The organism is Emticicia aquatica (assembly GCF_923079645.1).
GTDB lineage: Bacteria > Bacteroidota > Bacteroidia > Cytophagales > Spirosomataceae > Emticicia > Emticicia aquatica.
Window position 1 is genome coordinate 1,260,001 of sequence record NZ_CAKLPY010000001.1, and the last position, 57,671, is coordinate 1,317,671.

Consider the following 57,671-nt stretch of genomic DNA (forward strand, 5'->3'; position numbering starts at 1 on the left):
AGACTTGAGATAATATAATGGTGTTGCATCCAATCGGTAGCCCCAAGTATTGAAAACTTGCAAGTCTATTACTACAATTAATGTAATAAAGAAAACTGCCACAAAAGTGTATGAAAAAATCCAGTTTTCGAGTCGACTTTTTTTAATAAAATTCGAAACAACTACCAATAAAAAAGGAATTACAGACAAATAGCCCGACATTGAGAAATCCATTCTTATCCCATTCCAAAATATTCCATAGACAGTTTCGAGTGTTAATAATTTTGTATCTTCAATGTGATAACTTAAAAATATCACTCTTGCTGACAAAAAGTACACGACCCAAAAGCAAAAATAAATTAGTAGAAATTGTAAGCGTTCTTTCATTAAATTGGTTTGATTTGCTTAATTTAGCTCAAATATAAGATAAGAAATGAAAATTGAAAATTTTGAAATTAAGTCATTTTTATAAAACATTGATTATCAACGAATTATACAAATACTTAATTATCAATTTATCAGCTCATTTGCCAAAATAAATTCTAACTTTAGTATAACCTCCACCTTAAATAAAAATATATTATTCGTAAATTCTAAAAAAATGGCAAGATTAAGATTTAAAGCAGTTGAGGAAGCTCAAAACCGAACTGCAACAAAAGTAGAAATACCTACAAGTAAAGTCACAGATTTTTATGGCTCAAATATTTTTAATGACGAAGTAATGCGTGCTATGCTTTCGCCTGAAGCCTACATGAAGGTTACCGTTGCAATCAAAAGTGGGGATAAAATTGACCGTGAGATTGCAGACGAAGTAGCCGCTGCCATGAAATCTTGGGCAGTTTCAAAAGGTGCTACTCATTATACGCACTGGTTTCAACCATTAACTGGCGGTTCGGCTGAGAAGCATGATGCATTTTTTGATATAAATCTTGATGGAAAAGCGGTTGAAAAATTTAAAGGGAGTGCATTAACTCAACAAGAACCAGATGCATCATCTTTTCCAAATGGAGGCATCCGTGCTACTTTTGAGGCTCGTGGATATACTGCTTGGGACCCAACTTCACCTGCATTTATTATGTATAATGAAGCTGGAACTGGAACACTTTGCATTCCTTCAATTTTTGTTTCGTACACTGGCGAATTGCTTGATTCTAAATCTCCACTTTTAAAATCATTGCATGCTTTAGATAAAGCCGCTACTGATGTTGCTATTATTTTCGATCGTCATGTTGAGAAAGTATCTGCAACTTTAGGTGCTGAACAAGAGTATTTTTTGGTTGACAAATCTCTTTTTAATGCTCGTCCAGATTTAATGATGTCAGGCAGAACTGTTTTTGGACATCCTCCTGCCAAAGGTCAACAGCTGGATGACCATTATTTTGGGTCAATTCCACCAAGAGTAAATGCATTTATGGTTGATTTTGAATTTGAGGCCTTAAAATTAGGTATTCCTGTTCGTACTCGTCATAATGAAGTAGCCCCTGCTCAATTTGAAGTTGCTCCGACATTTGAAGAGGTAAACTTAGCCTGCGACCACAATATCCTTCTAATGGATTTGATGAGAAAAATTGCTCGCAAACATCACTTTGAAGTCCTTTTTCATGAAAAACCATTTGCAGGAATCAATGGAAGTGGTAAACATAATAACTGGTCACTTGGTACTGATACAGGTGTAAACTTGCTTAGTCCAAGTACAAAACCAAAAGAAAGCCTTCGTTTTGTCACATTTTTGGTTAATGTAGTGAAAGCCGTTCACGATAATGCCGATTTACTTCGTGCAAGTATTGCATCAGCAGGTAACGAACATCGTTTGGGTGCGAATGAAGCCCCACCAGCCATCATTTCGATATTTTTAGGAACTCAAATGACAAAAGTCCTAAATGATATTGAAAATAAAGAAATTGTTTCGATTGAAAAAGGTGAAAATGCCTATATAAAACTTGGATTAAATCGAATTCCTTCAATTTTGCTTGATAATACAGACCGTAATCGAACTTCTCCATTTGCATTCACAGGAAATAAGTTTGAATACCGTGCTGTTGGTGGCTCTGCCAATTCGGCACAACCAATGATGATTTTAAATACAATTGTTGCTAACCAACTTCTAAAATTCAGAGTTGATTATGATACCGAAATGGTTGACCATGAAGGTAAAAAAGAAGAAGTAATCGTAAAAATCCTGAAAGGTTACATCAAAGAAAGTAAAAAGATTTTGTTTGAAGGAAATGGTTATGGAGATGCTTGGAAAGAAGAAGCTGAAGCACGTGGCTTATCTAATATTGCTAGCACCCCAGAAGCACTAAAAGCCTATTTACATAAAGATTTCATTGAGATTTTTGAAAGAATGGGTGTTTTGACAGAACGAGAATTTCATGCCCGTTACGAGATTGAATTAGAAAACTATATTAAAAAAATTCAAATTGAGTCTCGCTTAATCGGTGATTTGGCGATGAATCATGTAGTTTCGACGGCTGTAAAATACCAAGCTCGATTAGTTCAAACGGCAAAAGCATTAAAAGACATGGATTTGGACAATGAAGCACAGCCTGTTATTCATATCATTCGTGAAATTTCTGAAAGAGTGACAGAAATTTCTAAAAAAGTTAGTGAAATGACTGATTCACGAAAAAAAGCTAATAATATTGATAATATTGAAGAACAAGCAAAACTTTACGGTACTGAAGTAAAAAGTTTCTTTGACGAAATTCGTTATCATGTTGACAAACTTGAGATTTTGATTGATGACGAAGATTGGCCATTAGTAAAATACAGAGAATTGTTGTATATTCGTTAAGAATTCCACAATACTTATCTTATGAAAATTGCATCAAAACTAAGAATAAACGACATTATTAAACTATTTAGATTTATAACAGGTTTATTCTTAGTTTTTTTGTCAAATCCAACCTTTTCCCAAGCAAATGTTATTTTCGAAACATTTCCGCAAGATATTCAGTTAATTCAGAGAAACCGATTTAATCAAGCGACAGTTCCAATTATTGGAAAAGTATATACTGAAAACTTTTCTCATATCGCTTTGCAAGTTTTCAAAAATGAAAAAACTATTTTCTATCAAAAAATAAAACTTCAATACCAAAATCAATCACCTCCCAACGCTGCTTTTTCATTCCTTCCTGTTATAGAAGCAGAATTATCAGAATACAGATTTAGCGTTTATATATTTAAAAACGATGATTCAACTTTTGTCAAAGAAGCAAAGGAAGTTGTCTGTGGCGATAATATTTTAGTTTATGGCCAATCTAATGCCTTATCCAATCCTTCTGAAGAATTGGAGCGTTTTAGCGGCGACAATAAATTTGGAAGAAGCACTTATGCAATTTTTGATAAAAATGAGTTTCTATGGGTATCAACACAAAAATGGAATTATTGGAGTGCAGGCTTGATGGGTTTAGGAATTCAAAAACAACTGATTGATAAATATAAAATTCCGATCGGAATAATCAACGGTTCGGAAGGAAACAAAAGTATTGACGAGCTGAGTCTGCGAGATGAAAAATTTCATAATAATGTTTCAACAATTTATGGGCGGCTACTCAAACGAACACAAATGCTTGGTGTAGAAAAAAATGTCAAGATAATGATTTGGCGGCAAGGCGAAAGTGAAGCCACAAATCCAAACTACAAAAATGACTACAACATAAAATTCGATAAGTTTAGAAAGCAACTTTTGGAAGATTATCCATCTTTAGAAAAAATATATACTTTCCAAAATAATATCTATTTTGGAAATAATGTGTTGGCAGGTGATATTAGAGATTTTCAGAGAAAAATAAATACGATTTATGAAGATTGTGAAGTAATGTCAACTTTTGGTACAACTTCATTTGATGGCTTACATTACCTATTGGAAGGTTATGAACAAAATACGACGGATATTTCTAGATTGATTGCTCGCGATTTTCATAAAAGTACTGACACACTGGAAATTGATGCTCCGAATATTCAAGCAATTTATTTTTCAGCAAATAAGGACAGTTTAATTTTGGAATTTGATAAATTTCAGAAAATGCAGTTTCCAAAAGATGAGCCTGCAATTAATAATAATCCTTCTAAAAACATAAAAGACTATATTTATTTAGACGGAAAATCAGGTTATATTGAAAGTGGTATTGGCTCTGACAATTATATCATTTTAAAGTTGAAAACGCCTCTTGATGCTCAGAAAATAACTTATACACCAGAAAATTATTCACTAGAATTTATTTCGATTTTACCAGGAATAACACAAATTAAAAACTCAAGAGAAGTTCGAGCATTAACATTTAAGGATTTTACAGTAAAAACTATAAACGAAATTCAAATTGAAAGTTTGAATGCTGACTGGGAAACTGGCTCTGAAAGTAAAATTTCACTCAGATGGCAAGGTTTTAAATTTAGAAATTATCAATTTGTAATCGAACGTGCCGAATTCTCACCAACTAATTTCAAAGAAATTGCGAGTGTAAATGCAACTAAATTTATAGATTCAACCGTTTTAAAAGGAATAAAATACTATTACAGAATCAGAATAAAACAATTTGACAATTATTCTCCATTTAGCAATGTTGTTGAAATATCACCAATTCTTCCACTTGAAAATGAACCAATCATTTCAAATTACTTATCAGTTTATCCAAATCCAGTTTTGAAAGGAGAAAAAATAAACCTTAATCTTTTATCTGAAAAAGCATTTAAAACTATTCAAATTAGAAATATTCAAGGAAAAACTTTTGAAACAATTCATCATTCAAACCAATTAACACAACTCGATACATACAATCTTGCATCAGGAATTTATTTAATTGAAGTAATTTTAGAGGATAATACAAAATTAATTAAGAAATTTGTCATTCAGTAATTATTTAAAATCAACAAGAAATCTTTTATTAATGTTAAGTAAATTTTCGGCCAAACTCTGTCTTTTTTTAAGTCCACTTTTGATATTAATTATTGGATATTTTGTTTTTGACCCATTCAAAATCGTTAAAACCTACGATTCTTACCCAGATAATTTTGCTAAAAGTCTTAATCGAGATAGAATTTCTACGCAAATTTTCATTAATAACAATCCAAAATATCATTATAAATCATTCATTTTTGGCAGTTCACGTTCGAGTGTTTTTTATGCACGAAATTGGGGAAAACACATCAATGATGCAACACCCTATCATTTTGATGCATCTTGCGAGACAATCTCAGGCATTGCTAGCAAATTGAAATTTATTGAATCGAAAGGCAATCAAATTGAAAATGCCTTATTTGTCTTCGACAGAAGTATTTTCAATTATGAACAGGATACTCTAGGAAGTGTTTTCGTGCAGGATTATAGAGTTAGTGGCTTGTCTTGGTGGAAATATCACTTAATTTTTATTAATACATATTTCTCAAAAGGGTTTTTCATAGGATTTTATGATTACGCCATTTTTAATAATTTCAGAAAATATATGCGTAATTTTCTTGAATTTCGTAAGATTAATTATACGCCCGTAGTGAATGATTTTATTTTTACAAGCTACATTGAACAGATAAAAGCTGATTCAATCAACTATTATAATCAGCCAAATTTCTTTTACGAACGAAGTAAGAACAAAAATCTACCATCGCCAGCTATCAAGAAATATCAATTAAAATACCTACAACAGATAAAAGAAGTTTTAGCTAGGAAAAAGACAAACTTCAAAATAGTTTTAGGACCAACGTATGACCAAAACTATTTTAATAAATCTGATTATGAATTTTTGGTAAGATACTTTGGCAAAGAAAATATATATGACTTTTCAGGAATTAATGAATATACAAACGACAAAACCAATTACTACGAAATTTATCACTATAAACCTGTTGTTGCCAATCAAATTATGGATAAAATATATGCTACAAAGTAAGTTCTAAAGTAAATTTCACACCAAACTTTTTTACATTAGGTACATCTACATACGTAAGTCGATGTATAGCCTCAATTCTTAGTACCTTAAAAATGTTATTGATTCCGTAGCCTAATTCGATGTATGGTTTTGTACCAAGGCTACTGAATTTCTTTTCACCTGTTTCAATACTTGCTGGATTCATAAGTTGGTTATTATTAGACAAAGTTCCTACCAAGAATTTACCAGTAGTAAATGTCCTCCATTTTAGTTTCTTCACAAGTGGAAAGCGATTGAAAAATAGCCCTTCAAAATCATGAGTATATCTTGCCGATGCGTATCTATCACTCACAAATTCAAAGTTATTCATTAAATTGAATGAATTTCCAACGATAAAAATACTTTGATTTCCTAAATGACTTTTCAATAAAGGATAAGGAACAGTTCCAAAAATTGCCCCAGCTTCAGCCTTATAATATGTTTTACCAAAATATCCTAAATTTAGAGTATGGCTATATTTTGCCATAATTTTATGGTAAGTAAAATCGCTATTAAAAACATTTTTTGCACCTAAAATATATCTAAGTGTAATTGTAGGCGATTTAACTGTGCCAAAACTTAGTCTTTCATTATCATTTATTACCGCCAATTCATCTCTAGCTAAAGTTACCTCAGAAATAAATTCCGAAGTATTAAAGTGCGTTATCAACGGTGATGCCTCTTCAAGCTGTGGCTTTGAACGATATGAAAAATCATACAAAGGGTCAAAACTTCTGGTACGAAAACCAAAAGAGGTAAAAACACCTTTGGCAACTTCTCGTTGAAACTGGATTTTATTTTCAGTTTCATAAAAAGGACGCATCAAAGTACCAAACTTTAAATATGCCGAAAAAATTGCTCCTAATCCTAAATCTTCGTTCCTTAGTCCTACTTGTTCAATATCACGGGTATATTTTAGATTTACAGTTGTCCATGGCTTTCTTGATATAATTCTTGTTACTTCACCTCCCATTTTCCAAGCTTCATCTTTTGTACCATAGGCTAAATATCCTTGTAAAACCCATTTTTTGCTAAATTCAAAATTTGTTCTCATGCCTAATCTCATCCGCACTCCCTCCAAATTATTATATGCACCAGAATACACCAAGGGCCCGAGTTCGATTCCAGTATATATTTTTTTATATCCACTTGACAATAAAAGAGCCAAATTTGTATAACGTTTTACGGTAGGCAAATTTCTAATTGTATCAATCATTGAATAGGCCATCTGTTCTTTAACAGAAAATGGTTCTGGTCGAGCTGATTGCCAATATTTCGTGTCATTTTCTCGATAATCGGGTGAAATCTCAATTCCATTGTCAAAAAACTTGACATCTTTTACATTATCGACTACAATATCTTCATTATAATTAGTAAACTTGAGAAGCATTCCAGCAGAACTTTTTGTAACTTCAGAAACATCGACTAAAATTCTATTTTTCACAGGAAACCAAACCGAAGAAAATGGTTCTAACTCTTGTTGAATTTTTATTCTATCAACGAAATTCAAATTTGATTCCTTCGTAATTGTTACATCAATTTGAGCAATCGCGGAGGATTCTTTATCAATCCAAATTGAGCCAGCAAATGCTAAATCTTGTTTTCTTTTTGGAGTGAAATCAATTTTATAACAAAAATTATCACCAAAATATGTACTATCGGCTAAATAATAGTCGTAAATAAGCTTCCAATCATCGGCTATTGGCGAAGCAAAATTTTTGTTTAAAACATCAACTTGGTTAGTATAAAAATTATATTGTTGAAACGAAGAACCAATTAATTGAGAAGTCAAACTTCCATCTGTAACCCCAATTCCTTTGATATTAGTTTTTTCAATAATTTCTTTAGAAAGTCTCGGATTATTTCTAAAATAATAATGTGAGATGGATTCAGAAATAAAGGTTGGCAAAAGTACATTGCCTTCATCATCTGTTAATGTACCTATTTCTTCAATTGCTTTATTTACTTTTTGGGTTATTCTTCGCTCACGAAGTTTTTCACTTATTTTATTAAAATCAACCTCAATTTTATTATAACTTTTATAATCAAACCCTTTTATTTTTTTATAATTATTGTCTGCTTTAGCATCAACGGCTTTTCTAATAATTTTGTATGCAGGATTCTCTCCTGCATAAACTTTAACTTCTTGAAGTAGAATTTCAGAAGGTTTAAGTTGAATATTTAATACTTGAATAAGAGAGTCTTTAGAAATAAAAATTGTTTTGGGAAAGTAGCCTAAACTACTAATAATCAATGAATCTGAAGAAATTTTGGATAATTGAAATTGAAAATTACCTTCAAAGTCAGTGTTTTTACCAAGAGACGTTCCTTTTAAATTAACAGAAGAAAATGGAATTGGGTCTTTGCTTACTGCGTCCGTAATTTTCCCTTTGATTAAATATAAATTCTGAGAAAAAGCTGTGGTGGAAAGGAATATAAATATAAAAAAATAAATTTTTCTCATTGCTCAAACAAGTTTCTTTTTAGGCTGTTGACATTTAATTTAAAACGAAAAACAGGAGCTAAAGGTTGCTTTTTAAGCTATAAAACCATCAAAATTTATAGTAAATCATGGATTATTTATGATATTCATTTAAAAAATCTCCTTTAGGCATAAATTCTAAATCTTCTACCGATTGATTAAAATAATAAACCCAAGCATCATAAGTTTGCCCGTCGTTTTTCAATTCAACTTTCGCTTGTTTTCTAACATACTCAGAATGTGCAGGATCCATTGGATTATATTCTTCGTATCTATCCAAAAAACCAAAAAGTTTTTCAGGCTCTCTTAGTTTGTATAATTCTCCTTTTACGTAATATTTTTCACCTTTTTGACAAGGGATAATACCTGGATAATAATCAACCATGTACATTTTACCTTCCATCCTACCTTTGCCTAAAAACTCGGCATATTTATCAACCCATTGGTGCGATTCTCTGTCACCGTAATCGCTTAAAAGCGTTCCATATACAAAAAGATACTCATTCTCAGTCATTGCCTTACTTTGAAATATTACGAATATTTCCTAAAAATAATGTTTGTAATAGTATTAAAGATTGGTTGTCGCCCAAACTTGAGGCAATTTTAAGACTTTTTTCGGCACTTTCAAAATCTCCACTCCTAAATTCTAATTCACCGATAAATCGAATTACATCTGCGTTTTTTCCTAAATACATTCTTGAAGCTCTTTTTAACTCAAAAAGTGCCATTTTATAGTCTTCAAGCTTATAAAAACAGTTGGCTTTTTGTAAATATGCTTCTGCTATAGAATTATCAATTCTTAAGGTTTTCTCAAAATCATCTAAAGCAGCTGACCAATTTTCAAAAAAATAATGACATTTAGCTCTATAAAAGTAGGCAGTAGCAGATTTGGGATAATCTTTTATGACCTCTTCAAAATATCTAAATGATTTAGCACATTCATCCGATTCAAAAAGTTTGATTCCTTCCTGAAACAAGGCTTCATCCCTTTCTTGCGGCGAAATATCATTACCTAATCTAATTCTTAGATAGATGTAAATCAAAAAAGGTATGCCAATAAGCATCGCCTCCATGTTTTTATAGATTTTTAAGTTCTTCCTTTAATTTCTTTGTCAAACTATTCGCAACAATTCTATAGGATTCATCAATCCATTCACGCAGTAAAATGTCTTTTATTTTCCCATTAATCAAAACCGTATTCCAATGCTGCTTGTTCATGTGATAACCTTCTAAAACCGCATCAAATTCAGCTCTTAATTCTTGATTCTTTTCAGGTTCATTTTTAAGATTTATACTAACAAAATCGAATCCTGTTAACGCAAACATTTTTCCCATTACTTTATAAACGAGCGTATCAGGCCCAAAAGGTAGCTCTTCTGTCACACCTTTTTTGGACAAGCAATATTCACGAAATAATTCTAAATTCATTAGTAATAAAATTATCGTGTTGCACAACGAGTAACCATAATAATGATACAGACCAAAAACATCAAAATTGATATTTTATTGATTCCGTGCATCATTTTTAAGTTAAAACTATGTGGATATTTTCCTTCTTTATCTTTTACGAAGATTCTGAAAAAATATCCAAAAACTGGGCCAATTGAGAAAAATTCTTTTAATTTATTTATCATCTTATTGTTTATTAATACGCTAATTATCAAGCCATTACATAGAATATTCTAATTTCTCTTGCTCAAACCAACGCCCATCTTCTTTGATAAGTTCAATCAATTCATTAACGGCATTATCTGCATGAACAGCCTTTTTTATTACTATTTGTCCACGATACAAAGCAATTTTATCCTTTCCGATTCCAACATATCCATAATCTGCATCTGCCATTTCTCCTGGCCCGTTTACAATACAACCCATGATTCCAATCTTTACACCTTTCAAATGGTCAGTACGTTTTCTTATCATGGCGGTCGTTTCTTGCAAATCAAATAATGTTCTTCCGCAAGATGGACAACTAATATATTCTGTTTTACTCATCCTCGTTCGTGCCGCCTGTAAAATTCCAAAAGCCGTACTATTAACAGTTTTCAATCGCTCTAATTTATCTTGTTTTGTAGTTAAATCTGGTAAAGCCACCATTATTCCATCTCCAAAACCTTCAATTAAAACTCCGCCACAATCTGTTGCCGCAAAAAGTTGAAAGTCACTTTCAGGGATATTACCATATTTTTTACTCAAAATTACTGGATTTTTAATACCATATTTCAATATTTGAAAGTAAAAAGTTCTGAATTCAATCATCGAAGCGTCTGATTTTGAATTTACAACAATTACTATATTCTTATATTGTTTGATAAATTCAATAAAGACTGGCGTTAAATCATCTATTGTAAGTTGTAAAAAATTCAAACTTTCGTGTAATTCCTTTGATGGATCAAAAAAATCCTCCACAGAAAATAAGGGTAATTTATTTTGCTTATCAGTTTGAGTTTGCCAAGTTCTATAATCTAAAATTTCTTTCAATCCATTAGGTAACATGAAAGGAGCTGCTTTTTTCCCAGAATAAATGTAATCTGCACCCAAATCATTCATTCTCCATTTATCTGGTAAGGGTAAATAAAAATGCCCAATAGGCTTTAAATCATCATGATTTTCAACATCAATAGTCGAATAATCTGCAATCACTCTTGGTACATTTAAGCCTCCAAAATTACCAACTTCAAAGGTTTCTCTTCGAGTATAACTATAAGGATTTATTGGTGAAACTGGAAACGCTGTATCGTGCTTTATTAATTCTGAAAAATGATTATTTTGCTTAGAATCAGCACTTTTTGTGATTAAACTTCTTGCAACAGGAGCTTCAAATTCAGGGTCTTCTGTTAAACTTACCCTAACGGTATCACCCAAACCATCTTCCAACAAAGTACCAATTCCCATTGAAGATTTAATTCTACCATCTTCGCCTTCTCCAGCTTCAGTAACCCCCAAATGCAGTGGATACGGTTTCAATTTTTCTTCCTCAAGTCGTTGTACCAAAAGTCGGTAAGCCTGAACCATTACTTGTGGATTTGATGATTTCATCGAAATCACGATATTGAAATAGTTTTCATCTTCACAGATTCGTAAAAACTCCAAAGCTGATTCAACCATTCCCAGAGGCGTATCTCCATAACGACTCAAAATTCGGTCTGAAAGTGAACCATGATTCGTACCGATACGCATGGCTGTGCCATATTCTTTACAAATTTTTATCAAAGGCAGAAATCTTTCACGGATACGTTCTAATTCAATCGCATAACTTTCATTTGTATAATCAATAATATCAAAACGTTTTTTATCAGCGTAATTTCCTGGATTTATCCTTACTTTTTCTACAATTCTCGCTGCTAATTCAGCCGCATTCGGTGTAAAATGAATATCTGCAACCAAAGGTGTTTTATAACCTCTTTTGCGAAGTTCATTTTTAATATTTTCAAGATTTTGAGCTTCTTTAACACTTGGAGCAGTAATACGTACTAATTCACAACCACTTTCAATCATTCTAATCGACTGTTCAACAGAGCCAATGGTATCCATTGTATCAATTGTGGTCATTGATTGAACACGAATTGGTGAATCAGAACCAAGACTTAAATCTCCAATTTTGATTTGGTTGGTAATTCGACGAGAATATTCAGTGAGAGATTGACAGTATTTTTTTTGAAAATCTTGCATAAAGGCAATTAACAGATTTAATATTGAATTGAATATTTTGGTTTGATAAAAATACATCAATCCAAAAATAGAAAAGTGTTTAAATCAACATTCTAATATTTGCAAATTTAGCTATGAATATAACTATTATTACGATAGAAAGGTTGAAAAATTTGTCAACTATTATGATTGTAGTCGCATTTTGGTTATTTTTTGGTATTTTTGCAGATATTTTGATAAAATGATGATTTCGACAGAAAATAAATTACCTGTAATGGAAGCTTTTTATACGCTGCAAGGCGAAGGTTTTCATGCAGGAAGAGCAGCCTATTTTATTCGTTTGGGTGGATGTGATGTTGGCTGTGTTTGGTGTGATGTTAAAGAATCTTGGGATGCATCAATTCATCCTCAAGTTTCAATAGATAAGATTGTTGATGAAGCAAAAAAATTTACTGGACGATTAGCTGTAATCACAGGTGGTGAACCTTTAATGTATGATTTGAGCGACTTAACAATCGCCTTGAAAAATGCTGGATTTCAAACAAATATTGAAACCTCGGGAGCTCATCCAATGTCGGGCCAATGGGATTGGGTTTGCTTTTCGCCGAAAAAATTTAAGGAGGCTCATCCAAGTATATTTGAACAAGCAAATGAATTAAAAGTTATTGTTTACAATAAATCTGACTTTGCTTATGCAGAAAAATATGCTAAACTCGTCAATCCGAATTGTGTCCTTTTACTTCAACCAGAGTGGGGAAAACAAGAAGAAATGCAACCATTAATTATTGATTATATCAAAGCAAATCCACAGTGGAGAGTGAGTTTGCAAACACATAAATTTCTAAATATTCCATAAAAAAGAGCGGTTATTCTATATGAATAACCGCTCTTTTAAGTTTTTCTGTAAAACCGCTATTTACAGCATTTTCCCATGCGTTAATCTCACAATTGGATTTAATAAAATAGGCATTTTTTGAAGCACTGAAACTGTTAAATTTGAAACAAATTCATCTCCAAAAAGCTTTTGTAATTGTCTTCCTCGCCAAAGTCTATTTCTAAAATTTGTATTCAATTCTTTGGTATATTTATTTTCAAGTTCATCTCTGGTAATTTCATTATTCAGAAATCGATTGACTAAATTTGCACAAATGACAGCACCTCTGATTGCAATCGACATGCCATTTCCTGCTAATGGAGTGATTAAACCAGCAGTATCACCAACCATCAAAACATTTTTATCAACTGCGGTTTTTGGCAAAAATATAATTTCATTGATAACCAAAGGTTTTTCAAATATGAACGTCGCATTTTTAAAAATATCTCGTAAAAATGGATTTTTGCTCATAAATTCAGCTTCCATTTCCTGAATACCTCCACTTTGTTTAACAATATTTCTATTTACAAGATAACATAAACAATACTGATTATTTTCAATCGCAGAAATACCACAGTAACCATTATTAAAATTATGAAGTGCTATTAAATCCTTTGGAAAATTATATTTTATATGATATTTAACTCCAACAAAAGCCGTTGATTGTTTAGGGATTTCTCGCTGTAAAGCTTTATCTAGTTTTGCACGTTTACCATAAGCTCCAATAACCACTTTTGCTTCAAAAGTTTGACCATTATTGGTATCAATAAAAAATGTTTCATTAATTTTTTGAACTTCATCAACACTTGTATTCAAAACAAAATTAACACCATTTTTAACGGCGATTTTGTACAATTCATGGTCGATAGAATATCGGCTAACTCCAAAACCGCCCATTTCTAACCTTGTTTCAATACTTTTACCATTAACAGCTGATAATTGAAATCTTTGAATTTTAGTGGCCCCAATATCATCTAAATCTAACCCTAAACTCTCTAAAAAAGATTTAACTTCATTAGAAATATATTCACCACAAACTTTATGAAATGGATAAGCATATTTTTCGATTAAAAGTACATTAAAATTTTGGCGAGCCAGTTGAATCGAAGCGACAAGCCCTCCAAGTCCCCCTCCAATGATTATGGTATCATATTGCATAAGTTGTTATTAAATGGTTCACTATTTTTTGTATTTCAAAGCTAAGGCGTTTTTTCCAATTATTTTACCCAATGCTTCTCCTTGTTCGATTCCATCTCTAAAATGAATTCCACCATAAACTCTTGAAATACTACATTCATGAGCAGCATTCCAAAAAGATGAAAAAGTTTTTGGTGGACCAACAAAATATTTCGAATAATCAACAAAACTGATGTTTTCACCAATTTTAGCTGTTAAAACCTCCGCCATAGTTGAAGTTTGTGCAGAATGACCAGAAGGAAATTCAGGAAAAGGCGGTGTTAATAAAGCAGGTTCCCATTGATTATCTATGTATTTTTTAATGAATGCAATTGGTCTAATTAAATTATATTGGTATTTTAATCGCCAAGTTGCTATAAAAGCGTCATTTATAGCTAATGTTAAAACGCTATAAAGTTCGGTTGCTCGATTCAAGTTTACAGGATTTTGCTTCAAAACTTGTGTTAAAATTGAAACCGAATGGCCAGGAGCTGTATAAGTAAAAGTTGCGGCGTCATCCCAAAAATTGGCAATTTGTAATTTTTCACTATTGGGTGTTACTTGTTTTGAAATATTATACACTTCCAATGCCATTTTATAGAAAGGTGAATTGGGATAAATTGAAAATTCTATTGATGGTTTGATGTCAATTTCGGCTTGATTAGTTTTTAAAAACGTACGATTATTTCCCCATTTTGGATGTAACGGACCAGTATTTTCTAAGTCTGCCACACGATTAATTTCAAAACAAGATAAGCAAATCGGTAATTTATATGACATATTGTATGTTCTCATAAATGACTGATGTCCACCATCTCCTTTGGAATATTCATAAATCCAAAAGGCGATTTTTGCTCCATAAATCTTTGAAAACCTCATCGTTTCTGGTGAAAGTTGATTAGCAAAATGTGTATTTACTGAATCATTTAGTGCATAAACTTTCTCCATCCAAATGTATGGTGCAGAAATAAATAACTTATCAACTAATTTGAAAATCGTTGAATTTATGGCAACGGCTGCATTATAGTTGGTTGTTTCGATTTTCAAACTATCAGGACGTTTGAATTCTTGCAACTGCTCTGAAAGAGAAATATAGTCGTTATTGGCAGGTAATGCAGATTCGTATGCAGCCAAATTGATATATGCCATATTTCGAGCAGCTACGCAAGGTGAATAACCTTGCGTTTGTTCAATTAACTCAAAAATTAGTTCATGCCATTTAACCAACAAATCCGAATTGTTATAATTATAAACCTTCGTTGGCTCAACTTTCGTAGCCGTTGGACTTCCAACTTGGATATTTTTTTCTTCTTCAACTATGTTTTCTTCAACTTCAATTGCCTTTTTTTCAACTTTGATTTCCTTAACAGGCTTTTCTGTTTTAAGATTTTTTTCTTGAATAATCTTATCTTTTTCTAGAGAAGGTTTAGTACTATTTTGGCTGTTGGGAGGCGTTTTTTTTTGATTGACTGGTTTCTGTGAAAAGCTGTAACCGCAACTCATCATTACGGCTAATACACAAATGATTCTTTTCATATTATTTTTTTGGTGGTTCTTTAGACAAAGTAATTTAGCGTAAATACCTTTTTTTTATTCAATAATTTCATACAAATTTAATTTATTTCTTCACTTAAAAAAAATCAATGTAATTTAGTGGCTGAAATAACAATTTAACACAAAAATGCCCTCAAAAAAACTATTTCTCTTAGATGCGATGGCTCTGATTTATCGGGCTCATTTTGCTTTTGTCAAAGCTCCACGTATCACTTCAAAAGGTTTAAACACGAGTTGTGTTTTTGGCTTCGCCAATGCAATTTTGGAAGTAATTCAGAAAGAAAAACCAACGCATATTGGTGTAGCTTTTGATTTACCTGGGGGTACTTTTAGAAATGAAATGTATCCAGCATATAAAGCTAATCGACAAGAACAACCTGAGGATATTACAATTGCAATTCCTTATGTGAAAAAATTAGTCGAAGCAATGGATATTCCGCTTTTGATGGTTCAAGGTTTTGAAGCAGATGATGTGATTGGAACAATTGCAAAAAAAGCAGCTAAAGCCGATTTTGAGGTTTTTATGATGACACCAGATAAAGATTATGGGCAAATTGTAGAAGAACACGTTTATCTTTACAAACCTGCAATTTTTGGAAAGGATGTAGAAATAATGGGCGTAAAAGAAATTTGTGACCGTTGGGGCATTAGCCGTACCGAACAAATTATTGATTTATTAGGCTTAATGGGCGATGCCGTTGATAATATTCCAGGCGTTCCAGGCGTTGGTGAAAAAACGGCAGCCAAACTCATAGCAGCGTATGATTCTGTTGAAGGTCTCTATGAAAATGTTGATAAATTGACTGGAAAATTAGCCGAAACTGTCAAAAATAACAAAGAACAAGCGTTTCTTTCAAAAGAGTTAGCTCGAATAGATTTAAACGTTCCTATTGAATTCGATGAAGATTTTTTGAAAATTTCTTCACCAAAAGTTGAAATTCTTTCTCCTTTATTGGATGAATTAGAATTTAGAACGCTTAGAAAAAGGCTGTTACCTGATGAACCGCAAACCAGCGGTAGCAGTCAAACTTCTGCAAGTAAAAAACAAGATTCAACGCCAATAAATGCCTTAAAAGCAAAATCTGGCCAACAAATATCGATGTTTGAAGCGATGGCTTCTCCTAGTCAAACCACTTCAGAAAAGATTGAAAACCAGTTTTTCCAAGAAGAAATTGAAGAAAACATCTACCATGAAAGTAGCATTAAAGATACCATTTCTAATAAAATTCACGAATATCATCTGATTGATACACCAGAGCTTCGTAAAAGTTTAATACATTATTTATCAAAACAAGATGAATTTTGTTTCGATAGCGAAACAACTTCTGTTGATGCCGTTGACGCAGAAATCGTTGGTTTATCTTTTGCTTATCGTGCAGGCGAGGCTTATTATGTGCCAATGCCTGAAAACCAAATTGAAGCCCAAAGAATTATCAATGAATTCAAAGAAGTTTTTGAAAATGAGTCAATTTCAAAAATTGGGCAAAACATTAAATATGATTTGATGATTTTGAAAAATTATGGCATTGAACTCAAAGGTAAAATGTTTGATACGATGCTTGCTCATTATATCATTGAGCCTGAGCAAAGACACGGAATGGATTATCTGTCGAATATTTACTTAAATTATGACCCAGTTTCTATAGAAACTTTGATTGGAAAAGGAAAGTCGCAAGGAAGTATGCGAGATGTGGCAGCCGAAAAAATCAAAGAATATGCTGCAGAAGATGCCGATGTAACGTTACAATTAAAGTCTATTTTGCAACCAAAAATTGTAGAATATCAACAACAAAAACTCCTGGAAAACGTAGAAATGCCACTTGTAAATGTACTAGCTGGTATGGAATATGAAGGTGTTAGAATTGATATGAATGCTTTGAAAGAAATGTCAAATGTGCTAGATGTTGATGTGAAACAAATTCAATCGGATATTTTTTCGCTAGCTGGTCAAGAATTCAATGTTGCGTCACCGAAACAATTGGGAGATATTTTGTTTGATAAATTAAAACTCGATAGCAAAGCCAAAAAGACTAAAACAGGTCAATATGCTACTGGCGAAGAAATTTTATCAAAACTAGAAAATGAACATGAAATCGTTAGAAAAATTTTAGACTTTAGAGAGCTCGTAAAATTAAAAAATACTTATGTGGATGCTTTGCCAGAACTTATTTCTAAAAAAACTGGTCGAATTCATACTTCATATAACCAAGCAGTTGCGGCGACTGGTCGATTGAGTTCAACCAATCCGAATTTACAAAACATTCCGATACGGACACCAAGAGGACGTGAAATTAGAAAAGCATTTGTTCCAAGAAATGAAGATTTTCTAATTCTTTCGGCTGATTATTCTCAAATTGAATTAAGAATCATGGCCGCTTTTAGTGAGGATGAAAGTATGTTAGAAGCCTTCAATCAAGGCATAGATATTCACTCAACCACTGCCTCAAAAGTATTTAAAGTTTCGCTTGCCGACGTTACTTCTGATATGCGTCGAAAAGCAAAAATGGTAAACTTTGGCATTATTTATGGCATTTCTGCCTTTGGTTTGGCTCAAAGATTAAATATTCCGAGAGGTGAAGCTAAAGACATAATTGATGCTTATTGGGTCGAATTTCCTAAAATCAAGCTCTTTATGGATAGTACGATAAATAAAGCACGTGAAATGAAATTCGTAGAAACTATCTTAGGAAGAAGACGATATTTAAGAGACATCAACTCTCAAAATATGACCGACAGAGGTTTTGCAGAACGAAATGCAATCAATGCACCAATTCAAGGTTCGGCGGCTGATATGATTAAAGTTGCTATGATTCAAATACATGATTTCATAGAAAAAGAAAATCTTCAATCAAGAATGATTTTACAAGTGCATGACGAATTAGTTTTTGATGCCCATCGTTCTGAAGTGGACTTTTTAAAAACAAAAGTAAACGAATTGATGTGCAATGCAATTCCGATGGCAGTAAAAATGGAAACAGGTATGGGCATTGGCGAAAATTGGTTGGAAGCTCATTAATCACTAGATAAAATTCACATGAATACAAGTATAATTATCTTAGCCGCAGGGGCTTCTTCACGAATGGGAGCTCCAAAGCAATTATTGTTAGTAGATGGCAAAACACTAATTAAAAGAGTTGCTGAAGTAGCAATTGATACCCCTTGCCATCCGATTGTTACAGTATTAGGTGCAAATAGACATTTAATACGAAAAGAAATAGAAAAAATACCTATCACAGTCATTGACAATCCGCAATGGGAAAATGGCATGTCAAGTTCAATTAAAATGGGTTTAGTTGGAACTTATATGACTCAAAAAGAAATGGATGCAGTTATTTTTCTAACAGTTGATATGCCTTTTGTTACAGCCAGATTAATTAATGAAATGATTGAAAAAGCAACAGAAAACCCAGAAATAGAAATTGTTGCTTGCAAATACGATAATCAGGTCGGAATTCCAGTTTTATTTAAACGACCGCTATTCAATGATTTACTTGAACTGAAAGGTGATGAGGGTGCAAAGAAAATTGTCTTAAAAAACAAAGAAAAGACAGCCTTAATCGATTTTCCAGAAGGAAAATTCGATTTGGATACCATCGACGAATATCGCAATTTTGTATCTAATTATAACTCAAATTGATGAAACGAATAGGTTTTTATATTGCTTTACCATTTATTTACGCTGTTTCTCTGCTACCATTTAGACTATTATATGTACTTTCAGATTTTTTATATTTGTTAGTTTACTATGTAATCGGATACCGAAAATATGTGGTTCGTCAAAATTTAAGAAAAAGTTTTCCTGAGAAATCAGAAAAAGATTTGCTAAAAATTGAAAAAGATTTTTATCATTATATCGTTGATTTTTTACTTGAAATGCTCAAATGCGTGACTGTTTCTGAAGCCTCGCTCAAAAAAAGAGTAAGTGTAACAAACATTGAAGTGCTAGAAGATTTGCACAAAAAACATAAAAATATCATCGCTACATCGGGGCATTATGGCAATCATGAATTACTAAATTTAGCTTTACCTTTTGTAATTCCTTATCGTCACAAAGCCGTTTATCGTCCATTAAGTAATAAATATTTCGATAAATTTTTCTATAATTTTCGTACCAGATACGGAGCAATGATGGTTTCGATGGCGGAAGCTTCAAAGGAAATTGCTAAAATTGAAGATTTTAATTACGCATTTTTTTTGGTAAATGACCAGTCTCCTCCACCTGAAAGGTCTTATTGGACTACTTTTTTAAACCAAGAAACTGGTTTTTTTACAGGACTTGAACGGTTTGCTCGCCAATATGATATGCCAGTTGTTTATATGTGTGCCAATCGAGTTTCAAGAGGATATTACAACATCAGAATGCAACTCATTACAGAACAACCAAATCAATTGCCAGAAGGCGAAATTCTTGAAAAACATGCTCGAATACTCGAGAAAGCTATTATTGATGACCCTTCAATTTGGTTTTGGACACACAAACGATGGAAATATACTAAAGCAAATGGAGAAATCGTACCTGTAAGTTATAAAAGATGAAAACAACAAAATTCTTAATTCTTCGCTTTTCATCCATCGGTGATATTGTTCTAACAACACCTGTAATTAGGTGTATTAAATTGCAATTCCCAAATGCAGAAATTCATTTTGCCACAAAAAAGCAATTCAAAGTTTTAGTAGAAAATAACCCTTATTTAGATAAATACTTTTTATTAGAAAAATCGCTAAATTCATTCATAAAAGACTTACAGTCAGAACATTACGATTATATTATTGATTTGCATAATAATCTGCGAACCACAATTATTAAATTACGTCTATCTCAATCAAAGTCATTCAGTTTTGATAAATTAAACTTAAAAAAATGGTTATTGGTTAATTTTAAAATTAATCAAATGCCCAATATTCACATCGTTGACAGGTATTTAAAAACACTAGAATCATTTCCAATAAAAAATGATTTACAAGGCCTTGATTATTTTATTCCTGAAAAAGATTTTGTAGAAATAAATGGCAATTTTGTAGCATATGCCATTGGTGGTCAGCATTTTACTAAAAAAATGCCAACATCAAAAATGATAGAATTGTGTAAAACAATTGATGCTAAAATTGTGCTTCTTGGTGGAAAAGAAGATAATGATGCAGCCGAACAAATACAATCTGCTTTGGGCGAAAAAATATTTAATGCTTGTGGTAAATATAACCTCAATCAATCTGCCTCTCTTATTCAACAGGCAAACTTAGTTATTTCTCATGATACAGGATTGATGCACATTGCTTCAGCCTTAAAAAAAAGAGTTATCTCAATATGGGGCAATACGGTTCCTGCATTCGGAATGTACCCTTATATGACTGATTATCAGTTAGTTGAGAATAAAAATATTTCCTGCCGACCTTGTTCAAAAATCGGTTATAACCAATGCCCTAAGGGACATTTTAAATGTATGACTGATATTGATATTTCCGAAATTAAGCCTTAAATCTGCTTGATAGAAGTTTTAATTTAAACTAATCTTTGAATTAAAACTTCTGTTTTAATGTGATTTAGCATTTTTTAAGTCGGCCTTCCAAAATGCTACTGAAATGATGTTTAGATATATGTTTTAAAATCATTATTTTTGAAAAAAAACAAACTAATAATGAACAAAACATTTATTACTGCATTCTCTTTACTCTTGGCATTTCAAGTTTTTTCTCAAAAAATCATTAACAGAGACCCACAAATCGAAGCTCTTGTTAGTCAAGTTTCGAGTGATAGTTTGAAAAAATTTGATGAAAAACTAGTTTCTTTTGGTACAAGAAGTACCCTTTCTACAACAACCGATTCAAAACGCGGTATTGGTGCCGCTCGACTTTGGGTTTTAGGTAAATTCAAAGAATTTGCCAAAACTTCAGAAGGACGAATGACTGCTGTTTTAGACACCTTTACACTACAACCAGATGGAAAAAGAGTCGATAAAGCCATTTTGATGGCAAATGTAATGGCTACTCTCAAAGGAACTGACCCAAATGATAACAGAATTTTTATGGTTAGTGGACATATTGACAGTCGAGTAACAGATGTAATGAACCGTGAATCTGATGCCCCAGGTGCAAATGATGATGGTAGCGGAACTGTTGCAGTTGTTGAATTGGCTAGAGTAATGGCAAAATCAAAATTTCCAGCTACAATCGTTTTCGTAGTGGTAAGTGGTGAAGAACAAGGGCTTTTAGGTGCGAATTATTTAGCAGAAAAAGCATTAAAAGAAAACTGGAATTTAGAAGCTCTTCTAAATAATGATATTATGGGTTCAAATAATTCAAACGAAACAAATATCATTGATAATACTCGTTTACGGATTTTTAGCGAAGGATTACCAGCATTTGAAATGGATAAAAAAGTTGGTGCGATTCGTCAATATGGTGTTGAAAACGATGGAAAATCACGTCAATTAGCACGTTATGTGAAAGAAACGGCCGAACGCTATGTTGATAATTTGGAAGTTGTAATGATTTACCGAAATGACCGTTTTTTACGTGGTGGCGACCATACACCATTTGTAAATCGTGGATTTGCAGCGGTTAGGATGTCTGAAATGAACGAAAACTTTTTACACCAGCACCAAGATTTAAAAATTGAAAATGGCATTGAATATGGCGATTTGCCAAAGTTCATGGATTTTGAATACTTACGAAAAAATACTTGTGTAAATTTAGCTAGCCTTGCAAATCTCGCTAAGTCACCTTCTATGCCGCAAGATGTAATTTTGGATGTTAGAGGCTTAGGTAATTCTACCAACCTTAAATGGAAAGCACCAATCTCTGGAAAAGTAAAAGGATATTATATTTTGATGAGGGAAACAGCCATGCCCTACTGGCAAAAGAAATTTTTTACAACTGACTTGAAAATGAATCTCCCCTATTCTAAAGATAATTATTTTTTTGCGGTTCAATCAGTCAGTGAAGACGGCAATGAAAGCTTACCAGTTTTACCACGAGTTGGTTTAAGAAATGCTGGAGAATAACATTCTGCAAATTAAATTTTAATTATTTCTTTTATTTAACCAATAACTTAACTCTATGGAATTATTACCGAAAATCTTGATTGGCTTGATGGCCATTGAGCATTGTTATATTCTTTGGCTCGAAATGTTTGTTTGGACAACAAGAGGCCCAAAAGTTTTCAAAGGATTGCCAAAAGAACTATTTGTACCAACAAAAACCCTTGCAGCTAATCAAGGTCTTTATAATGGTTTCTTAGCAGCTGGATTGTTTTGGTCGTTAATTATTACTGATAGCATTTGGTCAGATAATGTAGCTATTTTCTTTTTATCTTGCATTATGATTGCAGGAATTTATGGTGGACTAACTGCTGGTAAAAGGATTTTATATATTCAAGCTCTACCTGCTTTTTTAGCCTTAATTAGTGTGATTTTCATCTAATTTTCAAACTAATATTTTAGGAGTTTAATACTTCATTTATGCTTATCAAATAGTTTATAATACCTAAAATATTGAATACTCAACTTATTTACTAGAATCAAACTTGGTTTGGTTACCATATTTTATTCTAAAAACTTCTAAAGTGTAAGTTTTTAGAATAAAATATGGATGGATTTGAAAAGAAAAAGAAAATGCCCACCAATACGGCGGGCATTTTGACTTATGGAGTACAACAAAACCACAATAAAAGTACGGTTTAACCCGCAATTGTGATTTTGTTACAAAAGTATGAATATTTTAAGCTTCTACCAATGATTCATCGTGTTGACTAATGTCAAGACCAACTTTCTCATCAGATTCAGATACACGTAGAGGTAAAATCAAATCTGTAACTTTCAATAATACAAATGACATAGCAAATGCAAATACTGATACAATTACTAAAGCAATAACGTGGTTGATAAATAGTTTTGATTCTCCGAAGAATAGTCCTTGGTCAACAACCGCAGCGTTAATTCCTTTGTTAGCAAAAACGCCAGTTAATAACATACCAACCATACCACCAACACCGTGACAAGGGAATACATCTAATGTATCATCCAAAGCAGTTTTGGTTTTAAGGTGAGCTAGGTAATTAGAAATCAATGATGAAATTGTTCCGATAAAGATTGCGTGAGGAATTGTAACAAAACCAGCACCTGGAGTGATTGCAACTAAACCAACAACTACACCAATACAAAAACCTAAGGCAGAAACTTTTTTGCCACGAGCTACATCAAATAATACCCAAGCTAAACCAGCAGCAGCTGCAGCAGTATTTGTTGTTGCGAAAGCAGAAGCAGCTAACGTACCAGCACTTAAAGCAGATCCAGCGTTAAATCCGAACCAACCGAACCATAATAAACCTGTACCTAACAATACATAAGGAATATTTGCAGGTGGTAAGAAACTTCCTTCAACGTGAGCACGACGACGTTTCAAGTAGATTGCACCAGCCAAGGCAGCCCAACCAGCAGACATGTGTACAACAGTACCACCAGCAAAATCTAGAACTCCCATTTTGAAAAGGAATCCTTCAGGATGCCAAGTCCAGTGTGCTAATGGAGCATATACGAATAAGCTAAATAAGATAATAAACAATACGTAAGACTTGAAATTGATACGTTCTGCCAATGAACCAGTTACTAAAGCTGGAGTAATTACAGCGAATTTCAATTGGAAGAATGCAAAAACTACTAATGGAATAGTTGGTGCAAGAGACCAAGGTTTGCTTTCTAATACGCCTGCAAACATAAAGTGGGTCATTGGATTTCCTACGAAACCACCAATTGATTCACCAAATGCTAGACTATATCCAACAGTAACCCAAAGAACAGAAATTACACCCATAGCAATGAAACTTTGTAACATTGTAGAAATAACGTTCTTAGTATTTACCATTCCACCATAGAAATAAGCTAATCCAGGTGTCATGATTAAAACTAATGCAGTACTTACAAGCATCCAAGCTGTATCGCCAGAATTGATTCCTTCAGTTACGATTGTCGAAGGTACTGCTGGTAGCAAAAGAGCAACCACTGCTAATGCAAGCAAAATAATCAGGGGAAGAGGGTTTTTACTCATAGTGATTTCGAGGTTTAAATGTTGTACAATAAAAAGAAATAAGTATTGGTTTAGGTTTATAATAATCTTAGAATTTGAAAATCAATACTCCACCAAAAGTTGATTGAGAATCTTTAGTGTAGTTACCATCTTTATCTTCAAATTGAGCCATTCCAACTTTAGATTTTGCATAACTATCTAAACGGAACTCAGGTTTGAATAATAAATTATCTGAAATAATAACGTTACCAGTTAAAGTGAATGAATTAACTGAGGTTCCATTACCTTCTCTGTTTTTCAAAGCACGAATGCCAGATTTGTTATCAAAATATTCATAACGAATTCCCAAGCCAAATTTATCAGTCAAAGAAGCTTGTGCATAAACAGCAGCACCTCCCCAATTCAATTTATCTTGTGACCCATAAGCTGCATTCACACCTAATAAGAATTTTTCAGTGATTTGATAAGAAGTAGTTAAATCAAAAAGTGAATAATAAGACTTAGCACCAACACCTTCATCACTACCGATCCAGTTCAAATAAACATTCCAACCAGATGCTGGCGAAACATAAAATTGAGCCATTGTTCCTAACTTACTGTTGTTATCATCTTTTGAGTCAACTCCATTAACTAATCCAAATGTCAATGATGATTTTCCTGAAGTTGCAACCGTTGCTTTGATACCAGTATGGTAGAAAGGGCCATTATTGAAAAGGTTTGACAATGAATAATTGTAATTAATTGGAGCATCAATTACTTCGTAGCCGATGTGGGTTCCCCATTGACCAGCAGTAATTGATAATTTGTCAGTAGCTTTCCAAGTCAAATATGCTTGTTTGATTGCTAATGCAGTTCCAGTAGCTTCTTTACCACCTACCAAAACACGTCCAAGAGCGTTTCCATAGTTACCAAGGTCTCCATGGTTACCGAATGTCAAATCAATCACTCCATCAACTTTATCAGTTGAGTAAGTCATTTTAGTTTGAGCAAGACCAACTTGGAACTGGCCAACCTTTTGGTCAAAAGCACGCTCATAACCCGAAGCACCTAAATTTGATTTTGACTTAGGAGCATTCAAATTTCCGAAAAAATAAGTATCTACATAACCTGAAAATGTGAAAGGACTTTTTTTCTCTTCTTCTGGTTTTGTTGTAGCATCCTGTGCAAATGTGTTTGCAGCGGCAAACAATGAAAGTACGGTAAAAATTGTTTTTCTCATAATTTTCTTTGGTTTAATTAATCATTGGTCAGATTTAATTTCTATGCAAATCTTTATCAAAAATTAATAATATCCAAATTTTAAGTATAAAAAAATCCAATATTTTTTATTTTTTTGTAAATATAGTCAAATATATGTTTCAAAATTAAACTATTTATTGAAATATTTATATTTTCATTAAAAACAAATATAATTCTGCATTTGACCATATTATACAAATATTATTCTGAAATACAATTAATTCTTATTATTGTACAATTACAAGAAATCAAAAAAAAATCCCCAAACTAGAATACCTAGTTTGGGGATTAATATTTAGTAGTAATTACTTAGACAATCAATTACGCCTCCGCATGAAGCCATGCTTTTTTTGCTAATAATATTTCGTCGTCTTCTTCGTGGTCTGGGTCTGGAACACAACAATCGACTGGGCAAACTGCTGCACATTGCGGTTCTTCATGAAAACCATGACATTCTGTACATTTGTCAGACACTATATAATAAAATTCGTCGGAGACTGGAGTCATCGGGTCTTTTCCACCAATTACAGTTCCATCTTCTAATTCTACTTCTGTGAGTTTTGTTCCACCTGCCCACGTCCATTCAACGCCGCCTTCATAAATGGCAGTATTTGGGCATTCAGGTTCACAAGCACCGCAGTTGATGCACTCGTCAGTTATTATAATTGCCATACTCTCTCTATATATTTAATAGTTTACTAAACTTTAAACAAATATAAGGCTTCAAAGTTTCAGTTTACTTGTATTTTTGTAAGATTTTACAAATGACAAACTATTTTCTAAAAATAATGCAATATAAAAAACATATTATCACATTTTCTAAGTTAGGTAACTTTCTTTTAGATGACTCAAACGCTGATACCTTAAAATCTTTATTTTCATCTGCAAGAAACGAAAATTCATGGTTTACTGAGGATAATGTAAAACTCGCTATAGAAAATATTGCTAAAGATTATCTCAATCTAGCACAACTCGAAAAATATATTAGTCAGTATGATATTCAAGAAAATTTGTCTCCTAAAAAAATAGGAATCGTTATGGCTGGAAATATTCCAGCGGTTGGCTTTCATGATTTATTATGCACTGTTTTGTCTGGAAATATTGCCTTAATCAAATTGAGTTCAAGCGACTCAGTCACAATGAGATTTTTGATTGCTAAATTATATGAATTGGATGAATCGCTCAAAGATAAAATCAAGATAATTGATAGATTGAACGAAGCTGAAGCTTTAATTGCAACAGGAAGTGACAATACCGCAAAACATTTTGATTATTACTTTGCAAATAAACCTAGAATTATACGCCGAAATCGAACATCAGTTGCAATTTTAGATGGAACTGAATCTCGAATCGAATTGGCAAATCTTGGCAACGATATTTTCCAGTATTTTGGATTAGGTTGTAGAAATGTTTCAAAAATTTATGTTCCGATAGGTTATACTTTCGACAAGTTTTTTGAAGCAATCGAATATTGGAGTACAATTCAACTTCATCATAAATATAACAATAACTACGATTACAATAAATCAATTTATTTGGTTAATAGAGTGGCACATCTCGACAATGGTTTTTTGCTATTAAAAGAAGATAAAGCTTTGGTTTCTCCAATTTCAGCATGTTTTTATGAAACCTACGAAAATGAATCACATTTGAAAGAATTGATTGCCGAACAAAGCGAGAAAATCCAATGCGTTGTGTCTAAAGAGAGAAAATTTACCAACAGTTTTAGTTTTGGAGAAGCACAAACACCAAAATTAAATGATTTTGCAGACGGAGTTGATACGATGAAGTTTTTATTAAATATCTAACTAAGAAGCATCTTTGAATGAGTAATAATGAAACAAAAATAGTTTTTGAATTCATTATTACTCAAAGAAATTTTAATTTGCTATTTTTCAAGCATTTCATGGCTTTTTCTAAACCATTGATTGTCAGAGGAAACATTCGATTGTCTGACCAAGTTCTGATTTGTTGAATTGTATGCGTATATTGCCAATAACCATCATTGATTGGATTGAGCCAAACTAAATTGGGAAACTTATCTTTGAATCTTTCAAGCCAAACTGTTCCCGCCTCCGCATTATAATGCTCAACGCTACCACGAGGTTCAGATAATTCCCAAGGCGACATGGAAGCATCACCAATAAAAATTACCTTATAATCTTTATTATATTTATTGAGTACATCCCAAGTCGAAATTTTATCTTCGTATCGCCGACCATTGTCTTTCCAAAGATTTTCGTAAACACAATTATGAAAATAATAAAATTCAAGGTTTTTAAATTGATGTTTGGCTGAAGAAAAAAGCATTGAGCATTCTTCAATAAAATCATCCATCGACCCTCCAACATCTAATAAAAGCAAAACTTTTACCCTATTTTGCTTCGAGGCTTGCATTTTAATATCTAAAAAACCTGCGTTTTGACAAGTTCTGTCGATTGTTACATCCAAATTCAACTCGTTTTCAGCTCCTTCACGTGTTAAAAGTCTCAATCGACGCAACGCCATTTTAGTATTTCTAGTATTCAGTTCAAGGTTATCATCGTAATTTTTGAAATCACGTTTATCCCAAACTTTTACAGCACTTTTATTGCCTCCTTTCCCTCCAATTCTTACACCTGCGGGATTATTACCCGAATTTCCGAAAGGAGAAACGCCGCCTGTGCCAACCCATTTACTTCCACCTTCATGGCGTTCTTTTTGCTCTTCAATTGTTTTTTTAAGCCTTTCTAACAATTCTTCTAATCCACCAACAGCTTTTAAAGCTTCTTTTTCTTCATCAGATAAATTATCTAATAGTTTATTAATTAGCCAATTATCATCAATTTTCAAGAACTCATCAACATTAATCGACTCAATTCCTTCAAAAAATTGTCCAAAAAGTCGGTCGTATAAATCAAGATTTTGTTCATGCTTGACATAAATTGCTCGGCTCAAAAAATAGAAATCTTCCGTACTAAACGCCACAACTTCCTTATCAAGAGCCTCCAACAATGTCAGATGTTCTCGAAGGTTTACTTTAAGGTTGTTGTTTCGTAAATGGAAAAAGAAATTTGTTAGCATAAATTATATTAGAAAACAGAAACTCAATTTACTTCACTCCTTTCTCTCTCAAAGCTTTGAATAAATCATAATCGGATTCATTTTTTAATAAAGCTCCAAGAAATGGCGGAATTTCATTCATTTTATTCAAATCTTCCAAATCCTCTGCTGAAACTTTTCCTACCAAAAGCAATCTTAACCAATCGATTAGTTCACTTGTAGAAGGTTTTTTCTTGAGATTTTTGACTTCTCTAATTCCAAAAAAAGTTTTCAAAGCATTTATCAGAAGCGTTTCTTCCAAATTTGGATAATGCACATCAACAATTTGTTGCATCGTTTCTTTATCTGGAAAACGAATAAAATGAAAGAAACAGCGTCTCAAAAACGCATCAGGCAATTCCTTTTCATTATTCGATGTTATAATAATTATAGGCCGATACTTAGCTTTTATAGTTTGCTTAGTTTCGTAGCAATAAAACTCCATACGGTCGAGTTCTTGCAGCAAATCATTCGGGAATTCAATATCAGCTTTATCGATTTCGTCAATCAACAAAACTGATTGTTCTTCGGTGTCAAATGCCTCCCAAATTTTCCCTTTTTTGATATAATTTTCAATATGATTTACTTGGTCATCTCCCAACTGAGAATCTCTCAATCTCGAAACGGCATCATATTCATACAACCCTTGTTGGGCGGTCGTGGTTGACTTAACGTGCCAAGTAAATAATTGTTTTCCGAGTGCTTTAGCAACCTCAAAAGCCAGTAAAGTTTTACCAGTTCCAGGCTCTCCTTTAATCAAAAGGGGTCTTTGCAAAGCAACGGCAGCATTAACAGCGGTTTGAAGTTCACGGGTTGCTACATAGTTTGAAGTTCCACTGAAACCCATATTATTTTTGTTGTCCATATAAATAAAATGACGAATGATTTATTTTAAATGGCTTACTTTCGAAAAGAAATTCAATGTATAGCCATCAAATAAATTACATTCGTCAAAATTAAATTATTCTTCTTCGCTTGTAAAACTATAAAGTGTTGGGTCAAGTTTTAAATTTCCACCATTAAAATCATCAATAAATTTTGTGATAACATCATGGTCAATTTCTTCAACATTCAATGAAATATCCAAACCAATTCCATACTCAAAATCAGTTTCCACTTCTACAAATTCAGAAACTTTAATCACTTCTTCTTCTTCTAGCTCTTCAATAATTTCCTCGAGCATCAACTCCAAATCTTCATCTACTTTATGATTTGGTTTTCTTTTGTCAATTTCAACATAATTTGGATAAGCTTTTTTCATTCTGCTTTCGGCTTCCTCAAAAACCAAACTGCTATGATTTAAGCGTAAAGTTCCCATTACAGCATCAAAAATCACTTCTTTTCCTTCATATTTACCAACAAATTGAAAATGAGCAAATTCTCCCGAATCGTTCATCCCATCTTCGTCTTCCACAATTACATAATTTTGTCCTTCTTGCTCACATTCACTTTTAAGTTCAGCAATCTCGGTTGGGTCAAATCCTTCGTTCATATTTTAAAATGTTAAATTATATTACAAATTGATTAAAAAGTTAGGGCTTGTTTGTTTAACAAAACTTTCTTTCTGACTAAAACTGAAAGTAAATAAATTGAGAATTATTATAAACGCCAAAGCACAAAATCATCAAAAGAATGAGATAATAAGCCATCCACTGTTGCCATTTTGGTTTTGATTCAAAGTGATTGGCAATCAATTTTCCACGTTGCTGCCATTGAACAAATTCTAAAATAAAAACTGAAATTAAGATTAAATATAAATCATTTTCGCCAATAATTTCAATAATCTGAGAAATTGAATGTGAATTTTGACTAAACAAATGCTTAATAATATAAATTGAATCGGCATTATTGTGAGCAGCAAAAAATATCCATGCAAAAGCTACTAAAATAAATGTAATTGAGGCATGAATAATATTTTGTAATAATTGTATTTTTAGAAGACCAAGTACTGTTTCTTGAAAACGTTTAGTTAATTGTCCAAAAATCAAATAAATCCCATGTAAAGCCCCCCAAATAACAAAATGCCAACTCGCTCCATGCCAAAGCCCAGACATCATAAATACAAAAAATAAATTAAAATATCGACGATATTCTGCCACTCTATTTCCTCCTAAAGGAATATACAAATAATCTCTAAACCACGTAGAAAGTGAAATATGCCAGCGTCTCCAAAACTCTGAAATGTTTTTAGAAAAATATGGCCTGTCAAAGTTTTTCATCAAGTCAAAGCCCATCACTCGAGCAGACCCAATGGCAATATCTGAATAACCTGAAAAATCACAGTAAATTTGAAATGTGAAGAAAAGGGTTGCAACTATCAAAGGAAGTCCTTGATAATCAGTTGGTTGTCCATAAACTTTATTTACAAAAATTGATAATCTATCAGCAATTACAACTTTCTTAAACATTCCCCAAAGCATTAATCGAAGACCACTTTTGGCTAATTCATAGTTAAATTCATGTTTCTCATAAAATTGGTGAATCACGTTTTGTGGGCGTTCTATTGGACCAGCAACCAATTGTGGATAAAACATGACATATAAGGCATAAATACCAAAATGTCGTTCAGCTTTCTGATTTCCTCGATAAACTTCAATCGTATAACTCATTGCCTGAAAAGTATGAAATGAAAGTCCAATTGGCAAGATAATATCCCAATGAGGTAAAAGCTGGTCAGGATTGATTTTGAATAAAATTGAGTTAAAATTATCAATAAAGAAATTGTAATATTTGAAGACTGACAAAACGCCAATATTTGCAACAAGACTCATTATTAGAGCAGATTTGCGTTTTTTCCCATGCGACTGTTCAATCCAAATTCCTGCATAATAATCAATAATTATCGTAAAAAAAAGTATCAGAATATAGATTGGAATAAAGAAACTATAAAAAACACAGCTTGCCAAAAGCAAGTGAAACCAACGATATTTATGCGGGATAGCAAAATAAATGAGTGTTACGAGTGGAAAAAACAGCAGAAACTCAAAGGAATTGAAAAGCATTTTTCTGAATAATGAATGATTAATAAGAAATACAGATTCAAAAATTGATAACATCAACTTTTGAATCTGTATTTCAATTTGAATTACTTAGTTTAGCCAAAGTTCAAGGTTTATTTTTGTTTTTAAAAATATTTTGCAAAAAATAGCCAATTAAACCCAAAAGTAGATAAAATCAAAAAGGCATCGAAGATGCTTCGATGCCTTTATTTATACCCCAAAAAACAATAAAATCTCTTCTAAATGATTTGTTTAATTATAAACAAACTTTATGCCAAAAATATTTTTTTGACACAAGTACTGCATAAATTGATTTTACGGTACTTTTTTGAGGAATTATCATTATTAAAACAATTTTTTGTCCAAATCAAAACCATCTAAATAGTCAGAAACTCGCTTTAAGAATTGACCACCAAGTGAACCGTCAATTACTCTGTGGTCGTAAGTTCCTGAAATAATCATTTTCTGGCGAATTCCAATTGTATCGCCAAGTGGTGTTTCGATAACGGCAACTTTCTTTTGAATCACCCCAAAAGCTAAAATTGCCACTTGTGGTTGAACAATAATTGGCGTTCCAGCAATATTTCCAAACGACCCAATGTTTGAAACCGTCAGTGTTCCGTCTGCCAAATCATCAGCTTTCAACTTATTATTTCTAGCTCGGTTCGTTAAATCGTTGATTTTCTTTGTCAAGCCAATCAAACTGTAAGAATCAGCTTCATGAATAACAGGCACAATAAGATTTCCATTTGGTAAAGCTACGGCCATTCCGATATTAATTTTCCCTTTACGAATAATTTTATCTCCATCTACTTGCACATTTATCATTGGAAAATCTTTGATAGCTTTTACTACTGCTTCTATCAAAAGTGGTGTATATGTGATATTTTCCCCTGTATCTTGCTTAAACTTTCCTTTAACTTTTTCACGCCAAATAGACGCATGAGTCATATCAGCCTCAACAAACGAAGTCACGTGTGGAGAAATTCGTTTCGATTCAACCATTCGCTCGGCAATCATTTTTCTCATCCTATCCATTTCAATGATTTGGTCACTTGACGAGGTAGTTGGAGCGATGTTATTTGCAACTTGTTGTGGAACTTCCATTTGCTTTAAAAAAGCAAAAATATCATCTTTTGTTACTCTTCCTTCTAAACCAGTACCAATGATACTATCTAATTGTTCGGCAGAAACACCTTCTTCTTTTGCAATATTCAGAACTAATGGCGAGTAAAATCTACTATTTCCTGAATTATTTTTAGGAACTGAAGGAGTAGTTAATAATTCAACTGAAACACCTCCTGGATTTACAATCATTTTCTCAACTTCAGCTTGCGGTTTTTCAGCATCTGCATTTGTTATTATCGAATTTTCCGTTTCTTCCGAAGCATTTGTTTCTATAATACAAATTGGCTTTCCTATAACTGCAATTTCGCCTTTTTGAACCAACATTTGCTTAATAATTCCGCTATGTGAAGCACCAATTTCAGTATCAATTTTATCGGTTGCGACCTCCAAAATCATATCATCTGCCTCAATTTTGTCTCCAACGTTTTTAAGCCAATTTAAAACTGTGCATTCAAAAATACTTTCGCCCATTTTAGGCATTATCATTTCTATTAAAGCCATAATTTAATTTATAGTTTTGCTGAAGTTTCTTTTCCTAGAATATTGTGATTATTAAATTAGTTTTCGTAATCACCATTTAACATTTTTCTTAATAAATTTAATGCTACGACGCTACCATAATTAATATTTGTATCACGCTGATTAGCCATTTGTACTTTACGAGCAACAGTTCTACCTTCCATTGCACAAGCCATCCAAAGTGTTCCAACTGGTTTTTCTGCTGTACCACCATCAGGCCCAGCTACACCGCTTGTTGCAATGGCAAAATCTGTTTTTAAAAGCTTTCTCACTCCTTCCGCCATTTGAATGACAGTTTCTTCACTCACAGCACCATGTGTTAAAATTGTTTCTTCTTTAACACCAAGCACATTTATCTTTACAGAATTATCATAACTAACCACACTTCCCATGAAATAAACCGAACTTCCAGGTACTTTTGTGAATAAATGAGAAATATAACCACCTGTACAGCTTTCAGCCACAGAAACTGTTAGTCCTTTTTTCTTTAATTCTTTACCAATAGCCACTTCCAAATCATCGTTATCAAAACCAAAAACAGATGACCCAATCAATGGTAATACTTTCTCAATTTCTGCATCAACGTCTTTTCTTAAAATTTCTTCATCATTTCCAACCGCCGTTAAGCGTAATTTAACTTGCCCAAAACTAGGCAAATAGGCTAATTTTATATGTTCAGGCAAATTATCTTCCCAATTTTCGATTTTCTCAGCAAGAAAAGACTCTCCAACGCCAATTGTTCTAATTAGTTTATGGTAAATAATTGGTGTTTCAAAGAAAGTTTTTAATCGTGGAATAACTTCATTGCTCATCAAATATTTCATTTCATGCGGAACTCCAGGCATTGAAACAAATATCTTTCCGTTTTTTTCAAACCACATACCTGGTGCTGTACCCGTTTTATTTGCCAAATAAGTAGATTTGCTCGGTATTGTTGCCTGTAAACGATTTAATTCCGTCATTGGACGACCTCTTTTTGTGAAGAAATCAGTTATAAAACCTAAAGCATCATCATTGATTACCAATGAATCGTTAAAGTATTTACAGAGTGTTTTCTTGGTTATATCGTCTTTTGTTGGCCCTAGTCCACCAGTCAATAAAATTATATCTGCTCGACTTTCAGCTTCAGCTAAAATCTGTAAAATTTTATCTTCTTGGTCACCAACCGAAGATTTACGAACAGTTTTAATACCAATTTTATCCAATTCAGTACTCATCCATTGAGTATTCGTATCGGTAATTTGTCCATATAAAATTTCATCTCCAATCGTTACTACTTCGGCTAAAATGGGTCTCATATAAAGATATTTGTAAACAATATTTTGGGTTAAAAAACTTAAATAATTTCGATTTAAAGTTTTACAGCACAAAAATACAATTTTCGTTGTTCATTCGTTAGTTAGACAATTATTTATTCATAAATTCAATTACAATTATTATTAAAATGAAAAAATTATTATCAATTTCCTTATTAATAGGTGTTTTGGTTATTCAAAGTTGTGCGGGGCAAAAAATTAATTTAGGAAAAGTTTTAGGTGGAATTGTAGAACAAGCACAAGGCGGAGCATTAAGTAATGATGATGTGGTGATGGGCTTGAAAGAAGCTTTAAAAGTAGGAATTAATAAAGGTGCAGATAGTGCATCAAAAATAAACGGTTTTTACTTGAATCCTAAAATCAAAATTCCATTTCCTCCAGAAGTACAACGTGTTGAAACGGCTTTGCGTAAAATTGGTTTAGGAAGTGAGGTCGATAAATTCGTAGTTTCGTTGAATCGTGGAGCGGAAGAAGCCGCCAAAGAAGCAAAACCAATTTTCGTAAATGCTATTTTGAGTATGTCATTTTCAGATGCTTGGGGGATTTTAAGAGGTGATAAAAATGCAGCGACTTTATTTTTAAAACGTACAACATCGGCTGCTTTAATTCAGGCTTTCATGCCATACATTGAAAAATCATTACAAAAAACTCAAGCTACAAAATATTATTCTGACTTAGCAACAACCTACAATTCGTTGCCATTTACCCAAAAAGTAAACCCAGATTTAAAAGGTTATGCCACTCAAAAAGCAATTGATGGTTTATTTATTTTAATAGAAGAGGAAGAAGCAAGAATTAGAGAAAACCCGCTGGCACGAACCTCAGAAATTCTAAAAAGAGTTTTTGGAGCTTCTTAATAGTATCAATTGGCTACTTCTTATTTCATTTATAGCAATAAAAAAACTCCTAATAAATCAGGAGTTTTTTTATTTTCATCTATTGTAATTTTTATTTCAACGAATTGCCATACCCAACAATTAAAACCGAAATAATAATTGTTAATATTCCAAGCCCTATGGTTGTCATCGTTTTCTTTGAAACCCCTTTCCATTCTTTCAAAACCAAACCCCAAGTATTAGCAATTATAATGATAAATGCCATGTGCAAAATCCATGAACTAGGGCCATTTCCTAATTTACTTTCACCCATACCGTAAAAGAAAAACTGTAGAAACCATGTAGTTCCGGCAATGGCCGAGAAAATATAGTTTCTCAATAATGGCGTATTTGTGTTTGTATAATCTCCAAAAGTTTTATTTTTTGCATTAAGATACATACACCAAATTAAATTAGTTGTAAGTCCACCCCAAAGAATTACAATATAAACCACGTTATTTCGATACAAAAACTCCCCTTGGGCTGGATTTTGAGCCACCCACAAATCATTAGCAACTTTTGACATACTAGAACCAGCTTCAATTCCAAAACTAAAACAAGCACTTAATACACCCGAAATTATTGCCAAAATAAGTCCTCTTACAAGTTGAAATTCTTCATTATTTTTATCAATTCCAGCAAGTTCTTTATCTTTCATTCCTCCTGCTTTACCACAAATAACGATTCCGACCACACAAACAAATAAACCTAAAAGAACCATTTGCCCCCACCGAGTTGTCATCAAATCTGCAATTGTGTCTTTACCTGAAGTTGGAATTATATAATAGTAAATAGATGGAATGATTGAACCAAAAACCGAACATAATCCTAATATGACAGAACTACCTAGCGAAACTCCTAGATAACGAACACCAAGCCCATAAGTAAGCCCACCTATTCCCCAAAGTAAACCCATTAAATATGTCCAAGAAAGTGTGGTTATGCTCGTTTCTGAAATAATATTTCCAAAATTAGGTATTGTAAGGTAAGCTGCCAATGGCGGAACAATTAGCCAAGAACAAAGTCCGCCAACAATCCAATAACTTTCCCATGCCCAACCTTTAACTTTTTTATACGGAATGTAGAAACTTCCTGAGGCAAATCCACCCAGAAAGTGAAAAATAATACCTAATAGTGCATTCATTACTTTTTATTTAGGGTTTGATATAATTGTAGTTTTTCAATAAAAATTTATCCCAAATTAATATTGAAGCCATAAAAATACTATCCTGTACTCTCATGCGAAAGCAAATTTCTAAAATATTATTCAACATTTTTCCCAAGAAAATTAACCTAGGTAAGTATTTTGAAAAACAAAAATGAACTTTCTACTTCAAAAACATATTATTTATTGAGAACAGTTATTGAATTATTATATGAAAAAATCTGAAATTAATTTTTCTGTCGAGTTAGACGACAACCGAATTCCCGAAAAAATATTTTGGGATGCAACCGAAAATCCAAATGAAGGTATTAACGAAAGTAGAGCCATAGCAATAAGTGTCTGGGACCATTATCATCGTGGCCTTCTAGGAATTAATCTATGGACAAAAGAAATGCCTGTTGATGAAATGAAACATTTTGCGGTTGACATTGTCGGAAATGTAGCTCAGTTAGTTGCAGATTCGACTGGAGATAAAAAAATGATTGAAATATTGGAGAGTACTTGCCGAAGTTTGAAAAGACATCTTGACGAAGAGGCAAAAAAAGAAGCTCAAGCATAAAAACAAAAGTGCTGAATTCATAGATTTTATTTCTAAGAATTCAGCACTTTTTTAATTATTTAACAAAGTATTATCCTTTTTTGGGTGTAATAATTTTTGTCCAAGTCAAAAATTTAATTACAGGGTACGTTGGGTCAATCTCATACCATTTTTTTGCAAAATTGATTGACATCGGATGTTTATGGTGATTATTTTGAAATAACTCTCCCATCATTAAAACATCAACAATTAATGAATTTTTCGATTCATCATGGTTGTCAAAGTTTTGATAACCATATTTATGTCCACTCCAATTAACAATTGCTCCATGAATTGGTCCCATCAAAAAATGAATAGGCAAAAGGAAGAAAAATCCCCAATGAATATCAAAATATAAAAATCCAACCACATAAAAAGCAATATACGTAATGCCCCAAATCAGGCGTGAAACCCAATTGTCACCAATTTTATCTATCAAATTCCATTCAGGCAAATCTTTTTCAAAACGTTCTTCAATTTTGTATTTATAATTTAAAACTGCATTATAAATATCTTTTGTTTTCCACATCATTGTAAACAAATTTTCAGTGTGATGCGGCGAATGTGGGTCTTTTTCAGTATCACTGTAAGCATGGTGCATACGGTGCAAAATAGCATAAGAACGAGGGTTCAAATACGAAGAGCCTTGGGTAATGTAAGTAAAGAAGTAAAAAAAACGCTCCCAAAATTTGCTCATTGTAAACATTTTATGAGCAGAATACCTGTGTAAAAAAAAAGTTTGACTAAAAAGGGACAAATACCAGTGGGCAAAGAAAAACGATAAGGCAGCAACCATTCTATGATTTTAAATTTTAATTTTTATTATAAAGTACAAATATACATGTCAAAATAGGAAGAAATACACATTGTTCTTTACGTATATATGCTAAACCTTAAAGTTCTTTAAAATATCCAAAAAACTTCATTGAAAATGTGCAATTCTAGTAATTTGTAAATGCATATTGAACTAGATTTGCCCCCATTTGCAGAGCTTTTAAACGTAACTCTTCGGGGTCGTTGTACACGCTTCTATCTTCCCAGCCATTACCTAAGTCGCATTCGTAACTAAAATAACAAACGAGTTTCCCTTGCCAAATCAACCCAAAGCCTTGTGGCGGTAAACCTTCATGTTCATGTACTTTTGGTAAGCCTGTTGTAAACTTATATTTCTGTTGGTAAATTGGATGAGAAAATGGCAATTCTACAAATTCTAATTCAGGAAATACTTTCTTCATTTCTCTTCTGATAAATTTGTTAAGTCCATAATTATCGTCAATATGCAAAAAACCTCCAGCAACCAAATATCTTCTTAAATTTTGAACTTCTCCATCATTAAAAACTACATTTCCATGTCCAGTCATGTGGACAAATGGGTATTGAAAAATATCTGTGCTTCCAACCTCAATAATATCTTCTTCTGGAAAAATATTCATTTTTAAGTTTTGGTTACAAAACTTAATTAAATTTGGTAGGGAAGTTTTATTGGCATACCAATCGCCGCCGCCGCCGTATTTCAATTTTCCAATTTTTAATGTTGGTTGTTGGGCGAAAGAAAATTGGAATATGACTAAAAAAAACACAGTTATTATGAATTTATTCATGATATTTTAGCAAATACGAAATTAAATTTCAAAAAAATGAATTGATAATTGTACAAGCAACTACGCCAGCAGTTTCCGTGCGAAGTCGAGAATTTCCAAGCGTAACAACCTGAAAACCAGCATTCCTGGCTTGTTCAATTTCTTCTTTAGAAAAATCTCCTTCAGGTCCGATCATTATTAAATAATCTGATTTTTGATTGATGGCAGATTTTAGAGGAATTGAATCCTGGGTTAAATGTCCAATAAATTTATTATCACATTCTGTATTTTTAAAAAACTTTTCAATGCTAATTAATTCATTTATTTTGGGCAAATAGGCTTTCAGCGATTGTTTCATGGCTGAAATTGCAATTTTTTCTAACCTTTCCACCTTCTGATGCTTCCTTTCTGAATGTTTTGTTTGTATAAGCGTAATTTCATCAACACCTATTTCAACGCATTTTTCAATAAAATATTCAATTCTATCGGCATTTTTAGTTGGAGCGATAGCAATATGAAGAAAATGATTGCGTTTTTGAAAGTTTTGTTCGGCTGATAAAACTTTTAATTCACATTTTTTTTCGTGTGCTTTTACAATTTCACATTCATAAATTCCTCCAACTCCATCAACCACATGAATTTTATCTTGGACATTTTTTCTTAAAACTTTCACACAATGCCTAGCATCTTCTTCATTGAGAAAATGAAGTTTCCCAATACTCGAATTTTGCATTTCTGGCTGATAAAAAAGAAGCATTCTTTAATTATTTTTACAACCACCGATTTCTGCCGTGAAATCACTCCCAAATGCGGCATCAAATCCATGATTCAAATCTATTGATTTTTTTGCTTCCAAAGATAACTGTTTTGAAGTTGTAATCGAAACGATTGCAATAATAGATGTGTTTGCTCCGATATAAGGAACATTTGGCAGTATTGTTAAATTAACATTTTCAAGGCATTTTAATGTGACTTCTTTTGTATTTGACTTGGTGTTTGGTGTGTTTTCGTCAAAAATTCTATAAAAATATTTTTTATCTAAACTTACTTCGCTATCGTAAAATACATCACCAGTAGTTGTCGCAATTTCGTTGAAATGTTCATTATCATCTGAGCGTTCTATGTGAAATGTTTTTTGTGAATTGCCGTTCCATGTTAATTTTACTTGAATATTTTCATTGATTTCTGCACTCAAATCAATTGTTGTTGTAGTTACTACTTCTCCACCTATTAAAATATTATCGAAACTAAAAGCCCGCATTCCATACTGATTTTTAAGATGACCGCCTTGATAGGAACTTTCTCCAAAATTTCCATACCAATTGGGCAAATAAGAAACCGTTTTGGCATTTTCTGTATTAGAAACACTTAAATAAATTTTATTTCCTATTCCAGTGCCACCTTCAACCACGTTGTTATGACCATCAATGTAAATAAAATCTTCCATTCGCCAAATGACACCATTAACAATCGAATCCTTCGGATAAACCATTTGCATTCCTTCATCAAATTCTAAAACTAACTTTGAATTTTCCCAATAAGCTTTTTTAATATCGGGTGAATAAATTTGATTGGACTGGTTATCCCCATAAATTTCTTTCCCAATAATTCTTGATAATTCAAAAGCAGTTTGGCTATAACCTTTCAATGTGTAATGTAAGCCATCATAACCTGTAGTTCCCATAGAACTCATGGTTGTAATTTTGGGATATAAATTCTTCGTTTTTCTTTGAAAATCCCTTAAAAAACCCGCTTTACTATTATTTACCGTTAAAATATTATTTTGAACATTATAGATTTTTTTAAGATTAGGAAAATCTATATTGAGGTTATTATAAAGCTTTTCAAATTCGGCAGGATACTGTTCTGACTCCAATTGATAAGAGCCATCTGTTTCTCCTTGTCGAAAAATAAAATATTTAATTTGGTCTTTTATATCGCTAAACATCGTTTGCAACAACATTTTACCATAATTAGTATTCCTATCCGCTGGATTTTGAGCATTTCTATTATTTAATCCTTTGATATCCGAACCACCAACAGAAGCCACAATTACTCCAACTGGATAATTATATTTTCCACATAAAAACTTTTGCAATTCGAGTGTTCCTGTTCCTGGCCAAGTTGATGTTTCATAAGGTAAAACCCATTCACTATCGCCATTTTCAAAGTTTGCCACCGTGAAAAAACGCATTAATGGATTCTTTTCAGGCCAATAAGTATCAATTCCACCTGAGCCCAACGCATTAGATTGTCCATAAATCAAAAACAAATCACCAATTGCAACTCTTGATGACTTCTTTACTTCTCTACTTCCGTCCAATTTGAGAATAAATGTATAATCATGATTCCCAGCTTTTAAAGTAGGATTAAATTCAAAATCGGAATTTGAAGCAATATCGACTGATGAGTTATGAAAGGTATTTCCATCTTGTAAAATTAGTAACGATATTGAAGTATGTCCATTTTCAGTAACCCTCCCTTTAACTTTTACGCTTGCTTCATCGTTATCGTTTCTTTGAATTACTTGATTGCTTAATGGAAATTTTGAAAGGGAAATTTGAGGAAAAGAAACATGCCAACCCAAAGAAAAAAGGGTAAAAAGTAGGCATTTACAATATGTTAAATAATGTTTCAAAGGAATATTTTTTTCTTTCATTGAATAGTAAGAAAAAACTGTGCCAATTAGTCATCTTTCAGTAAATAAAAAAAGTGTATTTTGATTAAAAATACACTTTATAAGGGCGTTAACATGCAATATTTTTTTATTTTACCGTATATTTACCTGAGTCTTCAATTTCAATTTTAGGCAGTTTTTTGGTATTTTCAAAGGAATCAAAACCAGGTTTCAGCCATGACCAAAACGCCAACAAATCTGCATTTGTTCCATGTTCATTATTCAACAACTGATAACTTTTATCGTCCATCATTGAAGGGAAAATATGAACATTAATTGTACTTCCTGAACTTTTTGCTTTAGCTGCTAAAATATACAATTCTTTGATGTTGTCATCACCAATTGGAATACACCCAATTGTTACACAATGACCATGAATAAAAATATTATCGCCAGGATTTAGTTTATCAGCAAAAAATAAATCTGACTTATTAGGATAATTAATTCTAAAAGAAAGTAAATATTGGCTTTGTGGATTAAATAAGTCGACCACATAAAATCCTTCGGGAATTTGTTTGTCTCCAGAACGTCTTTTTGGCCCTAAAACACCTGTTGTAGCACAATAATCGTAAGTTTTCAGCAAAGAATATACGTCATTTGACTTATTTTTTGCCCAAACCTCCAATTTTTGTTCTTTTTTGAATGCTCTCAAAAACAAATCAAAATCGTTTGTATTAATTCCTTTGTCTATTAAAAGCTTTTCAACTGAAGCACCTTTTAAGCGGTTTGCTTCCTTAACTCTTGGAAATTGTAGTTGTTGACTAAAAAAATTGGGCGGCGGTATCATTGACATTAAGATAGATGTCAGAAAAAATATCGTAAAGATTCTTTTCATTTGTTTTCGAGTAAAATTTGCGAACACCGTAAATTTTGCACTTTTTTTGTATTTTTCACAATATTTTCGAGAATATTTAAGCAAAAAGTATATTGAGCAATTGATTTATTTTGTTCCGACCAACCATTTTAGAAAAATTGGCATTGCCTCACTCCATGTTTTTTGATTATGCTCACCACCAACCATCTCAACATATTCAATATCAGATTTGCTTCGATATCCTTTATTTTCGAGTTCTTTAATCAAATCTAAAGTATCATCAATTGAGTCAATTATTCCATTTCCATTGCGATCGTCAGTTTCATCATTTGTACCACATTCAAACCAAAACTTTTGTCCTACATTAAACTTTCCATTTCTTATCAAAACGTGCATAATTCGGTCGTTATGGTCATCATATCCATCTTCATACGCTTTTTTCCTCCACCAAAAAGAGCCACTAAAAACCCCAACTTTTGAAAATTTATCTGCATTTGACCAAACAATATCAATCGCCGAAAGCCCGCCTAATGAAAATCCGCAAAAATAATTATCTTCTTTCAGACTTGAAACTTTGTACGTACTCACAATTTCTGTGAAAAGTTCATTCACCACAAAATCATTATAAGCATGAGCTAAATTTCCACGGTTTTTATAGTCGGGCATTGCCTTTGTACCATATTCTTTCAATCGATTTTCATTAGTACGGATGCCAATAAAAACAAAAGGTTGAATCAGGTTGTGTAAATATAAATTATTCAAGATTTGTTCAATTTTTAGTTGTTCCAAATCTTGGCCATCATTCATGTATAAAACTTTTAAATTTTCATTCAAATCATGGTACTTTGGAGGCAAAATTATATCATAAACTACTGTTCGGTTTAAAAATTTTGAACTGATTACTTGATTCTTGATTACGGATACTTTCTGCACTTCCTACTTAAATTTTAAATGAAATAATCAGCAAATTTAACAAAACCTTTACCTTCAAAAATAAAAAAATCAAAAATCATTTGTTTCATTGATGAAATTGGACTAATATTTCAATCAAATAATTATTTTGCGGATTAATTATTAACCATTTTAGTTGACCAACTAAAAGCCATAATCAAAATATTATTCTAACAATAGGTACGTTTGCAAAATATTCATATTTTAAACAATTAAAAAACTCAAACTTATCAAAATTATATTTGGAAAAACATTTTTTCATTTCAAAAGTAAGTACGAATTTTGCACCTTCATCAATCTATTAATAAAAGTTTATGCAGGAAAAACATATAAAGTTTTATTCTCATATCATTAATCGTGATATTGATTTGCTCATCAGCGGTCATTGGGGATACCCTATTTTAATGTTTCCAACTTCTATGGGAAATTACCTCCAAAACAAAGATTTTGGACTTTTAGATACCATTGGTGATTTGATTGATGCTGGAAAAGTGAAACTTTACAATGTTGACAGCATTGATTTTCAGAGTTTTTATGCCAAAGATTTACCAGCTCATGTCAAAATTCATAATTATAACTTATACACCCAATTCCTGAAAGAAGAGCTTGTTCCTGCCATTCAAAGAGAATGTGGAGTTCATCGCATTGCGGTTGCTGGTTGTAGTTTTGGTGGATATCATTGCTCAAATTTTGCTTTCAAAAACCCTGATTTGGTAGCTCATGCGTTTAGTATGAGTGGTGCATTTAGCATCAAAAGTTTTATGAAAGGTCATTATGATGACAATGTTTATTTCAACGAACCCATGGATTTTATGAACAACGCAGAGTCTTGGAAATACAATCACATGAATATCGTTTTAGGAACTTCAGATTGGGATATTTGTCGGGAAGATAATCTAAATATGTCAAGATTATTAGCCAATAAAGGAATCAATCATTGGTACGACGAAAAACGTTGGGCTAGCCACGATTGGCCACTTTGGAAAATGATGTTTTCAGAATATGTTAGAAATATGAATTTATAATAATAAATACAATCAATTAATAATCAACGAATTATGTTTCAAAAAAAGCCCCAGAAACATGATTTAACCATTATATCACTCTTTCAACGCAGGGGTAGCAAATTGAAAAGAGAACTACGAAATCATGAAAAAAATTGGCATATTATTCGGCATGGAAGATACTTTTCCATGGGCATTTATTGAAGAGGTAAATAAAACCGCACCCAAAGGCATTATTGCGGAAGCTGTTCAAATCGACAAAGTTGAACAAGGCGTAGCAACAGATTATTCGGTAATTATTGACCGTATTTCGCAAGATGTACCTTTTTATAGAGCCTATCTTAAAAATGCGGCTTTGTGTGGAACAGCAGTAATTAACAACCCATTTTGGTGGAGTGCGGATGAAAAGTTTTTCAATAATTGCTTGGCAGTCAAATTAGGTGTTCCCGTTCCAAAAACAGTTCTTTTGCCTTCAAAGGAACGTCCAACTGATACTTCGGAAAAATCATTCAGAAATTTAGTTGCTCCACTTGATTGGGGATATATGTTCAATCAAATTGGTTTTCCTGCCTACATGAAACCGCATGCAGGTGGTGGATGGAAAAGTGTTTATCGTGTTGATAGTCCAGAGGATTTATGGCAAAAGCATGGTGAAACTGGGCAGCTTGTGATGCTTTTGCAAGAAGAAATCCAATTTACTGATTATTATCGTTGCTATTGTTTAAATGGAAAATACGTACATATTATGCCGTATGAACCACGTAATCCTCATCATTTGAGATATGCAACTCAACCAAAAACACAAGGTGAGGCACACAAAAAATTGATGGCAACTATCAATGACTACGTGTTGAAACTAAACCACGCATTAGGTTATGATTTCAATACAGTTGAGTTTGCTATTAGAGACGGAATTCCTTATGCAATCGACTTCTGTAACCCTGCTCCAGATGCTGATATTCATTCAGTTGGTCAAGGAAACTTTGATTGGATTGTTGAAAATGCTGCAAAAATGGCTATTGAAAGAGCAATTGAACAAGTTGATGGTAAAAATAATTGCACTTGGGGAACTTACGTAAAAGATGCCGTAATTTCAGAACCAATTTCGACTAAGAAAGCTCCAGCCAAGAAAAAATAGTCACTTTTCAATAGCCGATAGAATTGAAATTCTATCGGCTATATTCCCAAAGAAAAATACCGAAAAACTATGTCTCTATTTACATTAGGTATTGAAGAAGAATTTCAAACCATTGACCCAAAAACTCGTGAATTACGGTCGCACATGTCTAAATTAGTGGAAGGCGGACAAGTAATTCTACAAGAAAGAATCAAACAAGAAATGCACCAAGCGGTGGTTGAGATGATTTCGAGTGTTTGTGAAAATATACAACAAGCTCGTGAAGAAGTTACATATTTGCGTAGAATGCTTTTTGATTTAGCCGCTAAACAGAATTTGCACATTGCTGCCGCTGGAACACATCCTTTTTCTGATTGGCAAAAACAGTTAATCACAGAAGATGCACGCTACGATAAACTCATTGATGACATGAGAGATGTAGCTCGTTCTAACTTAATTTTTGGGCTACATGTTCATGTGGGAATTCCAAGTAGAGAAGAGGGAATGCAAATTTTGAATGCTGCAAGGTATTTTTTACCGCATATTTATGCCCTATCAACCAATTCACCGTTTTGGTGCGGAAGAAATACAGGTTTTAAATCATACCGTTCAAAGGTTTTTGATAAATTTCCTCGAACAGGTATTCCCGATTATTTTTCAAGTGTAGCTGAATATGACAATTATGTAAATTTGCTCATCAAAACAGGTTGTATCGACAATGGGAAGAAAATTTGGTGGGATATTCGATTACATCCATTTTATCCGACTGTTGAATTTAGGATTTGTGACATACCGATGCGAGTAGATGAAACGATTTGTTTGGCAGCATTAATGCAAGCAATTGTAGCTAAAATTCATAAACTTCACCAACAAAACCTAAGTTTCCGACCATACCACAAAATGCTTATAAGCGAAAATAAATGGCGAGCAGCACGCTACGGAATACACGGAAATTTAATTGATTTTGGGAAAGAAAAGGAAGTCCCCTATTCACATTTGGCTGAAGAATTAATGGAGTTTGTGGATGATGTTTTGGATGAATTAGGCAGCCGAAAAGAAGTGGAATATATTCATGAAATATTGAAAATGGGTAGCGGAGCCGACCGACAACTCAAAGTTTTTGAAGAGACAAAAAGCTTGAAATCAGTTGTTGATTATATCGTTTCCGAAACACGTGTTGGTCTATAAATTAGGTTTTTCTTTAGATTTTAGGCATTATTGAGTATTTTTGTGCCAAAATTATAAGTTCATCAAAATGAAAGAAAAAATAAAAATAGCAATTTTAGATATGTACAACGGTCGTCCAAATGAAGGGATGCGTTGTATAAAAATGTTGTGCGGTCAATTTCTGGCTCAAGATGGCATCGAAGGAAATTACGACATTTTTAATGTAAGACAACATTGTGAAATTCCTAAAATTGAAGAATATGATATTTTTATTTCAACGGGTGGACCAGGAAATCCATTACCAGAAGGACACGAATGGGAACAAAAGTTTGCTACCTTTCTTGACCAAATTTTTGCTCATAATCAAGTTTCAGATGCTAAGAAATACTTGTTTTTGATTTGTCATTCATTCCAAATTGCTAGTCACCATTTAAAATTTGGAGAAGTTTGTAAGCGTCGTTCGACATCTTTTGGTGTAATGCCAATCCATCGAACAAATGATGGTGAAACAGAATTATATTTCAATAATCTTCCTGAAATTTTCTTTGCAGTAGATTCGAGAGATTATCAATTAATTCAGCCAAATTGGCAAAAAATTAATGCTTTTGGGGCAAAAATTTTATGTTTAGAGAAAATCCGTGAATATGTTCCGCTTGAAAGAGCCATCATGGCGATTCGTTTTTCGGAAGAGGTTTTTGGCACACAATTTCATCCCGAAGCAGATTCAGAGGGTATGATGCGATATTTCAAACAGGAAGATAAAATGATTGCCGTCATTAGCGAGTATGGTTCAGAAAAATACGAAGAAATGATAGAGCGTCTCGACGACCCTGACAAAATTATGCTCACAGAATCAATTATAATCCCTTCTTTCTTGAATTTTGCAGCCGAACAAATATTGGCAATCGCCTAATTTTAGCATCAAACTTGATTAATAAAACTCAATGATACCTTCAATCAGACAAAAATTTAATGACAGTTTTTCGCAAGAAAAATATGATGCAATGATTGCTGAATTTCACCATGAATTTCCAAATCAGCTTGATTTTAGAGTTGCTGAAACCCCAGTATTTGTACCAAAAGAACTAAAAATTAAACTTTTACACGCCTGCAATGACATTATTGATGTTTTACTAAAACCTGATTTCAAAGAAAAAACAAACCGAGCAATTCCCGCAAATCAAAACGTACCAAACGAGGATAAACATCCAAGTTTTTTAGCGATTGACTTTGCCGTTTGTAAAGATGAAAATGGGGATTTAACACCACAATTAATTGAATTACAAGGTTTCCCATCACTTTTTGGCTATCAATGGTATTTAGGGCAGAAATATAGAAAGTTTTTTTATGACCCTAAAAACTTTACTCAATATTTTAATCGACTTTCATTCGCTTCTTATATTGATGAAATGAAAAAAGTTTTGCTTGCTGGAGAAAATGCGGAAAATGTAATTTTGTTAGAAATTTATCCAGAAAAGCAAAAAACTCGTTTAGATTTTGAAATCTCAAGACAACTTTGGGGAATTGAGCCTGTTTGTTTAACAAAAATAAAAAAGGTTGGAAAGAAAATTTTTTATGAAAAAGGCGGACGTACAATTGAAATAAAACGCATTTATAATCGCTTGATTTTTGATGATTTGCTGCAAAACTTCCCTAATTTAGAAACAAACTTCAAAATGACTGATGAAATTGAAGCCAAATGGATAACACACCCAAATTGGTTTTTTAGAATCAGTAAATTTACTTTGCCCCTATTAAAAAGTAATTTTGTTCCACAAAGTTTCTTTTTATCAGATTTAAAAGAATATCCAGCTGATTTAGAAAATTATGTTTTAAAACCTCTTTTTTCGTTTGCAGGAAGTGGGGTAAAACTACATTTTACAAAGGATGATTTGGATGCAATTTCAGATAAAGAAAACTATCTGATTCAGAGAAAAGTCAAATATGAGCCAATTATTGAAGATAAAGTAGGAAATTTGATAAAAACTGAAATCCGAATGTTATTTATTTGGGAGGATGATGCTTTACGGCCAAAATTGGTTACTAATCTTGCTCGTTTAAGTCGAGGGGAAATGATTGGCGTTAATTTTAACAAAAATTTTGATTGGGTTGGGGGAAGTTGTGCTTTTTTTGAGGATTAAATTATCCTTTCTAATTACTTAAATTCACTTGTTTTTTTTCAAGCCTAAAAAAAGAACAGTTTTTATTCCGCAAAAATCAGTTTGTTCATAAAAAGAAAAGGAGCTAAAATAAGCTCCTTTTCTAAATCTATGAAACAAAACTACTATTTATCCCACCATATTCTAGCTGTGAAAGTATCACCACCAGATATGCCAGCAACAGCTGTTTTGTAATTTTCAGGGTTGTAAGATGGTTCGGTAGATTTGTAAGGAATTCTTCTTGGAATAGTTCCATTAGAAAATCCGTTTGGATATACCACTGGAGTCAATGCAGGATAACCCGAACGACGCCAGTTAGACCAGTTCTCAATAAAGTTAAATGTAATACCTGTTGCCACCCAAATTTGCTCATTGATTTGTTTCAATGAAGCCTCGGTAGAAGATGTATTTAATGGATTTTTATCTAAATAAGAATCCATCGCTGCTACTGACTTCGCAATGGCTGCATCGGAGCTTGCGGTTGAATTGAATTGAGCCAAAGAAGCAATTGCAGCTTTAACACCATTTTTGTAGTGGTCTGCAGCAGTTGTTGCTCCAACATTCCAACCTCTAACTTTAGCTTCAGCTAAAAGTAATTCTGTTTCAGCGTAAGTCAAGACGAAGTTTACACCACTTCTGTCAACAAAAACTGAAGTTCTTGGACGAGAATATTTTCCAACTCTAGCTACATCTGCACCAGAACCAGAAGCACCAGGGTATTGCGGATGTTTAGCAATATCAGTTGCTCCACCATTCAAATCGTAGCCATTTGGAAGACCAATTTGAGCAGATTCAGAATTATCTCCTGCCAAATCTTGATTTGAATTATTTGTGTAACCAGCTTGAGCAATTTCAGCAATGGCACTGATACGTGGGTCAGAAGTACTTTTCAAATAATCAATAAAAGTTTTACTCCAACGTACTTCTCGGTAATCATCAGGAACTCTCAATGCACCGCTTGTATTGTTTCCAGCTGTTGCATTGTCAGTAATAATTTTGGCATTATCATCAACACTTGTAAATACACCACCAGCATAAGCTTTTTCAGCCCAAGTTTTGGCAGTTGCAGCATCTACTTTAGATAATCTTAAAGCCAATTTCAACATTAAAGAATAACCAAATTTTTTCCATTTTGTGATGTTTCCACCATACATTAAATCAGCAGTTGGATTAGTTTTTGAAGTACTAAGAGCTGTGATAGCAGCGTCCAATTCAGCTAATAAACCTGGATAAATTTTAGATTGAGAATCATACTTTGGTAATGTGATGCCTTCTTTAGCTTTTAAAGCTTCAGAATAAGGAACATCTCCATAACAATCGGTGATACGTGCTAAACAAAGCACTTTCATGATTGTACCAACATTATATAAGTTCGACATTTCAGGCTTATCTTTTACAAGATTTTGCATTTCATAAGAAAGCGATGCTGCACGATATGTTTCTTCGTGAACACGGCCTTGATAAGCAATAAAACTACCAGAAGCAACATATTTGTCACCATTTCCATAATAAGAAAATGTTGATGCAAGCACTTGAGTCCACATACTTTGAAACAATAATTGTGAGTATCCAGTATTACCGAACTCATATTGTGACTGTGAAAGCAAGTAATTTGGGTTAAAAACCGTAGCACTCGTCTTGTTTGGGTCAGTATTTACTTCTTCAAATTTATCTGTACATGAAGAAGCTATAAATACCGCCAAGATGGTTAATATATATCCTATTTTTTTCATAAGTGAGTCAAATTTAGAATTTAACATTTAGATTCAAGCCATAAGTTCTAGTCGATGGCAAACTGTTACCCTCAATACCAGCGTAGCTTAAAATTGAAGAGAAGCCAGCTTCTGGGTCAATATTATCAGTACGTTTCAAGAGCATAAGTAAGTTTCTAGCAACAAATGATAGCTCAATTGATTTGATTGGAGTTTTAGCAATAAACTTAGGATTGATTGAATAACCAAGCGTCACTTGACGCAATTTGATGAAACTTCCATCCATTACGTTTAAAGCTGAAATTCTTCTTGCAAGGTTTTGGTAGTATGTTTGTGCTGGAACATTTACTGCGTTTACAGCTCCATCCTTAGTTACACCAGTTGCTACTACGCCAGACTCACGTCCTGGAAGAGTAATTTGATTCAAACCACGGAAAATTGAGTAGTAATTAGTTGCTGACAACACTTTATTTCCAAAACGATAATCAATCAAGAATGAAAGATTGAAGTTTTTGTAGCTAAATTCGTTATTAAAACCACCATAGAATTTAGGTAAAACAGAACCCATTGGTGTACGAGAAGCTGCTTGAACAGGAATACCCGTATTATCAATCACGATATTTCCTTTTGCATCATAAACAAAATCGTAAGCCATGATTTGAGGGCCAGGTAATCCTTTAATCAAAGCAGTATTTGCATTTAATGGGCGATAAGTTCCTAATCCTAATTGTTGTGACTCTGAACCTGAACCGTCAATTTCTACAATTTTGTTTTTAATCCAAGTAAAGTTTAATGAGGTAGTCCATTTTAAACCTTGATTTTCAACTGGAACAGCTGTAACCAATGCTTCTAAACCAGAGTTTTGAGTTGAACCAGTACCAATTTGTTGGTTGCTAAATCCTGTCGCCTCAGATAATGAACCATTAATGATTTCGTTATTTGTTTTACGATTGAAATAAGCTAAATCTAGACCTAATCTATTTTTGTAGAATTTCAATTCTGTACCAAGTTCAAATTCTGAAAGTGTATAAGGTTTCAAGAATAAATTTGGCAAAGTACTACTAAATGAACCAGTTGTGATGCCTTGAATTGCAGAACCTACACTATAATACTGTGATGTACTGTAAGGATTAGCTGGCTCACCACTTACAACAGCATAAGATGCTCTAAATTTACCATAACTAAGATTTGAAGAATTTACCAATTCAGTGAAATCATAGCTTAACGAAACCGATGGTGTGAAAATGCCATAGTTATTTTTTGGCAAAGTTGAGAAAGCATCATAACGGCCAGTGGTCGATAGAATCAATTGATTTTTATAATTGAAATCTAATGAATAGTAAGCCGAATTTGCTTGTCTTTCGTTATAATCGTATGAACGGTTAAATGAAAGAACGTTGAGTGGACTGTAGAAGAAAGGAATTACAAAAGGGCCACCACCGATAGCCATTCTATCATATTTGTTTTTGCGAGTTGCAACCCCAACAATCGCATCCATGCTGATATCTTTAACCAAATTAAAGCTTCCTCCAAGAATTGCGTCAGCATTTAGCTCAGAAGTAGTTGATTTTGAAAGTTCATCAAATCCACCTTTCTGACCATTTGAATATGCAGTACCAGTTGGCGTTATTTTAAAAATCCCGTCATTTAATTGGTCATAACCTAAACGTACTTGAGAATAGATATTTTTTGTAATATCATATTTGGCTGTCAATGCCGAAATCATACGTTTACGCTTAACATCATTTTGATAACGATTTACTACGAACCAAGGGTTTGTTACATAAATATCATCATTGTATTGAATCTCATTACCATACTCAGTACTTGCATCATAGCCTGGTTTCAAGGCAGCTTGATTAAGACTAGTTGCCAAGAAATTGATGTTATTAGCATTCATCGGGCCATCACTCAATTGTGGCTTATTATTATTTTTCTCATCAACATAATTTACCATTACATCAACTTTCAGTTTTTGTCCAAATTTTTGAGAACCCGTAAAGTTGAATGTTTTGCGGTCAAGACCACTATTACGCAAAATTGAATTATTACCCAAATTAGCCAATGATAATCTGAAATTACCAGTTTCATTTCCGCTAGCAATTGCCAATGAGTTTGTTAAAGAAGAACCCAAACGATAAAAGTTTTTCATGTTATCTTTTACCGCAGAATATGGATAATTTTTCCCGTCAAATTGGATAGTTGAAGCTCCATCTAATTTTTCGCCCCAACTCAACATTCCACTGTTTAATGCACTTACAGTATTTGTTGGTCTTTTTCCATTTAAACCTTGTCCATAAACATATTGATAATCTGTAAAGTTGATTGCTTGCTCGCTTACGGCGTTCAAATTATAATCAACAGACATTTTACCTTTTTTACCAGATTTTGTTGTAATCAAGATTACACCATTGGCAGCTCTTGCACCATATAGAGCAGATGCCGATGCACCTTTCAAAACCGACATACTTTCGATATCATCAGGGTTTAGGTTAGAGATACCATCTCCGTTATCTGCACCACCCCACTCACCAGCACTACCTCTTTGAGTATTGTCAATTGGCACACCGTTCATAACTATTAAAGGCGAACTAGCTGTAAAACTTGCCATACCTCTAAGTAAAATTCTTGCAGATGAACCAGACCCACCGTTGGTACCTGAAATGTTCAAACCAGCAACTCTACCTGCCATCGAATAGGCAACGTTTGTTTCACGGGCTTTTGTCATTTGGTCGCCATTAACGGTTGTTACTGCATAACCAACTTTACGTGCCTCTTTTGAAATACCCAAGGCTGTTACTACAACCTCGTTCAGAACACCTGCTTCTGCTTTCAAGCTAATGTCTATTACGCTTGAACTTCCAACAGTTACATTGACTGCTCCATAACCAATGTAACTAAACGTGAGAACGCTTCCCTTAGCGGCATCAATCGCATACTCGCCTTTCTCGTTAGAAATAGTTCCTTTTGTCGAACCTTTAATGGCGACATTTACCCCATAAAGCGGTGAACCTCCATCGTCTGATACTTTCCCTTTTATAGTCATCGTTTGGGCAAAACCCACTACAGAAACTAGAGAAAATATGAAGGCATAAAAAAACAGTCGTAATGTTTTCTTCATATTTAAAATTTAGGTTAATTGTTAAAGAATTTTGTAAAAACTCATGTTAAAAGTATTAATACACGAATAATTTTTTATTAATTTTTGATTAACAAAAGCACTTAACCTTAATACTATTTTATCCAAGCGATGGTTAAAATAATACTATTCAACAAAAAAGTTCTATCTAAACGGCGTTAAATAGAACTTTAGTTTTATTTTTAATAAATTTTAAAATATATAAACAATTTTGATTTTTTTTTAAGATTCTAAAATTTCTTTATAAGAAACCTCATATTCTTCAGAGTAAAGCCTTTGATAATCTTTTGCAAATTTTTCGTAAGAACTTTTCGCTAACGAATGTTTTCCCAAATAAACTAATGATTTGCATTTAAGTGACATAGCAGTTTCATCTACAGAATCAAATTTAAAAATGTTATCAGCAATTTCAATAATCTCTTCAGCGTATTGGGAAATAGGAAGTTGCTCTGAGTAGGCCAAATAAGCATCTATTACTTTATTTGATATTTCAGCCTTGAAATCATCTAACCATTCATACTCAAGATTTGATAAAAAAGCTCCTTGATTAACAATGGACGTTAAATCATTTATTTGTTCCACATTTAGCGTTTTCTTTGCATTTGTAAGTTTCTGAAACTCAAAATAATCAATACTCACTTTTGAAGGCTCAAAAACTATTTTCCAATTTCCGGTATCTTTTGTAATTTGGATTGCTGGTAATTGTTCAAAAATCGTTTTAAGTTTCGTTATATTGACCGAACGATTATTTCTAGCACTGCTTGTTGTTTTATCATTCCAAAACATATCATTCAGTTGAGAAGAATTTACCCCTTTGTTCCACTTAATCGAATTGAGCAGCAGGTACAAAAACATCTCTTTCAAAAGCGGTGAAAATTGGTTTGTCAAATCAACACCATTATTATTTATAAACTGAAATCCCCCAAACAATGAAATTTTACCTTTATTTTCATTTCCTACATTTATAATATTATCATGCATTTCTTGTGGAATTTCAGATTCTTCATTGAGGGCTACGTTTTCTTCATTTACCAAATTTGATTGGTAATTATTATTAATTAAATACCAAATAACACCAAATAAAACTGTTAAAATTAATACCGCAAAAAGACCAAATTTAACTGTACTTTGAAAAAAAGAAGGATTATTTTTAGCTACTACTGGCAGATTTGACGGTGGAAAGTCTAGGGAATAAATTTCTATTTCGGTTGAATCAGCAGGTAAACGGTCAAAAAAACTCGTTACACAATACAATTTTGAGTTAATTTTATCAAAATATAAATCAGCAAAACTTGAAACATCAATAAATTTGTAAGGTATTTCTTTGGAAATTCTGTTTAATTCTGGTTTTGACAACGAACCTTCTACCAACTGCAAACTAGACTTAAATTTTAGCTGGTTATAAATCAATCCATAAAAGGAGTCTTTACTTTGATTAACAATCAACGATGAAGCAACCACAAAAGTAGAATCTGGATTTTTCAAATCGTACACTTTTCTAACTCTGTTTTTTTGCCAGTCAATTTCAAATAAATCATAATAATTTTGAGGATTCATTCCTTGATCACCGGTTTTTGAACCAAATCCACCAAATAAATATGACTTCATATTTTCTTTGCTACCAAGACCAAACATATAACGCGGTTCAATTATATCTCCTGTCATACTTAAATCAGACCAAGAATTTGTATTAAAAGAAAACTTTTGCACACGATTTTTATACTTATATTGACCGTACCCTCCAATTAAGACCAAAGCGGTGTCATTTGGATAAGCGTATTTATTATGGTGCCAATATTCCGTTAAATTATATTTAGTGTTTGCCGAAATATTCCAATTATTTTTATTGAAATCATAATCGAAAATCTGTCTTTCGTTCAATCTGACATTCACTAATTTATTATTCAAAAAAATCGCACAATCACCAAAAGTAAATTTCTTGTGTGAAGAAGTAAAATTTTTATATGAAAGTGAATCGTTTTTTGTGCTAAAAAAGTAAGTTTTTAAATCAGAATTAATTTGAATTACCCTTGATTTGTCATTAAATGCAAAACTAGAATTACCCTTAAATTTCAACTTTTTTAAAAGTTTCCATTCAAAATGATTTTTAAGTAGCCATTGTGCATTCTTGCTTATCGCCTTACTCTGTGCAACATTATCCATCGAATTATTACCATAAATCTCTCTTAGTGGCCAATGATGAAGTAATTCATTCGCCGATTTTATGGTAACATTTCGCAAATACATTGGAAGTACATCACTGGTCAGAAATTTTGGGTGCGAACATTCGCCAAAGTAAATTTTGAAACATTTTTTGAAGCTAAACGGAATAGCTCCTTTTCCATACAATTGATTATTACAAAAAATTTTGAGTTGATTATCTTCTATTTGAACTTTAAATAAATTCCATTTCGAATATAATGTAACCGAATCTAATTGTTTTTCAAGTTTGATATCTTTATCTCCAGATATTATTCTAAATTTTTGTTGTTTCCCCTTTGAATCTGACTGAAAAAGTAAATCAATATTTTTATTATCTTGGTCAATAATTCTGAAAACATAACCAAAATATGAACTGACATTAGGTTTAAATTTTATTTCAAATGCAAGTTCGAGGTCACTTTTTGTGCAGAAATTATTCTCATCACCCAAAATAAGAGAGGTTCGTTTATCTGTAATTACTTCATGACCCAAAAACTCCAAACCATATTCTTGACAAAAAGCCAGATTTATAGCAAATTGAAAATACAAGAATAGAAAGGTTAAAATTTTTATTGGTAGATATTTTAACCGCATAAGTAAATAGTAGTTGATTGTGTAAAATAATAGGAGATTAACATAAACACCTCATTATCAATAATTTAAAGCAAATAAACTTTATTTATAAAATTCATTAAGAAATATTTAATCCGATATTAATATCTTATTAATTTTTTATTTGCTAAGCTTTATAACTTGGTATTTTCAATAATATTTACAAATCTATTTTGTAAGCATACAAAATGCAAATTTGTTAGTCAATTAATTAAAATATTTAATATTATCAATATTAAATTTAAATATTTTAATATTCGACCTATTCATCAATTTATATAAATTAGACTACCTTAAAATGAAACATTTTCTAAAAATCTTAACAATTATATTGGCCTTTAATTTTAAGAGTTATGGTCAAAATACAATCCATCAAACATCTTCTAAATATGAATATCCAACTGACCCGCTCGTTAAGCAAAAATTGGAAGAATGGAGAAATCTTAAATTTGGTATTATTATTCATTGGGGACTTTATTCTGTTCCTGGAATAATTGAATCATGGGAGTTGTGTAACGAGGATTGGATTAACCGAGATAGTACATCAAAATACGACGAATATAAAAAATGGTATTGGGGATTAAATACGCAATTCAATCCAACAAAATTTGACCCACAATCATGGGCTAAAGCAGCCAAAGATGCTGGTATGAAATATGTGGTTTTTACAACAAAACACCACGACGGCTTCAATATGTTTGATACCAAATTTTCTGACTTTAAAATAAGCAATGGGCCGTTTGCTCAAAACCCAAAAGCAGACATCGCAAAATACGTTTTTGATGCCTTCAGAAAAGAGAATTTTATGATTGGTGCATATTTTTCAAAACCTGATTGGCATTCACAATATTTTTGGTGGGACAGATATGCAACTGCCGACCGAAATGTAAATTACGATATTCGCAAATTTCCTTGGCGATGGAATCAATTCAAAACCTTTAGTTATAATCAAATTAATGAACTTACTTCTAACTATGGCAAAATTGATATTCTTTGGC

At 32.6% G+C, this 57,671-nt stretch carries 47 protein-coding genes (2 of these 47 only partly in view); 19 read left to right on the forward strand and 28 right to left on the reverse strand.

Annotated elements, in window-relative coordinates; genetic code table 11:
• Positions 1–366: the 5' end (the start) of an LTA synthase family protein gene (locus MJQ71_RS05520; protein WP_238805253.1), read on the reverse strand. 1,485 nt of this gene lie to the left of the window's left edge; the window shows 366 of its 1,851 coding nt (coding positions 1–366); it begins with the start codon at positions 364–366; the stop codon falls past the left edge of the window.
• A gap of 214 nt (positions 367–580) precedes the next feature.
• On the opposite strand from MJQ71_RS05520, the gene MJQ71_RS05525 reads away from it, so the two are divergent.
• The 3 genes from MJQ71_RS05525 to MJQ71_RS05535 are packed head-to-tail and all read left to right on the forward strand — an operon-like array spanning position 581 to position 5,864.
• Positions 581–2,773: a glutamine synthetase III family protein gene (locus MJQ71_RS05525; RefSeq protein WP_238805255.1), complete on the forward strand. Its 2,193-nt coding sequence runs from the start codon at positions 581–583 to the stop codon at positions 2,771–2,773.
• A 21-nt stretch (positions 2,774–2,794) separates the two neighbouring features.
• Positions 2,795–4,837 carry a T9SS type A sorting domain-containing protein gene (locus MJQ71_RS05530; protein ID WP_238805257.1) on the forward strand — a complete coding sequence of 681 codons (2,043 nt, stop codon included), beginning with the start codon at positions 2,795–2,797 and terminating at the stop codon, positions 4,835–4,837.
• A 31-nt stretch (positions 4,838–4,868) separates the two neighbouring features.
• Entirely contained in the window at positions 4,869–5,864 is a 996-nt protein-coding gene (locus MJQ71_RS05535) for a hypothetical protein (RefSeq protein ID WP_238805262.1), read from the forward strand.
• On the opposite strand, the gene MJQ71_RS05540 is transcribed toward MJQ71_RS05535, so the two are convergent.
• The 6 genes from MJQ71_RS05540 to ispG form a co-directional block, all read right to left on the reverse strand.
• Positions 5,854–8,346 (reverse strand): DUF5686 family protein, encoded by a 2,493-nt coding sequence (locus tag MJQ71_RS05540; protein WP_238805264.1) that lies wholly within the window; start codon positions 8,344–8,346, stop codon positions 5,854–5,856. The genes MJQ71_RS05535 and MJQ71_RS05540 overlap by 11 nt on opposite strands.
• 112 nt (positions 8,347–8,458) lie before the next feature.
• The gene (locus MJQ71_RS05545) at positions 8,459–8,878 is read right to left on the reverse strand and encodes a gamma-glutamylcyclotransferase family protein (RefSeq protein WP_238805266.1); all 420 of its coding nucleotides are present in this window, start codon (positions 8,876–8,878) and stop codon (positions 8,459–8,461) included.
• A 4-nt stretch (positions 8,879–8,882) separates the two neighbouring features.
• Positions 8,883–9,428 (reverse strand): tetratricopeptide repeat protein, encoded by a 546-nt coding sequence (locus MJQ71_RS05550; protein ID WP_238805268.1) that lies wholly within the window; start codon positions 9,426–9,428, stop codon positions 8,883–8,885.
• Positions 9,429–9,441: 13 nt separating this feature from the next.
• Entirely contained in the window at positions 9,442–9,792 is a 351-nt protein-coding gene (locus MJQ71_RS05555; RefSeq protein WP_238805270.1) for an MmcQ/YjbR family DNA-binding protein, read from the reverse strand.
• Between the two features lie 11 nt (positions 9,793–9,803).
• A complete protein-coding gene (locus MJQ71_RS05560) occupies positions 9,804–9,998 on the reverse strand; it encodes a DUF6728 family protein (protein WP_238805272.1) in 195 nt (64 codons plus the stop codon).
• Between the two features lie 34 nt (positions 9,999–10,032).
• Entirely contained in the window at positions 10,033–12,036 is a 2,004-nt protein-coding gene (ispG, locus tag MJQ71_RS05565) for a (E)-4-hydroxy-3-methylbut-2-enyl-diphosphate synthase (RefSeq protein ID WP_238805274.1), read from the reverse strand.
• Between the two features lie 223 nt (positions 12,037–12,259).
• Here ispG and MJQ71_RS05570 point away from each other — a divergent pair, with 223 nt between their 5' ends.
• The gene (locus MJQ71_RS05570; protein ID WP_238806409.1) at positions 12,260–12,871 is read left to right on the forward strand and encodes a 7-carboxy-7-deazaguanine synthase QueE; all 612 of its coding nucleotides are present in this window, start codon (positions 12,260–12,262) and stop codon (positions 12,869–12,871) included.
• Positions 12,872–12,931: 60 nt separating this feature from the next.
• On the opposite strand, the gene MJQ71_RS05575 is transcribed toward MJQ71_RS05570, so the two are convergent.
• Both MJQ71_RS05575 and MJQ71_RS05580 read right to left on the reverse strand, forming a co-directional pair.
• Positions 12,932–14,047: an NAD(P)/FAD-dependent oxidoreductase gene (locus MJQ71_RS05575; RefSeq protein WP_238805276.1), complete on the reverse strand. Its 1,116-nt coding sequence runs from the start codon at positions 14,045–14,047 to the stop codon at positions 12,932–12,934.
• A gap of 21 nt (positions 14,048–14,068) precedes the next feature.
• The gene (locus MJQ71_RS05580; RefSeq protein WP_238805278.1) at positions 14,069–15,601 is read right to left on the reverse strand and encodes a vanadium-dependent haloperoxidase; all 1,533 of its coding nucleotides are present in this window, start codon (positions 15,599–15,601) and stop codon (positions 14,069–14,071) included.
• A 145-nt stretch (positions 15,602–15,746) separates the two neighbouring features.
• Here MJQ71_RS05580 and polA point away from each other — a divergent pair, with 145 nt between their 5' ends.
• The 6 genes from polA to MJQ71_RS05610 all read left to right on the forward strand — a co-directional run bounded on the left by polA (position 15,747) and on the right by MJQ71_RS05610 (position 23,038).
• Positions 15,747–18,635 (forward strand): DNA polymerase I, encoded by a 2,889-nt coding sequence (polA, locus tag MJQ71_RS05585; RefSeq protein ID WP_238805280.1) that lies wholly within the window; start codon positions 15,747–15,749, stop codon positions 18,633–18,635.
• Positions 18,636–18,653: 18 nt separating this feature from the next.
• Positions 18,654–19,256, forward strand: coding sequence for a nucleotidyltransferase family protein (locus tag MJQ71_RS05590; RefSeq protein ID WP_238805286.1), 603 nt, complete (start codon positions 18,654–18,656; stop codon positions 19,254–19,256).
• Entirely contained in the window at positions 19,256–20,155 is a 900-nt protein-coding gene (locus MJQ71_RS05595; RefSeq protein WP_238805287.1) for a lysophospholipid acyltransferase family protein, read from the forward strand. The genes MJQ71_RS05590 and MJQ71_RS05595 overlap by 1 nt, the downstream gene beginning before the upstream one ends.
• Entirely contained in the window at positions 20,152–21,096 is a 945-nt protein-coding gene (locus MJQ71_RS05600; RefSeq protein ID WP_238805288.1) for a glycosyltransferase family 9 protein, read from the forward strand. Before MJQ71_RS05595 ends, MJQ71_RS05600 begins: the two co-directional genes overlap by 4 nt.
• Positions 21,097–21,255: 159 nt before the next feature.
• Positions 21,256–22,620, forward strand: coding sequence for a M20/M25/M40 family metallo-hydrolase (locus MJQ71_RS05605; protein ID WP_238805289.1), 1,365 nt, complete (start codon positions 21,256–21,258; stop codon positions 22,618–22,620).
• 55 nt (positions 22,621–22,675) lie between these two features.
• Positions 22,676–23,038 (forward strand): DUF1304 domain-containing protein, encoded by a 363-nt coding sequence (locus MJQ71_RS05610; protein WP_238805290.1) that lies wholly within the window; start codon positions 22,676–22,678, stop codon positions 23,036–23,038.
• Between the two features lie 297 nt (positions 23,039–23,335).
• Here MJQ71_RS05610 and MJQ71_RS05615 read toward each other — a convergent pair whose 3' ends face one another.
• From MJQ71_RS05615 to MJQ71_RS05625, 3 genes are all read right to left on the reverse strand, one after another.
• Positions 23,336–24,661 (reverse strand): ammonium transporter, encoded by a 1,326-nt coding sequence (locus tag MJQ71_RS05615; RefSeq protein ID WP_238805292.1) that lies wholly within the window; start codon positions 24,659–24,661, stop codon positions 23,336–23,338.
• A 67-nt stretch (positions 24,662–24,728) separates the two neighbouring features.
• Complete coding sequence (locus tag MJQ71_RS05620; protein ID WP_238805295.1) at positions 24,729–25,859, reverse strand: porin; 1,131 nt, start codon at positions 25,857–25,859, stop codon at positions 24,729–24,731.
• Between the two features lie 341 nt (positions 25,860–26,200).
• A complete protein-coding gene (locus MJQ71_RS05625) occupies positions 26,201–26,551 on the reverse strand; it encodes a 4Fe-4S dicluster domain-containing protein (protein WP_238805297.1) in 351 nt (116 codons plus the stop codon).
• Between the two features lie 116 nt (positions 26,552–26,667).
• Between MJQ71_RS05625 and MJQ71_RS05630 the strand changes: the two genes are divergently transcribed.
• The gene (locus tag MJQ71_RS05630; RefSeq protein ID WP_238805298.1) at positions 26,668–27,687 is read left to right on the forward strand and encodes an acyl-CoA reductase; all 1,020 of its coding nucleotides are present in this window, start codon (positions 26,668–26,670) and stop codon (positions 27,685–27,687) included.
• 61 nt (positions 27,688–27,748) lie between these two features.
• Here the strand turns inward: MJQ71_RS05630 and MJQ71_RS05635 are convergent, their stop codons facing one another.
• The 6 genes from MJQ71_RS05635 to MJQ71_RS05660 form a co-directional block, all read right to left on the reverse strand.
• Positions 27,749–28,942, reverse strand: a complete 1,194-nt coding sequence (locus MJQ71_RS05635; RefSeq protein WP_238805299.1) for a vWA domain-containing protein — start codon at positions 28,940–28,942, stop codon at positions 27,749–27,751.
• Between the two features lie 28 nt (positions 28,943–28,970).
• On the reverse strand, positions 28,971–29,807 hold the full coding sequence (locus MJQ71_RS05640; RefSeq protein WP_238806410.1) for an AAA family ATPase: 837 nt from the start codon (positions 29,805–29,807) through the stop codon (positions 28,971–28,973).
• A gap of 114 nt (positions 29,808–29,921) precedes the next feature.
• The gene (locus tag MJQ71_RS05645; protein WP_238805300.1) at positions 29,922–30,452 is read right to left on the reverse strand and encodes a hypothetical protein; all 531 of its coding nucleotides are present in this window, start codon (positions 30,450–30,452) and stop codon (positions 29,922–29,924) included.
• Positions 30,453–30,528: 76 nt separating this feature from the next.
• Complete coding sequence (locus MJQ71_RS05650) at positions 30,529–31,962, reverse strand: MBOAT family O-acyltransferase (protein ID WP_238805301.1); 1,434 nt, start codon at positions 31,960–31,962, stop codon at positions 30,529–30,531.
• 342 nt (positions 31,963–32,304) lie between these two features.
• Positions 32,305–33,588 (reverse strand): dihydrolipoamide acetyltransferase family protein, encoded by a 1,284-nt coding sequence (locus MJQ71_RS05655; RefSeq protein ID WP_238805302.1) that lies wholly within the window; start codon positions 33,586–33,588, stop codon positions 32,305–32,307.
• 56 nt (positions 33,589–33,644) lie between these two features.
• On the reverse strand, positions 33,645–34,904 hold the full coding sequence (locus MJQ71_RS05660; RefSeq protein ID WP_238805303.1) for a competence/damage-inducible protein A: 1,260 nt from the start codon (positions 34,902–34,904) through the stop codon (positions 33,645–33,647).
• Positions 34,905–35,050: 146 nt separating this feature from the next.
• Here MJQ71_RS05660 and MJQ71_RS05665 point away from each other — a divergent pair, with 146 nt between their 5' ends.
• A complete protein-coding gene (locus MJQ71_RS05665; RefSeq protein WP_238805304.1) occupies positions 35,051–35,779 on the forward strand; it encodes a DUF4197 domain-containing protein in 729 nt (242 codons plus the stop codon).
• Between the two features lie 91 nt (positions 35,780–35,870).
• Here MJQ71_RS05665 and rhaT read toward each other — a convergent pair whose 3' ends face one another.
• Positions 35,871–36,941, reverse strand: a complete 1,071-nt coding sequence (gene rhaT, locus MJQ71_RS05670) for an L-rhamnose/proton symporter RhaT (protein ID WP_238805306.1) — start codon at positions 36,939–36,941, stop codon at positions 35,871–35,873.
• Between the two features lie 232 nt (positions 36,942–37,173).
• On the opposite strand from rhaT, the gene gldC reads away from it, so the two are divergent.
• Positions 37,174–37,521, forward strand: a complete 348-nt coding sequence (gldC, locus tag MJQ71_RS05675; RefSeq protein WP_238805307.1) for a gliding motility protein GldC — start codon at positions 37,174–37,176, stop codon at positions 37,519–37,521.
• Positions 37,522–37,591: 70 nt separating this feature from the next.
• On the opposite strand, the gene MJQ71_RS05680 is transcribed toward gldC, so the two are convergent.
• The 6 genes from MJQ71_RS05680 to MJQ71_RS05705 all read right to left on the reverse strand — a co-directional run bounded on the left by MJQ71_RS05680 (position 37,592) and on the right by MJQ71_RS05705 (position 43,543).
• Entirely contained in the window at positions 37,592–38,335 is a 744-nt protein-coding gene (locus tag MJQ71_RS05680; RefSeq protein WP_238805309.1) for an acyl-CoA desaturase, read from the reverse strand.
• A 145-nt stretch (positions 38,336–38,480) separates the two neighbouring features.
• Positions 38,481–39,140: a DUF4159 domain-containing protein gene (locus tag MJQ71_RS05685; RefSeq protein WP_238805310.1), complete on the reverse strand. Its 660-nt coding sequence runs from the start codon at positions 39,138–39,140 to the stop codon at positions 38,481–38,483.
• 28 nt (positions 39,141–39,168) lie between these two features.
• A complete protein-coding gene (locus MJQ71_RS05690) occupies positions 39,169–39,876 on the reverse strand; it encodes a 16S rRNA (uracil(1498)-N(3))-methyltransferase (protein ID WP_238805313.1) in 708 nt (235 codons plus the stop codon).
• Positions 39,877–39,879: 3 nt separating this feature from the next.
• Positions 39,880–41,778, reverse strand: a complete 1,899-nt coding sequence (locus MJQ71_RS05695) for a sialate O-acetylesterase (protein WP_238805315.1) — start codon at positions 41,776–41,778, stop codon at positions 39,880–39,882.
• Positions 41,779–41,884: 106 nt separating this feature from the next.
• Complete coding sequence (locus tag MJQ71_RS05700; protein ID WP_238805316.1) at positions 41,885–42,631, reverse strand: L,D-transpeptidase family protein; 747 nt, start codon at positions 42,629–42,631, stop codon at positions 41,885–41,887.
• A gap of 105 nt (positions 42,632–42,736) precedes the next feature.
• Positions 42,737–43,543: an alpha/beta hydrolase gene (locus tag MJQ71_RS05705; RefSeq protein ID WP_238805318.1), complete on the reverse strand. Its 807-nt coding sequence runs from the start codon at positions 43,541–43,543 to the stop codon at positions 42,737–42,739.
• A gap of 332 nt (positions 43,544–43,875) precedes the next feature.
• Between MJQ71_RS05705 and MJQ71_RS05710 the strand changes: the two genes are divergently transcribed.
• The 5 genes from MJQ71_RS05710 (at position 43,876) to MJQ71_RS05730 (ending at position 48,990) form a co-directional block, all read left to right on the forward strand.
• Entirely contained in the window at positions 43,876–44,586 is a 711-nt protein-coding gene (locus MJQ71_RS05710) for an alpha/beta hydrolase-fold protein (protein ID WP_238805320.1), read from the forward strand.
• Positions 44,587–44,710: 124 nt separating this feature from the next.
• Positions 44,711–45,703, forward strand: a complete 993-nt coding sequence (locus tag MJQ71_RS05715; protein ID WP_238805322.1) for an ATP-grasp domain-containing protein — start codon at positions 44,711–44,713, stop codon at positions 45,701–45,703.
• 69 nt (positions 45,704–45,772) lie between these two features.
• Positions 45,773–46,870 (forward strand): carboxylate-amine ligase, encoded by a 1,098-nt coding sequence (locus MJQ71_RS05720; RefSeq protein ID WP_238805324.1) that lies wholly within the window; start codon positions 45,773–45,775, stop codon positions 46,868–46,870.
• Positions 46,871–46,937: 67 nt separating this feature from the next.
• A complete protein-coding gene (locus MJQ71_RS05725) occupies positions 46,938–47,762 on the forward strand; it encodes a type 1 glutamine amidotransferase (protein WP_238805325.1) in 825 nt (274 codons plus the stop codon).
• Between the two features lie 31 nt (positions 47,763–47,793).
• Complete coding sequence (locus MJQ71_RS05730; protein ID WP_238805326.1) at positions 47,794–48,990, forward strand: hypothetical protein; 1,197 nt, start codon at positions 47,794–47,796, stop codon at positions 48,988–48,990.
• Positions 48,991–49,133: 143 nt separating this feature from the next.
• Here MJQ71_RS05730 and MJQ71_RS05735 read toward each other — a convergent pair whose 3' ends face one another.
• The 3 genes from MJQ71_RS05735 to MJQ71_RS05745 all read right to left on the reverse strand — a co-directional run bounded on the left by MJQ71_RS05735 (position 49,134) and on the right by MJQ71_RS05745 (position 56,610).
• Positions 49,134–50,741, reverse strand: coding sequence for a SusD/RagB family nutrient-binding outer membrane lipoprotein (locus MJQ71_RS05735; protein ID WP_238805328.1), 1,608 nt, complete (start codon positions 50,739–50,741; stop codon positions 49,134–49,136).
• Between the two features lie 13 nt (positions 50,742–50,754).
• On the reverse strand, positions 50,755–53,841 hold the full coding sequence (locus tag MJQ71_RS05740; protein WP_238805330.1) for a SusC/RagA family TonB-linked outer membrane protein: 3,087 nt from the start codon (positions 53,839–53,841) through the stop codon (positions 50,755–50,757).
• Between the two features lie 240 nt (positions 53,842–54,081).
• Positions 54,082–56,610, reverse strand: a complete 2,529-nt coding sequence (locus MJQ71_RS05745; RefSeq protein WP_238805332.1) for a hypothetical protein — start codon at positions 56,608–56,610, stop codon at positions 54,082–54,084.
• Positions 56,611–56,971: 361 nt separating this feature from the next.
• On the opposite strand from MJQ71_RS05745, the gene MJQ71_RS05750 reads away from it, so the two are divergent.
• A protein-coding gene (locus tag MJQ71_RS05750; RefSeq protein WP_238805335.1) for an alpha-L-fucosidase crosses the window boundary here: on the forward strand, positions 56,972–57,671 show its beginning. It continues 731 nt past the right edge of the window; only the first 700 of its 1,431 coding nucleotides appear in the window; the start codon lies at positions 56,972–56,974; the stop codon falls past the right edge of the window.

Coding starts and splice junctions, on each gene's coding strand:
- MJQ71_RS05525 (WP_238805255.1), top strand. CDS start 581: ATGGCAAGATTAAGATTTAAAGCAGTTGAGGAAGCTCAAAACCGAACT.
- MJQ71_RS05530 (WP_238805257.1), top strand. CDS start 2,795: ATGAAAATTGCATCAAAACTAAGAATAAACGACATTATTAAACTATTT.
- MJQ71_RS05535 (WP_238805262.1), top strand. CDS start 4,869: ATGTTAAGTAAATTTTCGGCCAAACTCTGTCTTTTTTTAAGTCCACTT.
- MJQ71_RS05540 (WP_238805264.1), bottom strand. CDS start 8,346: ATGAGAAAAATTTATTTTTTTATATTTATATTCCTTTCCACCACAGCT.
- MJQ71_RS05545 (WP_238805266.1), bottom strand. CDS start 8,878: ATGACTGAGAATGAGTATCTTTTTGTATATGGAACGCTTTTAAGCGAT.
- MJQ71_RS05550 (WP_238805268.1), bottom strand. CDS start 9,428: ATGCTTATTGGCATACCTTTTTTGATTTACATCTATCTAAGAATTAGA.
- MJQ71_RS05555 (WP_238805270.1), bottom strand. CDS start 9,792: ATGAATTTAGAATTATTTCGTGAATATTGCTTGTCCAAAAAAGGTGTG.
- MJQ71_RS05560 (WP_238805272.1), bottom strand. CDS start 9,998: ATGATAAATAAATTAAAAGAATTTTTCTCAATTGGCCCAGTTTTTGGA.
- ispG (WP_238805274.1), bottom strand. CDS start 12,036: ATGCAAGATTTTCAAAAAAAATACTGTCAATCTCTCACTGAATATTCT.
- MJQ71_RS05570 (WP_238806409.1), top strand. CDS start 12,260: ATGATTTCGACAGAAAATAAATTACCTGTAATGGAAGCTTTTTATACG.
- MJQ71_RS05575 (WP_238805276.1), bottom strand. CDS start 14,047: ATGCAATATGATACCATAATCATTGGAGGGGGACTTGGAGGGCTTGTC.
- MJQ71_RS05580 (WP_238805278.1), bottom strand. CDS start 15,601: ATGAAAAGAATCATTTGTGTATTAGCCGTAATGATGAGTTGCGGTTAC.
- polA (WP_238805280.1), top strand. CDS start 15,747: ATGCCCTCAAAAAAACTATTTCTCTTAGATGCGATGGCTCTGATTTAT.
- MJQ71_RS05590 (WP_238805286.1), top strand. CDS start 18,654: ATGAATACAAGTATAATTATCTTAGCCGCAGGGGCTTCTTCACGAATG.
- MJQ71_RS05595 (WP_238805287.1), top strand. CDS start 19,256: ATGAAACGAATAGGTTTTTATATTGCTTTACCATTTATTTACGCTGTT.
- MJQ71_RS05600 (WP_238805288.1), top strand. CDS start 20,152: ATGAAAACAACAAAATTCTTAATTCTTCGCTTTTCATCCATCGGTGAT.
- MJQ71_RS05605 (WP_238805289.1), top strand. CDS start 21,256: ATGAACAAAACATTTATTACTGCATTCTCTTTACTCTTGGCATTTCAA.
- MJQ71_RS05610 (WP_238805290.1), top strand. CDS start 22,676: ATGGAATTATTACCGAAAATCTTGATTGGCTTGATGGCCATTGAGCAT.
- MJQ71_RS05615 (WP_238805292.1), bottom strand. CDS start 24,661: ATGAGTAAAAACCCTCTTCCCCTGATTATTTTGCTTGCATTAGCAGTG.
- MJQ71_RS05620 (WP_238805295.1), bottom strand. CDS start 25,859: ATGAGAAAAACAATTTTTACCGTACTTTCATTGTTTGCCGCTGCAAAC.
- MJQ71_RS05625 (WP_238805297.1), bottom strand. CDS start 26,551: ATGGCAATTATAATAACTGACGAGTGCATCAACTGCGGTGCTTGTGAA.
- MJQ71_RS05630 (WP_238805298.1), top strand. CDS start 26,668: ATGCAATATAAAAAACATATTATCACATTTTCTAAGTTAGGTAACTTT.
- MJQ71_RS05635 (WP_238805299.1), bottom strand. CDS start 28,942: ATGCTAACAAATTTCTTTTTCCATTTACGAAACAACAACCTTAAAGTA.
- MJQ71_RS05640 (WP_238806410.1), bottom strand. CDS start 29,807: ATGGGTTTCAGTGGAACTTCAAACTATGTAGCAACCCGTGAACTTCAA.
- MJQ71_RS05645 (WP_238805300.1), bottom strand. CDS start 30,452: ATGAACGAAGGATTTGACCCAACCGAGATTGCTGAACTTAAAAGTGAA.
- MJQ71_RS05650 (WP_238805301.1), bottom strand. CDS start 31,962: ATGCTTTTCAATTCCTTTGAGTTTCTGCTGTTTTTTCCACTCGTAACA.
- MJQ71_RS05655 (WP_238805302.1), bottom strand. CDS start 33,588: ATGGCTTTAATAGAAATGATAATGCCTAAAATGGGCGAAAGTATTTTT.
- MJQ71_RS05660 (WP_238805303.1), bottom strand. CDS start 34,904: ATGAGACCCATTTTAGCCGAAGTAGTAACGATTGGAGATGAAATTTTA.
- MJQ71_RS05665 (WP_238805304.1), top strand. CDS start 35,051: ATGAAAAAATTATTATCAATTTCCTTATTAATAGGTGTTTTGGTTATT.
- rhaT (WP_238805306.1), bottom strand. CDS start 36,941: ATGAATGCACTATTAGGTATTATTTTTCACTTTCTGGGTGGATTTGCC.
- gldC (WP_238805307.1), top strand. CDS start 37,174: ATGAAAAAATCTGAAATTAATTTTTCTGTCGAGTTAGACGACAACCGA.
- MJQ71_RS05680 (WP_238805309.1), bottom strand. CDS start 38,335: ATGGTTGCTGCCTTATCGTTTTTCTTTGCCCACTGGTATTTGTCCCTT.
- MJQ71_RS05685 (WP_238805310.1), bottom strand. CDS start 39,140: ATGAATAAATTCATAATAACTGTGTTTTTTTTAGTCATATTCCAATTT.
- MJQ71_RS05690 (WP_238805313.1), bottom strand. CDS start 39,876: ATGCTTCTTTTTTATCAGCCAGAAATGCAAAATTCGAGTATTGGGAAA.
- MJQ71_RS05695 (WP_238805315.1), bottom strand. CDS start 41,778: ATGAAAGAAAAAAATATTCCTTTGAAACATTATTTAACATATTGTAAA.
- MJQ71_RS05700 (WP_238805316.1), bottom strand. CDS start 42,631: ATGAAAAGAATCTTTACGATATTTTTTCTGACATCTATCTTAATGTCA.
- MJQ71_RS05710 (WP_238805320.1), top strand. CDS start 43,876: ATGCAGGAAAAACATATAAAGTTTTATTCTCATATCATTAATCGTGAT.
- MJQ71_RS05715 (WP_238805322.1), top strand. CDS start 44,711: ATGAAAAAAATTGGCATATTATTCGGCATGGAAGATACTTTTCCATGG.
- MJQ71_RS05720 (WP_238805324.1), top strand. CDS start 45,773: ATGTCTCTATTTACATTAGGTATTGAAGAAGAATTTCAAACCATTGAC.
- MJQ71_RS05725 (WP_238805325.1), top strand. CDS start 46,938: ATGAAAGAAAAAATAAAAATAGCAATTTTAGATATGTACAACGGTCGT.
- MJQ71_RS05730 (WP_238805326.1), top strand. CDS start 47,794: ATGATACCTTCAATCAGACAAAAATTTAATGACAGTTTTTCGCAAGAA.
- MJQ71_RS05735 (WP_238805328.1), bottom strand. CDS start 50,741: ATGAAAAAAATAGGATATATATTAACCATCTTGGCGGTATTTATAGCT.
- MJQ71_RS05740 (WP_238805330.1), bottom strand. CDS start 53,841: ATGAAGAAAACATTACGACTGTTTTTTTATGCCTTCATATTTTCTCTA.